Annotated in this window: 51 protein-coding genes (1 of these 51 running past the window's edge); 25 read left to right on the top strand and 26 right to left on the bottom strand. The window is 69.0% G+C overall.

Going from position 1 to position 56689, the window contains the following annotated elements; all coding sequences use genetic code 11:
* The first annotated feature begins 151 nt into the window (after positions 1 to 151).
* Positions 152 to 1534: a hypothetical protein gene (locus tag V5F66_RS09995; RefSeq protein ID WP_011995715.1), complete on the top strand. Its 1383-nt coding sequence runs from the start codon at positions 152 to 154 to the stop codon at positions 1532 to 1534.
* A gap of 202 nt (positions 1535 to 1736) precedes the next feature.
* Here V5F66_RS09995 and mutS read toward each other — a convergent pair whose 3' ends face one another.
* The 3 genes from mutS to V5F66_RS10010 all read right to left on the bottom strand — a co-directional run bounded on the left by mutS (position 1737) and on the right by V5F66_RS10010 (position 5960).
* The gene (gene mutS, locus V5F66_RS10000) at positions 1737 to 4502 is read right to left on the bottom strand and encodes a DNA mismatch repair protein MutS (protein ID WP_394093774.1); all 2766 of its coding nucleotides are present in this window, start codon (positions 4500 to 4502) and stop codon (positions 1737 to 1739) included.
* A 155-nt stretch (positions 4503 to 4657) separates the two neighbouring features.
* Complete coding sequence (gene htpX / locus V5F66_RS10005) at positions 4658 to 5611, bottom strand: zinc metalloprotease HtpX (protein ID WP_394093775.1); 954 nt, start codon at positions 5609 to 5611, stop codon at positions 4658 to 4660.
* A 142-nt stretch (positions 5612 to 5753) separates the two neighbouring features.
* Positions 5754 to 5960: a hypothetical protein gene (locus tag V5F66_RS10010; RefSeq protein WP_041574977.1), complete on the bottom strand. Its 207-nt coding sequence runs from the start codon at positions 5958 to 5960 to the stop codon at positions 5754 to 5756.
* A gap of 577 nt (positions 5961 to 6537) precedes the next feature.
* Here V5F66_RS10010 and fae point away from each other — a divergent pair.
* On the top strand, positions 6538 to 7047 hold the full coding sequence (gene fae, locus V5F66_RS10015; RefSeq protein WP_011995711.1) for a formaldehyde-activating enzyme: 510 nt from the start codon (positions 6538 to 6540) through the stop codon (positions 7045 to 7047).
* 201 nt (positions 7048 to 7248) lie between these two features.
* On the opposite strand, the gene V5F66_RS10020 is transcribed toward fae, so the two are convergent.
* The 3 genes from V5F66_RS10020 to V5F66_RS10030 all read right to left on the bottom strand — a co-directional run bounded on the left by V5F66_RS10020 (position 7249) and on the right by V5F66_RS10030 (position 9425).
* Positions 7249 to 8235 (bottom strand): YVTN family beta-propeller repeat protein, encoded by a 987-nt coding sequence (locus tag V5F66_RS10020; protein ID WP_394053828.1) that lies wholly within the window; start codon positions 8233 to 8235, stop codon positions 7249 to 7251.
* Positions 8235 to 8771: an SRPBCC family protein gene (locus V5F66_RS10025; protein WP_394053827.1), complete on the bottom strand. Its 537-nt coding sequence runs from the start codon at positions 8769 to 8771 to the stop codon at positions 8235 to 8237. Before V5F66_RS10025 ends, V5F66_RS10020 begins: the two co-directional genes overlap by 1 nt.
* 78 nt (positions 8772 to 8849) lie before the next feature.
* Entirely contained in the window at positions 8850 to 9425 is a 576-nt protein-coding gene (locus V5F66_RS10030) for a DUF3280 domain-containing protein (RefSeq protein WP_394053826.1), read from the bottom strand.
* A gap of 177 nt (positions 9426 to 9602) precedes the next feature.
* Between V5F66_RS10030 and V5F66_RS10035 the strand changes: the two genes are divergently transcribed.
* The 5 genes from V5F66_RS10035 to V5F66_RS10055 all read left to right on the top strand — a co-directional run bounded on the left by V5F66_RS10035 (position 9603) and on the right by V5F66_RS10055 (position 14478).
* Entirely contained in the window at positions 9603 to 10865 is a 1263-nt protein-coding gene (locus V5F66_RS10035) for an ABC transporter substrate-binding protein (RefSeq protein WP_394053825.1), read from the top strand.
* A gap of 53 nt (positions 10866 to 10918) precedes the next feature.
* Positions 10919 to 11905 carry a YVTN family beta-propeller repeat protein gene (locus V5F66_RS10040; protein WP_394053824.1) on the top strand — a complete coding sequence of 329 codons (987 nt, stop codon included), beginning with the start codon at positions 10919 to 10921 and terminating at the stop codon, positions 11903 to 11905.
* Between the two features lie 257 nt (positions 11906 to 12162).
* The gene (locus V5F66_RS10045; protein WP_394003196.1) at positions 12163 to 12960 is read left to right on the top strand and encodes an ABC transporter ATP-binding protein; all 798 of its coding nucleotides are present in this window, start codon (positions 12163 to 12165) and stop codon (positions 12958 to 12960) included.
* A gap of 10 nt (positions 12961 to 12970) precedes the next feature.
* Positions 12971 to 13843, top strand: a complete 873-nt coding sequence (locus V5F66_RS10050; RefSeq protein ID WP_394003198.1) for an ABC transporter permease — start codon at positions 12971 to 12973, stop codon at positions 13841 to 13843.
* Positions 13840 to 14478: a hypothetical protein gene (locus V5F66_RS10055; protein ID WP_011995703.1), complete on the top strand. Its 639-nt coding sequence runs from the start codon at positions 13840 to 13842 to the stop codon at positions 14476 to 14478. The genes V5F66_RS10050 and V5F66_RS10055 overlap by 4 nt, the downstream gene beginning before the upstream one ends.
* A gap of 66 nt (positions 14479 to 14544) precedes the next feature.
* On the opposite strand, the gene hpt is transcribed toward V5F66_RS10055, so the two are convergent.
* A complete protein-coding gene (gene hpt, locus V5F66_RS10060; RefSeq protein ID WP_011995702.1) occupies positions 14545 to 15081 on the bottom strand; it encodes a hypoxanthine phosphoribosyltransferase in 537 nt (178 codons plus the stop codon).
* 291 nt (positions 15082 to 15372) lie between these two features.
* Between hpt and ftsE the strand changes: the two genes are divergently transcribed.
* The 5 genes from ftsE to V5F66_RS10085 all read left to right on the top strand — a co-directional run bounded on the left by ftsE (position 15373) and on the right by V5F66_RS10085 (position 19318).
* Positions 15373 to 16032 carry a cell division ATP-binding protein FtsE gene (gene ftsE / locus V5F66_RS10065; RefSeq protein WP_041574975.1) on the top strand — a complete coding sequence of 220 codons (660 nt, stop codon included), beginning with the start codon at positions 15373 to 15375 and terminating at the stop codon, positions 16030 to 16032.
* A complete protein-coding gene (locus V5F66_RS10070) occupies positions 16019 to 17020 on the top strand; it encodes a cell division protein FtsX (RefSeq protein ID WP_394003202.1) in 1002 nt (333 codons plus the stop codon). The genes ftsE and V5F66_RS10070 overlap by 14 nt, the downstream gene beginning before the upstream one ends.
* A gap of 82 nt (positions 17021 to 17102) precedes the next feature.
* Positions 17103 to 17924 (top strand): YdcF family protein, encoded by an 822-nt coding sequence (locus V5F66_RS10075; RefSeq protein WP_394008774.1) that lies wholly within the window; start codon positions 17103 to 17105, stop codon positions 17922 to 17924.
* Between the two features lie 137 nt (positions 17925 to 18061).
* Complete coding sequence (locus tag V5F66_RS10080; protein ID WP_011995698.1) at positions 18062 to 18883, top strand: lysophospholipid acyltransferase family protein; 822 nt, start codon at positions 18062 to 18064, stop codon at positions 18881 to 18883.
* A gap of 33 nt (positions 18884 to 18916) precedes the next feature.
* Positions 18917 to 19318: a hypothetical protein gene (locus V5F66_RS10085; protein WP_011995697.1), complete on the top strand. Its 402-nt coding sequence runs from the start codon at positions 18917 to 18919 to the stop codon at positions 19316 to 19318.
* 190 nt (positions 19319 to 19508) lie between these two features.
* On the opposite strand, the gene V5F66_RS10090 is transcribed toward V5F66_RS10085, so the two are convergent.
* Positions 19509 to 20099: a gamma-glutamylcyclotransferase gene (locus V5F66_RS10090; RefSeq protein ID WP_049776069.1), complete on the bottom strand. Its 591-nt coding sequence runs from the start codon at positions 20097 to 20099 to the stop codon at positions 19509 to 19511.
* Between the two features lie 312 nt (positions 20100 to 20411).
* On the opposite strand from V5F66_RS10090, the gene V5F66_RS10095 reads away from it, so the two are divergent.
* The gene (locus V5F66_RS10095) at positions 20412 to 21476 is read left to right on the top strand and encodes a DUF2125 domain-containing protein (RefSeq protein WP_011995695.1); all 1065 of its coding nucleotides are present in this window, start codon (positions 20412 to 20414) and stop codon (positions 21474 to 21476) included.
* Between the two features lie 13 nt (positions 21477 to 21489).
* On the opposite strand, the gene V5F66_RS10100 is transcribed toward V5F66_RS10095, so the two are convergent.
* Together V5F66_RS10100 and V5F66_RS10105 are read right to left on the bottom strand one after the other, a co-directional pair.
* A complete protein-coding gene (locus tag V5F66_RS10100; protein WP_394053822.1) occupies positions 21490 to 22623 on the bottom strand; it encodes an alpha-D-ribose 1-methylphosphonate 5-triphosphate diphosphatase in 1134 nt (377 codons plus the stop codon).
* A gap of 87 nt (positions 22624 to 22710) precedes the next feature.
* Positions 22711 to 24240: a hypothetical protein gene (locus tag V5F66_RS10105; protein ID WP_041574974.1), complete on the bottom strand. Its 1530-nt coding sequence runs from the start codon at positions 24238 to 24240 to the stop codon at positions 22711 to 22713.
* Positions 24241 to 24637: 397 nt separating this feature from the next.
* On the opposite strand from V5F66_RS10105, the gene argB reads away from it, so the two are divergent.
* Positions 24638 to 25531 (top strand): acetylglutamate kinase, encoded by an 894-nt coding sequence (gene argB, locus V5F66_RS10110; protein WP_086017084.1) that lies wholly within the window; start codon positions 24638 to 24640, stop codon positions 25529 to 25531.
* On the opposite strand, the gene V5F66_RS10115 is transcribed toward argB, so the two are convergent.
* Positions 25521 to 26063 carry a GNAT family N-acetyltransferase gene (locus V5F66_RS10115; RefSeq protein ID WP_394093776.1) on the bottom strand — a complete coding sequence of 181 codons (543 nt, stop codon included), beginning with the start codon at positions 26061 to 26063 and terminating at the stop codon, positions 25521 to 25523. The two genes, argB and V5F66_RS10115, sit on opposite strands and share 11 nt — an antisense overlap.
* A gap of 178 nt (positions 26064 to 26241) precedes the next feature.
* Between V5F66_RS10115 and V5F66_RS10120 the strand changes: the two genes are divergently transcribed.
* Positions 26242 to 27387, top strand: a complete 1146-nt coding sequence (locus V5F66_RS10120; RefSeq protein ID WP_394093777.1) for a glycerol dehydrogenase — start codon at positions 26242 to 26244, stop codon at positions 27385 to 27387.
* Positions 27388 to 27426: 39 nt separating this feature from the next.
* Positions 27427 to 28137, top strand: a complete 711-nt coding sequence (locus tag V5F66_RS10125) for a GntR family transcriptional regulator (RefSeq protein WP_394093778.1) — start codon at positions 27427 to 27429, stop codon at positions 28135 to 28137.
* Between the two features lie 189 nt (positions 28138 to 28326).
* On the opposite strand, the gene V5F66_RS10130 is transcribed toward V5F66_RS10125, so the two are convergent.
* From V5F66_RS10130 to rpsT, 10 genes are all read right to left on the bottom strand, one after another.
* Complete coding sequence (locus tag V5F66_RS10130; protein ID WP_394053818.1) at positions 28327 to 29031, bottom strand: SDR family NAD(P)-dependent oxidoreductase; 705 nt, start codon at positions 29029 to 29031, stop codon at positions 28327 to 28329.
* A gap of 29 nt (positions 29032 to 29060) precedes the next feature.
* Positions 29061 to 29831: an ABC transporter ATP-binding protein gene (locus V5F66_RS10135; RefSeq protein WP_394093779.1), complete on the bottom strand. Its 771-nt coding sequence runs from the start codon at positions 29829 to 29831 to the stop codon at positions 29061 to 29063.
* On the bottom strand, positions 29818 to 30555 hold the full coding sequence (locus V5F66_RS10140; protein ID WP_011995686.1) for an ABC transporter ATP-binding protein: 738 nt from the start codon (positions 30553 to 30555) through the stop codon (positions 29818 to 29820). The genes V5F66_RS10135 and V5F66_RS10140 overlap by 14 nt, the downstream gene beginning before the upstream one ends.
* A complete protein-coding gene (locus V5F66_RS10145) occupies positions 30552 to 31586 on the bottom strand; it encodes a branched-chain amino acid ABC transporter permease (protein WP_394093780.1) in 1035 nt (344 codons plus the stop codon). Before V5F66_RS10145 ends, V5F66_RS10140 begins: the two co-directional genes overlap by 4 nt.
* A gap of 17 nt (positions 31587 to 31603) precedes the next feature.
* Entirely contained in the window at positions 31604 to 32488 is an 885-nt protein-coding gene (locus V5F66_RS10150; protein ID WP_011995684.1) for a branched-chain amino acid ABC transporter permease, read from the bottom strand.
* A 128-nt stretch (positions 32489 to 32616) separates the two neighbouring features.
* A complete protein-coding gene (locus V5F66_RS10155; RefSeq protein ID WP_011995683.1) occupies positions 32617 to 33870 on the bottom strand; it encodes an ABC transporter substrate-binding protein in 1254 nt (417 codons plus the stop codon).
* Between the two features lie 148 nt (positions 33871 to 34018).
* Positions 34019 to 35155 (bottom strand): DNA replication/repair protein RecF, encoded by a 1137-nt coding sequence (recF, locus tag V5F66_RS10160; protein ID WP_394053815.1) that lies wholly within the window; start codon positions 35153 to 35155, stop codon positions 34019 to 34021.
* Positions 35156 to 35247: 92 nt separating this feature from the next.
* Positions 35248 to 36369 (bottom strand): DNA polymerase III subunit beta, encoded by a 1122-nt coding sequence (gene dnaN, locus V5F66_RS10165; protein WP_011995681.1) that lies wholly within the window; start codon positions 36367 to 36369, stop codon positions 35248 to 35250.
* 422 nt (positions 36370 to 36791) lie between these two features.
* A complete protein-coding gene (gene dnaA, locus V5F66_RS10170) occupies positions 36792 to 38312 on the bottom strand; it encodes a chromosomal replication initiator protein DnaA (protein ID WP_394008756.1) in 1521 nt (506 codons plus the stop codon).
* Positions 38313 to 39406: 1094 nt separating this feature from the next.
* Complete coding sequence (gene rpsT, locus V5F66_RS10175) at positions 39407 to 39676, bottom strand: 30S ribosomal protein S20 (RefSeq protein ID WP_012113713.1); 270 nt, start codon at positions 39674 to 39676, stop codon at positions 39407 to 39409.
* 314 nt (positions 39677 to 39990) lie between these two features.
* On the opposite strand from rpsT, the gene V5F66_RS10180 reads away from it, so the two are divergent.
* The 7 genes from V5F66_RS10180 to V5F66_RS10210 all read left to right on the top strand — a co-directional run bounded on the left by V5F66_RS10180 (position 39991) and on the right by V5F66_RS10210 (position 46808).
* Positions 39991 to 40977 (top strand): complex I NDUFA9 subunit family protein, encoded by a 987-nt coding sequence (locus V5F66_RS10180; RefSeq protein ID WP_012113714.1) that lies wholly within the window; start codon positions 39991 to 39993, stop codon positions 40975 to 40977.
* A 57-nt stretch (positions 40978 to 41034) separates the two neighbouring features.
* Entirely contained in the window at positions 41035 to 41847 is an 813-nt protein-coding gene (locus V5F66_RS10185) for a phosphoribosylanthranilate isomerase (protein ID WP_394093781.1), read from the top strand.
* Complete coding sequence (trpB, locus tag V5F66_RS10190; protein WP_012113716.1) at positions 41844 to 43061, top strand: tryptophan synthase subunit beta; 1218 nt, start codon at positions 41844 to 41846, stop codon at positions 43059 to 43061. Before V5F66_RS10185 ends, trpB begins: the two co-directional genes overlap by 4 nt.
* A gap of 2 nt (positions 43062 to 43063) precedes the next feature.
* On the top strand, positions 43064 to 43408 hold the full coding sequence (locus tag V5F66_RS10195; RefSeq protein WP_394093782.1) for a hypothetical protein: 345 nt from the start codon (positions 43064 to 43066) through the stop codon (positions 43406 to 43408).
* A gap of 122 nt (positions 43409 to 43530) precedes the next feature.
* Complete coding sequence (trpA, locus tag V5F66_RS10200; RefSeq protein WP_394093783.1) at positions 43531 to 44358, top strand: tryptophan synthase subunit alpha; 828 nt, start codon at positions 43531 to 43533, stop codon at positions 44356 to 44358.
* Between the two features lie 162 nt (positions 44359 to 44520).
* On the top strand, positions 44521 to 45414 hold the full coding sequence (gene accD, locus V5F66_RS10205) for an acetyl-CoA carboxylase, carboxyltransferase subunit beta (RefSeq protein WP_012113719.1): 894 nt from the start codon (positions 44521 to 44523) through the stop codon (positions 45412 to 45414).
* 50 nt (positions 45415 to 45464) lie between these two features.
* The gene (locus V5F66_RS10210; protein ID WP_394093784.1) at positions 45465 to 46808 is read left to right on the top strand and encodes a bifunctional folylpolyglutamate synthase/dihydrofolate synthase; all 1344 of its coding nucleotides are present in this window, start codon (positions 45465 to 45467) and stop codon (positions 46806 to 46808) included.
* 6 nt (positions 46809 to 46814) lie between these two features.
* On the opposite strand, the gene edd is transcribed toward V5F66_RS10210, so the two are convergent.
* Positions 46815 to 48668, bottom strand: a complete 1854-nt coding sequence (gene edd / locus V5F66_RS10215) for a phosphogluconate dehydratase (protein ID WP_394093785.1) — start codon at positions 48666 to 48668, stop codon at positions 46815 to 46817.
* A gap of 649 nt (positions 48669 to 49317) precedes the next feature.
* On the opposite strand from edd, the gene V5F66_RS10220 reads away from it, so the two are divergent.
* On the top strand, positions 49318 to 50859 hold the full coding sequence (locus tag V5F66_RS10220) for a FadR/GntR family transcriptional regulator (RefSeq protein ID WP_394093786.1): 1542 nt from the start codon (positions 49318 to 49320) through the stop codon (positions 50857 to 50859).
* A gap of 26 nt (positions 50860 to 50885) precedes the next feature.
* On the opposite strand, the gene V5F66_RS10225 is transcribed toward V5F66_RS10220, so the two are convergent.
* The 4 genes from V5F66_RS10225 to V5F66_RS10240 are packed head-to-tail and all read right to left on the bottom strand — an operon-like array spanning position 50886 to position 54998.
* Positions 50886 to 51692: an enoyl-CoA hydratase/isomerase family protein gene (locus V5F66_RS10225; RefSeq protein ID WP_394093787.1), complete on the bottom strand. Its 807-nt coding sequence runs from the start codon at positions 51690 to 51692 to the stop codon at positions 50886 to 50888.
* Between the two features lie 42 nt (positions 51693 to 51734).
* On the bottom strand, positions 51735 to 52799 hold the full coding sequence (locus V5F66_RS10230; RefSeq protein ID WP_394093788.1) for an acyl-CoA dehydrogenase family protein: 1065 nt from the start codon (positions 52797 to 52799) through the stop codon (positions 51735 to 51737).
* Positions 52800 to 52805: 6 nt separating this feature from the next.
* Complete coding sequence (locus V5F66_RS10235) at positions 52806 to 53996, bottom strand: acyl-CoA dehydrogenase family protein (RefSeq protein ID WP_394093789.1); 1191 nt, start codon at positions 53994 to 53996, stop codon at positions 52806 to 52808.
* A gap of 9 nt (positions 53997 to 54005) precedes the next feature.
* Positions 54006 to 54998: a quinone oxidoreductase family protein gene (locus tag V5F66_RS10240; RefSeq protein WP_394093790.1), complete on the bottom strand. Its 993-nt coding sequence runs from the start codon at positions 54996 to 54998 to the stop codon at positions 54006 to 54008.
* A 207-nt stretch (positions 54999 to 55205) separates the two neighbouring features.
* Between V5F66_RS10240 and V5F66_RS10245 the strand changes: the two genes are divergently transcribed.
* A protein-coding gene (locus V5F66_RS10245; RefSeq protein ID WP_394093791.1) for a class I adenylate-forming enzyme family protein crosses the window boundary here: on the top strand, positions 55206 to 56689 show its 5' portion. It continues 112 nt past the right edge of the window; the window shows 1484 of its 1596 coding nt (coding positions 1-1484); its start codon is at positions 55206 to 55208; its stop codon lies off the right edge, out of view.

Genomic DNA, 56689 nt, shown 5'->3' on the forward strand with positions numbered 1-56689 from the left:
TTCGGGCGTGACGCGGATCCGGAGCATTTCACGCGGCGCGAACTGCGGTTCGCGTCCAGGAAATGCAGCATATAAATGCGATAGGGCGTCTTTCATGACCTTGTGTCATGGCAAGCTGCCCTAACGGCTCAAGGCGAAGCGCACGTCTCTCATGGCTGACTACTACCCGTTGCTGGTCCGCGCGATTTCGAGCCTGCCCCAGAAGACCGGGGAGGGTCGGCGCGCGGTCTATGACCGGGCCCGCACGGCCCTCATGCGCCAGCTGCGCGGGGTGGACCCGCCTTTGCCAGAGGGCGAGATCACCCGCGAGCGCATGAGCCTCGAAGAGGCCATCCGCCGGGTCGAGGCCGACTACGCCCAGCAGGACAATTCAGCCGACACCGTCGAGGACGAGGCCGAAGCCGCCCCCGAGGACCGGGAGGAGGCGGAGCCGACTGCCGCGCCTGAGCCTCCCGCCCATGCGCCTGCCGCTCCGCCCACCGCCAGGGATCTGCTGCGCCCGCCGCCGGCCGCGCCGGCCGAACCGCACGCTCCCGCGCCCGAATCCAATGGCCGTGCCGAGCGCCGCCTGCCGCCCCGCCAGCGCAGCGAGGAGGAAGAGGACGACGCCGAGGCCGACAGCCGCCCGCCAGTGCGCGGTCGCGGCGAGGTGCGCAGCCGGGTCGCCGCCGCCAACGGCGCCCGCCACTCCACCAATGGGGAGGGCGGCCCCTCCTGGAAGAAATTCGCCCTGTGGCTGGCGCTCGCGTTGCTGGTGCTGGGCGGCATCGCCTTCGCGGTGGTGAATCGTGACATGTTCCTGGGCGGCTCCTCCGAGCAGCGCGCCGCCGCACCGGCCGCTTCCGGCTCCAGCGACCAGCCCAAGATTTCCGACCGGGTGGTGCGCGCCTCCGGCGATGCCGCCCGGCGCGCCCCGGCCGCCGCGCCCCGGGCCGGCGGCGGTCCCGCCCGCGCCGTGCTGCTGGAGGAGACCCCCGGCGGTGCCCAGCCGCAGGTGTTCGAGGGCACCGTGGTCTGGAAGACCGAGACCGTCAACGCCGGCCCCGGCCTTCCCCCTGACATCGGCCTGCGCGGTGACGTGGTTATCCCCGAGCGCAAGATCAACATGAGCTTCGTGCTCCGCCGCAACACCGACCAGACCCTGCCGGCCTCCCACACCATCGAGATCGGCTTCAAGCTGCCCGACGACTTCCCCTTCGGCGGCGTCTCCAATGTGGATGCGGTGCGCATGAAGCCGAACCAGCAGGCCCTCGGCACACCGCTGGCGGGCCTCGCGGTGCGGGTGAACCCCACCCTGTTCCTGGTCGGCCTGTCCGAGAAGCCTGCGGACCGCCAGCGCAACGTGACGCTGCTGCAGGCCTATCCGTGGCTGGATACGCTCATCACCTACACCAACAACAAGAAGGCGGTCCTGGCCTTCGAGAAGGGCCCCGCCGGCGAGCAGGCCTTCAACGATGCCTTCTCCGCCTGGGGCGAACTGCTCCAGCGCCCGCCGGCCCAGCCGGCCGCGCCGGCGACCCAGAACGGCGGCTGACGGGCTGAAACGCCCGCCATCGACGGGCGATCGCGCGCCATCGCAGCCCGGCTCGGCCGGACGTCCGGGACTGCCACTGGAATAACACTTCCGGCACGCCACCACCGGCTCACGTGGTGAGTTGAGCCCGCTGGTCAAGCCGGAAGGCGACGGTGGTGGGAATGGGCGGGCAGTGGCGGAAAAGACAATCCGGGCTGTGCCTTCACCCCTCGCGCCGGAGGCCCTTCAGCCGATAGAGCGCATCCAGCGCCTCGCGCGGGCTCAGGCTGTCGGGGTCGATGCCGTCGAGGGCCGCGAGCGCCACCTCGGCCTTCGGGTCCACTGACGCGGCGGCCGCAGGCTTCGGGCGCACCGCGAACAGGGGCAGGTCATCGATGAGCTTCTGGGCCGGAGAGGCGCGCTCGGCCGCTTCCAGCTCCGCCAGCACCGCCTTGGCGCGGGTGATCACCGCCTCCGGCAGGCCGGCGAGCTTGGCCACCTGGATGCCGTAGGAACGATCCGCCGCCCCCGGCACCACCTCATGCAGGAAGATCACGTCGCCATGCCATTCGGTGACCTTCACCGTGGCGTTGGAGAGCCGCTTGCAGCGCTGGGACAGGGCGGTCAGCTCGTGGAAATGTGTGGCGAACAGCGCCCGGCAGCGGTTCACCTCGTGCAGGTGCTCAAGGCTGGCCCAGGCGATGGACATGCCGTCGAAGGTGGCGGTGCCGCGCCCGATCTCGTCGAGGATGACCAGGGAGCGGGCGGTGGCCTGGTTCAGGATGGCGGCAGTCTCCACCATCTCCACCATGAAGGTGGAGCGTCCGCGGGCGAGGTCATCCGCCGCGCCCACGCGGGAGAACAGCCGATCCACCACGCCAATGCGCGCGGACCGGGCGGGCACGAAGGCGCCGGCTTGCGCCAGCACGCAGATGAGCGCGTTCTGGCGCAGGAAAGTGGACTTGCCGGCCATGTTCGGCCCGGTGACCAGCACGATGCGCCCGTCCTCGAACCCCTCCGGCGGGGAGAGGTCGCAATCGTTGGGCACGAACGGCCCGCCCTCTTTGGCGAGGGCCTGCTCCACCACCGGATGTCGCCCGCCGGCGATGGCGAAGGCGACCCCCGGCTCCATGTGCGGGCGCACATGGTTCTCCACCGCCGCAAGCTCTGCAAAGCCCGCAGCCACATCGAGTTCCGCCAGCGCCTCCGCGGCGGCGCGGATGGTCTCGGTCTCGGCCACCACGGCGGCAGCCAGCCGGTCGAAGATGGCCTGCTCCAGCCCCAGCGCCCGCTCGCCGGCGCTGGCGATACGGCTCTCAAGATCGCCCAGCTCGACAGACGAGAAGCGCACCGCCCCCGCCATGGTCTGGCGGTGGACGAAAACGGCGTCGTGTGGCGCCTCGCGCAGGCGGTCGGCGTTCTGGGCGGAGACCTCGACGAAATAGCCGAGCACCGCATTGTGCCGGATCTTCAGGGCGCGCACGCCGGTCTCGTCCACATAGCGCCGCTCCAGCGCCGCCACCACGCGCCGGCTCTCGTCGCGCAGGGCACGCGTCGCATCCAGCTCGGCGTCGCAGCCTTCGCGGATGAAGCCGCCGTCGCGGCGGTGGGGCGGCAGGCTCTCGGCGAGCGCCGAGGCGAGGTCGAGCACCAGGGCATGGGGCACCCGCGCCAGCGCCGCCACCGAGCGGGCAAGGTCCGCCGGTGGCTCCCCGCTCAACAGGCCGGCGATGGCGAGGGCGCCGTCCAGCGCATCGCGCACGGCGGCAAGGTCGCGCGGGCCGCCGCGCTGGAGGGCGAGGCGGGTGACGGCGCGGGCCATGTCGGGGGCGCGGGAGAGCCGGGCGCGCAGCTCGCGCCGCAGTTCGCCCTCCTCCACCAGATGGGCGACGCCGTCGTGCCGGGCACGGATGGCGGCAACGTCCGTGAGCGGCTCGGCGATGCGGCGGGCGACGAGGCGCGCCCCGGCCGCCGTCACCGTGCGATCCACGGCGGCGAGCAGGGAGCCACGCCGCTCGCCGGAGGTGGTGCGCACCAGCTCCAGATTGGCCCGCGTGCCGGCATCGATGGCCATGATGCCGCCTTCCGCTTCCTTCACCGGACGGGAGAGCAGCGGCTTGGCGCCCAGCTGGGTGCGATCCACATAGGCGACGATGGCCGCCGCCGCGATCAGCTCGGCGCGGGCGAAGGTGCCGAAGGCATCCAGCGCCGCCACGCCGAAGAAATCGGCGAGGCGCTTTTCCGCCCCCGCCCCGTCGAAGGACTGGCGCGGCAGGGGCGTCACCGCCGGAAAGGCCCGCAGCAGCGCGCGCAGTTCGCCGTCGTCCAGCACCGCGTCGGAGACCAGGATCTCCGCCGGATCGAGGCGGGCGAGGTCGCCGGAGAGGTCGTCACGCGCGGTGGCGGCGACCCGGAAGCTGCCGGTGGACATATCGGTATAGGCCAGCGCGTAGGCGAAATCCTCCGGCCCCGATCCGGCCCGCACGCGGGCGAGCGCCGCCAGCACGTTCTCGCGCCGGGCATCCAGCAGCGCGTCCTCGGTGATCGTGCCGGGGGTGACGAGGCGGGTCACGTCCCGCCGCACCACGGATTTCGGTCCGCGCTTCTTCGCCTCCGCCGGGTCCTCCAGCTGCTCGCACACCGACACGCGGAAGCCCAGAGCGATGAGCTTGTGCAGATATTCCTCGGCGCGGTCGATGGGCACGCCGCACATGGGAATGTCCTCGCCCAGGTGCTTGCCGCGCTTGGTCAGCACGATGCCGAGCGCCTGCGAGGCGGCTTCCGCGTCGGCGAAGAACAGCTCGTAGAAATCGCCCATGCGGTAAAACAGCAGGCTGTCCGGATTGGCCGCCTTGATCTCCAGATACTGCGCCATCATGGGCGTGACACGCGCCTCCTCCGCCCGCGCGGGGGCGGGAGCGGCGCTGGCGGCCTCGGGGGAGTCCTGCGGAAGATCTGGGGTGGCGGTCCGGGCGCGGTCTGGGCTCATGGGCGCACGGTATCGGGCGGTCCGCGCCCTGTCAGCGCACGCGCGCCCGGCATCGACAGGAAATACGGGGATGGCGCCGCACAGGGCCGCGGGCGGAAACGTCCGGCTTCGATCCGAACGCGGGCGCTAAAGGACCGGACGGCGCGGGCCTCGCCTCACCCCCACGGACCGCGGCGCTGGCCACCCCCGGGGTCGCCACCCCACGGGTTGCCGCCCGGCGGCCGCACCGCGGGAGACGGGCCGGGCGCAAAGCCGCCGCTACCCATCTGCTGCGACAGGGCGCGCAGGGCGGCGATGCGGTTCTCCACCGCCGGATGGGTGGAGAAGAGATTGTCCATCCGCGCCCCCGACAGGGGATTGATGATGAACATATGGGCCGTGGCGGGGTTGGATTCCGCCTCATAATTGGGCACTTCGTGGGCCGCACCGGAGATCTTCGCCAGTGCCGATGCCAGCGCCATGGGCCGGCCCAGGATCTCGGCACCGCCCCGGTCGGCCTCATATTCCCGCGAGCGGGAGATGGCCATCTGCACCAGCATGGCGGCGAGCGGGGCCAGGATCACCATCAGGATGGTACCGATGGCGCCGAACGGGTTGTTATTGTTGCGGTTGCCGCCGCCGAACAGCAGGCCGAAGTTCGCCAGCATGGAGATGGCGCCGGCGATGGTGGCGGTCATGGTCATGGTGAGGGTGTCGTAGTGCTTGATGTGCGCCAATTCGTGCGCCATCACCCCCGCCACCTCCTCGGGGCTGAGGGACTGGAGCAGGCCGGTGGTGGCCGCCACTGCGGCATTCTGCGGGTTGCGGCCGGTAGCGAAGGCGTTGGGCTGCGGATTGTCCATGATGAACACGCGCGGCGGTGGCAAGTCGGCCCGGCGCGCCAGCTCATGCACCATGCGCACGAAGTCCGGCGCGGTGGTCTCGTCCACCTCGCGCGCGCCGTACATGCGCAGCACCATCTTGTCGGAATTCCAGTAGCTGAACAGGTTGGTGGCCGACGCCACCACGAACGCGATCATCATGCCGCCCCGCCCACCGATGGCGAAGCCCACCGCCATGAACAGGGCGGTGAGGCCGGCAAGCAGGATCGCCGTCTTCAGGTGATTCATCCCGTCCTCCCGACGCGCGAGCCGCGCCTCGACCTAAAGGATGGGAGGGCGGCCACACCGACGCAAGGGGAGGTCCGATGGAGAGGTCGGACGCCCGGATTTCGCGGGAGCCGTCCTGGAGACGCGCCGGCCGGGCGCGGGCTCAGATGTCGCGGGAAAGGCGGCTCGCGGGCACGCACTTCCAGCGGCCCACCTGCCACTGGGGATGCTCCTCGCTCCACTGGGCGATGGTGAACTGCGACGACATCATGCAGGCGGTGGGCGCGGCCACCTCCACCGAAACATTGATCCGCTCTTCCCGGCAGGTGGCCGGCGCGGTGATCAGGCACGCATAAAGCACGACGAACATGACGGTGACTTCCCCATTTGGCTGTGCTGGGTCTGCCGCCCTTCCGTTTTCCGTCCCACTGCCTCGCACCGGCAGTTTACCTCTGGCTCGCGGTATTATCGTGATCTACCGCCGGTCTTCTTATGAACTTCTCAGCATTCACTGCAAGGCAAATACGATGCCAAGGACAGCTGCTTTGCAGCCAGACTCTCTTGGAACCCGGATCTTCTCACCGGGCGTGGCGAACGACCGCGGCTGCGGCTTCAAGCCACGCTCAGGGTCGGCACGTTTATCCAGCCAATCTTGCCATGAAAGCGGGGGGAAGCCCCAATAACGTCTTCTAACCGATCATGACCGCAGCAAAATCTGCGGATTTGCGCGTTTCGAGGGCAACAACGCTCTCGCTGCAGTGCCGCATGGTTTCCCCTTGCGGCCGGCTTGCTGGCGAAGGCGGGCTCGGCTAGTGTCCCGCCGCTATCTGGTGAACCGGTTCGGCACTCCTGCCGGGCGCTGACAACAAGGGTAGGCGGCATATGACCGCTTCCCGGAATGCCTTCGGGGCGGTCATCCCTGTTCGATCTACGAGGGAGGGCATAAGGTGGCTAAGATTAACAAGGTTCTGATCGGTGAAGCGCTTGTCGGCGACGGCAACGAGGTGGCTCACATCGATCTCATCATCGGGCCGCGCGGCAGCGCCGCCGAGACGGCGTTCTGCAACAGCCTCACCAACAACAAGGACGGCTTCACCTCGCTTCTCGCGGTGCTCGCCCCCAACATGCCCTGCAAGCCCAACACCCTGTTGTTCAACAAGGTGACCATCAAGGATGCGCGGCAGGCGGTGCAGATGTTCGGACCCGCGCAGCGCGGCGTCGCCAAGGCGGTGCAGGACGCGGTGGCCGAAGGCACCATCCCCGTGGACGAGGCCGACGACCTCTATATCTCCGTCGGCGTGTTCATCCACTGGGAAGCGGCGGATGACGCCAAGATCCAGCAGTACAACTACGAGGCGACCAAGCTCTCCATCGAGCGCGCCGTGGCGGGTTACCCCTCCGCCAAGGAAGCGACCGAGCAGCGCGATCTGGTGAAGCACCCCTTCGCGGCGGCCTAGAGCGGAAACCACCCTGGGCAGAGCGGCGACCTTCCGGCGATGCCGAAGGGTCTGCTTCAGCGGTTGGCCGCCCTATTTTTCAACAAGTAAGTCTGAAGCGACCGGTGGCATCCCCGCCGGTCGTTTCTTTTTGGGCACGGCTTGACCGATGGCCTGTGAGCGGACCCGCTCGGCATCGGTCAATGACCGGGGCCGACGATATCAAGGTTTCGCGTCGCGCCGGATGAAGGCGCCGAACGCGCGGGGGCCCTCACCCACCTCCACCGTCGCCACCACCTTCAGGGTCTGCACGTCGATGGTGGAGAGCGTGTTGTCGAACCAGTTGGCCACATAGACCTGCCGGCCATCGGCGCCGGCGGCGATACCTTCGGGATATTCGCCCACATGGACGAGGCCCCGCGGCTCCAGCGTCGCCACGTCGAACACGCTCACGGTGCCGGCATACTGGTTGGTGACGAAGGCAAGGCGTCCGGTCAGCGCCACCGCATAGGGCCGCGATCCCACCTTCACCGTGGCCACCACCGCGCGGGCGGCCACATCGATGACGCTCACGTCGTCCGAGCCAACATTGGCCGTATAGGCGCGCGTTCCATCCGCCGAGAGGGTGATGCCGAACGGCCGCTTGCCCACGTGGATTACCGCCACCCGCTCCAGCCGCGCAGCGTCGATGACAGAGACGGCGTCGTCGTCGCGGTCGGCCGACAGCACGAAGGCACCGTCCGGCGTCACCGCGAGGCCGGAGGGGGAGGCGCCGGCAGGCGCGGTGTGGATCTCATCGGGCTTGTCGGGGTCCACCACCAGCAGGCGCGCGCCGTACCAGTCGGCCACATAGACCGGACGTCCGGCCGGGGCTACCGCCACGCCGAGGGGACCGCCGGTGAGAGGGATGCGGGCGATGACCTTGCGCGCCGCCGTATCGATGACGCTGAGGGCCTTGCCCTCGGGACTGGTGATGAAGGCGCGCCGGCCGTCCTGCGACACCGCCACGCCCGCCGGCTGGCCGGGCACGGGAATGCGGGCGACGAGACGCGCGGGCGCCCCGTCCGTGCCGCGCAGATCCACCACCGCCACCTCGTTGCCGGGCTGGTCGGTGACGAAGGCTTCCTCCGCCGCAGCGGAAGCGACAGAAGCGGCAGCACCCAGCAAGAGCGCGAGGGCGGCGACAGCCCCCCTCGCCTTCAGCCCCATCAGGAGCCCTTTTCCAGCTTGGCCTTCAGGGCGTCGAGGCCGCCGCGATAGACGCCGGTCACCGCGGCGATAGCGGCCTCGTCGCTCAGCTCCGGCGGCGGATCATTGTTGGGGTAGCCGCGATAGAAGGCGCCGCGCCACTCCACCTTGGAATGGGTGGCGTCGATGGGCGTGACGGTGATGGTGGAGGAATAATTGGTCACCGGCAGGACTTTCACGTCCACTTCCGCGATGCGGTAGGAATAGCTCTTCTGCTCAGGCTCGAACTTGTAAAGCACCTCGTCGATGGTGCCGCCGCCCTGCAGCGTGAGCTTGCGGGTCGCGTCGATGGCATTGCCGCCCTGTCCGGTGTTTGCGGTCACGGCCGGATGCCAGCTCATGTCCTGGAAATTGCCGATGGCGGCCCACACCTTCTCGGCGGGGGCGTTGATCTCGACGGTCTCCGTCACCTTCTTGCGGGTGGGGCCGTGCGCGTCGGCGGCGACGGGCAGGAGCGCAAGGGAAAACGCCGCGGCGGCGGCAAGCAACAGCTTCATGAAACACGTTCCTCCGATGGTGCGGCCCGTTCCCCGGGCCGTAGTCTTGTGCAAATGCGCCGACGGCGAGCGGCGGTCCTATCTGGGGTCGAGCGGCGGCTGGTCCGGCGCAAGGATGCGATTCTTCATCAGGTAGCGCACTCCGCGCAGCCAGGATTCGTCAGTGTTGCCGCGGATGTCCACCTGTCCGCCGCGCACCAACCTTTCTGTCCCGCCCACCTCCTTCACCCGGATCGTGAACGTGAGGATGAGATTGGAAAGCTTGCGCACCATGCCGAGCACCTCGAGCTGAGCGCCGGCGGCGCCGGCAATCTCCGCCTCGCAGCCGTTGCACTTGTAGAAGGGCCCGAGCTCGGCGATGCGTGCAGCCTCGCCCTTAAGGTCCACCGGCGCCATCTCGCCGGATTCGGCGATGAGCCGGGCCAGCTCCGCATTCACCAGCTTCAGGCGTGCCGCCTGCTCGGCCAGCACGTCGGGCCGAGTGTCGAGGGTATCATCGAAGAATTCAAAGCCGAACACGGCGGTGGGCACGCCCGCAGCCGCCGCCGGCCCGCAGGCGAGCACCCCTGCGAAGGCGCAAGAGATGGCCAACGCTACGGCAAGGCCCGCGCCGACACGCCGGGCGGTTTGAAGACCCTTGTAAGCACACCACATGGCGCCAACCTTTTCGGGGTGAGGGTGTCACAGCCGCACCGGGCGTGGCAAGCCGGGAACATCTTATTGTTTTCTTAGATCTATTCGGTTGCACCCCTCAGACGATGGTGTCTAGATCTTCGCCTCTTCGGACGTGATCGTACCGGACCCTGCTCAAGCGATGCTGATTTTGGCCCCATGCTGATCCGCGTTGTTCGCCCGCTGCTACCGGCCGTGCTGCTCGCGGCGGCGGCTTTGTGCCCGGTGGCTGGCCTCGGTCTGGCACAGGCGCAGCAGCCGCAAGCGGATGCCACGGCGCCAGCCGCGGCCAAGCCCGACGCCGAGGCGAAGCCGCTGGATATCCGCATCGGCCTCATCACCCGTGCCGTGCCGCCGCCCCCGCTCTACGACCTCCTGGCGGTGCCGGAAGACGAGGCCGTGGCTGGCGCGGAACTGGCCCTGAAGGACAACACCACCACCGGCCTCTTCACCGGCCAGAGCTTCGCCCTTGAGACCACCACGCTGGCCGAGGACGACGACCCCGCGGAGGCCGCCCGCGCCTTGGTGGCGAACGGCACCCGCCTCCTCATTGTCAACCTGCCCGGTGCCGAGTTGCTCAAGGTGGCCGATGCGGTGAAGGACAAGGGCGCCGTCGTGTTCAACGTGGGCGCCACCGACGATGCCCTGCGCGCCCAGGACTGCCGGGCCAACGTGTTCCACGTGGCGCCGAGCCGCGCCATGCTCACCGACGCGCTGGTGCAGTTCCTCGCCACCAAGCGCTGGACCAAGCTGTTCCTCATCACCGGCCCGCAGCCGGCGGACGCCCTCTATGCCGAGGCGCTGCGCCGCTCGGCGAAGAAGTTCGGGCTGAAGATCGTGGCCGACAAGCCCTGGACCTTCGGCCCGCTGGGGCGCGAGCGCTCCGACAGCATTACCCGTTCCGATGCTTTGGTGTTCAGCCGGGGCGTGGACGCGGACGTGATCGTGGTGGCGGACGAGGCCAACGATTTCGGCAATTACATTCCCTTCCGCACCTACGAGCCGCGCCTCGTGGTGGGCACGCAGGGTCTCACCGCCTCCACCTGGCATCCGGCGCAGGATGCCTGGGGCTCGGCGCAATTGCAGAGCCGCTTCCTGCGCTCGGCCTCCCGCACCATGCGGCCGGCGGACTACCAGGCCTGGGTCGCCGCGCGCATGATCGGCGAGGCGACCACACGCACCAAAAGCGCCGACCCCGCCACCCTTGCCGCCTTCCTGCGCACGCCGGATTTCAGCCTCGCGGCCTTCAAGGGCGTGCCGGTGAGCATCCGGCCGTGGGACCAGCAATTGCGCCAGCCGCTGCTCATCGCGCAGCCCCTCGACATCGTCTCGGTGGCGCCGGAAGACGGCTTCCTGCACCAGCGCACCCCCCTCGACACCCTCGGCACCGACGAGGGCGAATCCCGATGCCGCCTGAAATGACGCGGCCTGAAATGACAGCGCGCGAAAAGCGCCACCGTCCGGGAGGACACTTCATGACCCTTCTTCGTCTCCGCCGGCTTGCCGCGCTGCTGGCCGGCGCCGCCGCGCTGCTCGCCGCCGACGCCGCGTCCGCCTATACGGTCTATGTGTCCAACGAGAAGGGCAACACCATCAGCGTGATCGATTCCACCACGCTGGAGGTGAAGCAGACGGTGAAGGTGGGCCGGCGCCCGCGCGGCATCACCATCAGCCCGGACGGCAAGGCGGTCTATGTCTGCGCCAGCGACGACCACGCGGTGCAGGTGATCGATCCCGCGACCCTCAAGATCCTGCGGAAGCTGAAGTCCGGTCCCGATCCGGAGCTGTTCGCGCTGCATCCCACCGGCAACCCGCTCTACATCGCCAACGAGGACGACAACCAGGTCACCGTGCTCGACGTGGAGGCCAACAAGGTGATCGCCCAGGTGCCGGTGGGCACCGAGCCGGAAGGCATGGCCGTGAGCCCGGACGGGAACACGCTGGTGGCCACCTCCGAAACCACCAACATGGCCCATTTCATCGACACCAAGACCAACAAGATCATCGGCAACGTGCTGGTGGACGCGCGCCCGCGCTTCGCCGAATTCTCCGCCGACGGCAAGCGCCTGTGGGTGTCGGCGGAAGTGGGCGGCACGGTCTCGGTGATCGACCCGCAGACCCGCCAGATCATCAGGAAGATCGATTTCAAGATCCCCGGCGTGTCCAAGGAATCCATCCAGCCCGTGGGCGTGCGCATCACCAGGGATGGTAAGCGCGCCTTCGTGGCGCTCGGTCCCGCCAACCGGGTGGCGGTGGTGAATGCCGAGACTTTCGAGGTGGAGAAATATCTCCTCGTGGGCCAGCGGGTATGGCAGCTCGCCTTCACCCCCGACGAGAAGCTGCTGTTCACCACCAACGGCAATTCCAACGACGTGTCCGTCATCGACGTGCCGGAGCTGAAGGTGGTGAAATCCATCAAGGTCGGCGGTGCCCCGTGGGGCGTTGTGGTCTCGCCCCAATAGGTGGCAGTCTTTCACGACGGCCTCAGCATGGACGCGGCCAACCGAATGGTCACCAGACAAACGATTCAAAGCCAACGTCATGGCCGGCCCTGTCCCGGCTATCCACGCGGATCGGCCGGGTGCGACCTCCCGAAGCGCAGTACTGGCGGCACGGCGTGGATGCCCGGCACAAGGCCGGGCATCCACACCGGTTTGGGGACGCGGACGCCGGCCTACGTTCAGGCGGTCATGTCTTCGCACTGCCCCGGAGAGGCGGCATGAACGATCAGGAAGCGCCGGCGCTGGAAATCCGCGCGGTCAGCCACGCCTTCGGCGCCCGGCGCGCCCTCGACGACGTGTCGCTGACCGTCCCGGCGGGGCGCTTCGTGGCGCTGCTCGGGCCCAATGGCGCGGGCAAAACCACCCTGTTCTCGCTGGCGACGCGGCTCTACAGCACGCGCGAAGGCGCGGTGCGCATCTTCGGCCGCGACCTCGCCTCCGCGCCGTCGGCGGCACTGGCGGAGCTGGGGGTGGTGTTCCAGAACCGGACGCTGGACCTCGACCTCACCGTCAACCAGAACCTCGCCTACCACGGCGCCCTGCACGGCCTTTCCGGCCGGCCGCTGAAGGCGCGCATCTCGGCGCTGCTGCATCTGGTGGGCCTCGCCGACCGGCTGCACGAGAAGGTGCGCACCCTTTCTGGCGGGCAGGCGCGGCGGGTGGAGATCGCCCGCGCCCTCATCCACCGCCCGCGCCTGCTGCTGCTGGACGAGGCCACCGTGGGCCTCGACCTTTCTTCCCGCGCCGCCATCGTGGACATCGTGCGGCGGCTGGTGGCCGACGAGGGCCTCGCGGTGCTGTGGGCCACCCACATCTTCGACGAGGTACATCCGGAGGACGACATCTACGTGCTCGACAAGGGCCGCATCATCGCCCACGGCACCGCCGGCGAAGTGGCCGGCGGCCATCTCGCCCCCGCCCGCCCCAAGGCGGAACCTGTCCCCGAGGGCGGCACGGCCGCGCTGGAAGCCGCCTTCCGCGCCATGACGGCGGCCCGCGCAGGGGATGCGGCATGAGGACAACAGCATGACCGACACCGTGCTGCCGCCCCGCGTCCTCGCCCCGCCCGTCGCCCGCCCGCTGGGCCTGGCCGGCCATGCGGTATGCCTTGGCGGCATCGTGAACCGCGAGCTGCTGCGCTTCGTGCAGCAGAAGGAGCGCTTCCTCTCCGCTCTGGTGCGGCCGCTGGTGTGGCTGTTCATCTTCGCAGCCGGCTTCCGCAGCGTTTTGGGCGTGTCCATCATCCCGCCCTACGACACCTATGTGCTGTACGAGGTCTATGTGACGCCCGGCCTCGCGGTGATGATCCAGCTGTTCAACGGCATGCAGTCCTCCCTCTCCATGGTCTACGACCGGGAGGTCGGCTCCATGCGGGTGCTGCTCACCAGCCCGTTCCCGCGCTGGTTCCTGCTCTTGTCGAAGCTGGTGGCGGGCGTGGTGGTGTCGCTGGCGCAGGTCTATGTGTTCCTCGCCATCGCGCGGCTGTGGGAGGTGGAGATGCCGCCCATCGGCTACCTCGCGGCGCTGCCCGCCTTCATCCTCACCGGGCTGATGCTGGGCTCCATCGGGCTGGTCATCTCCTCGCTGATCCGGCAGCTGGAGAATTTCGCCAGCGTGATGAACTTCGTCATCTTCCCCATGTTCTTCGCCTCCTCCGCCCTCTACCCCCTGTGGCGGGTACGCGACGCGAGCGAGACGCTCTACATCGTCTGCATGGTCAATCCCTTCACCCATGCGGTGGAGCTGGTGCGCAACGCGCTCTACGGCGTGTTCGAGCCCACCTCCTTCGCCGTCGTGCTCGGCACCACCATCGTCTTCTTCGCCCTCGCCGTCGTCGCCTATGATCCCGGGCGCGGCATCATGGGGCGGCGTGGCGGTCCCAAAGGAGAAGCCGCGTGATACGCTCCGTTTCGCTCCCCCTCATCGCCGCCGGCCTGCTCCTGGCCGCATCCCTGCCGGCGCTGGCCCAGCCCAAGGCCGACCCGGACTGGCCATGCATGCAGCGCAAGGCGCCGGAGATCGATCTCGCCCAGGTGTGGAACGGGCCGGACCCCGCCACCGCCGGCAAATGGACCGACGACCAGGAGGCGGCCACCGTCGCCCAGAGGATCTCCTCCCGCCGCACCCCCATGGACGAGGTCGACGTGGTGCTCCAGCTCTTCGCGCGCGAAGCCGGCCCCGAGGCCAACACAAGGCTGCTGCGGGTGATGGCTGGAACCTACGAGATCATCAACACCGAGCGCAGCCGCATCATGCACGGCATCGAGCGCTATGCCCGCGGCCAGCAGCGCCTCGCCGACCGCATCCGCGAGGAGGGCGAGAAACTCAGCCAGGCGAAGGCCACCGCCGTCATGACCAACGTCCCCGCCGAGAGCGCGGAGACCAAGACCCTGGACGAGCAGTTGACGTGGGACGCCCGCATCTTCGACGAGCGGGCGCGCTCCCTCACCTATGTGTGTGAGATGCCGGTGCTGCTGGAGCAGCGGGCCTACGAGATCGGCCAGCGCATCGCCGCGCGAATGAAGGGCGGGTGAGGCGGTCCCTTCGCTCAAGCGCCGCGCGGGCTGAAAACTGGCCCCCGCTCAAGCGCCGCGCGGGCTTTAGCCCAGCCCCTTGATGTGCCCGATGAAGGGCAGCTGGCGGAAGGCGTGGGCCACGTCCATGCCGTAGCCGACTACGAACACGTCGGGGCAGGTGAAGCCCACGAAGTCGGGGTCGATGTGCACCGCCCGCTTGCCGGGCTTCTCCAGCAGCACGCACACCAGTACCCGCCGCGCCCCGCGCGCCATCAGCAGATCCTTGGCGAAGGCCAGGGTGCGGCCGGATTCCAGAATATCGTCGATGAGCAGCACGTCGCGGTCGCGCACGTCGCTCTGCACGTCGCGCAGGATCTCCACCTGGCCGGAGGAAACCGTGGCCTCGCGATAGGAGGACACGTGCATGAACTCCACCTCGGGCTCGAGGCCCGAGCCGTGCAGCGCGCGCAGCAGGTCGGCGGCAAACATGAAGGAGCCCTTCAGCACCGCGACGGCGAGCAGGCGCTCCGGATTGGTGGCGGCGATCTCGACCGCGAGGGAGTGGTTGCGGGCGGCGATGCGGTTCTCGTCGTAGAGAACGGTGACGTTGGGCAGGGTCATGGTTCCTCATCGCAAGATGCGCGAGCATGGGCCTTATGGGACGGGGCGTCCACCCGGACGATGGCCGGGCACCCCGGCGAGGGCCGTCGCGGATGTATACCGGCCGACACCGGAAAGCACTGGCAGCCCTCATCCACCCTCCTCCACCCTCCTCCGCGCGCGGGTGCGAGGCGACGCCCGGATCATCGTCCGTCTCCCCGACACCCACAGTCCCGGCCGGTGGCGGGCCGGCGCGCTTCGTTTATGTTGGGGCCTTATGCATCACTGGCGATTCGCGGGAAGGAAGGGGCGTTGGTCCGGTTCGAGAATGTCGGCCTGAGATACGGGATGGGACAGGAAGTGCTGAAGGACGTGTCCTTCGGCATCCAGCCCAATTCGTTCCAGTTTCTCACCGGCCCCTCGGGCGCCGGCAAGACCACCCTCATGCGCCTGCTGTTCCTGTCGCTGAAGCCCACGCGCGGGCTCATCACCCTGTTCGGGCGGGATGTCTCCTCCCTCGATCCGGACGAGGTGGCGGTGCTGCGCCGGCGCATCGGCATCGTGTTCCAGGATTTCCGCCTGCTGGACCACCTCACCACCTATGAGAACGTCTCCCTGCCCCTGCGCGTGCTGGGCAAGGAGGAGGCGAGCTACCGCGCCGAGGTGACCGAGCTTCTGGGCTGGGTCGGCCTCGGCGACCGCATGCATGTACTGCCGCCCATCCTCTCGGGCGGCGAGAAGCAGCGGGCTGCCATCGCCCGCGCCCTCATCGGCCGACCGGAATTCCTGCTCGCCGACGAGCCCACGGGCAATGTGGACCCGACGCTGGCCCGCCGGCTGCTGCGCCTGTTCATCGAACTCAACAAGTCCGGCACGTCGGTGCTGCTGGCCACCCATGACATCGCGCTCATGGACCAGTACGACGCCCGCCGCCTCGTGATCGCCGACGGGCGCCTCTATGTCTACGAATGACACCGCCCCCGCCGGCAAGCCGCCGGCCGCCGCCGTGCCTGGCGATCCGGCGCGGGCCGCCAAATCCGCCCCCGCCAAGCCCCGGCCGGAAAAGGCGCGCCAGCCCACCTCCATCGTGCCCTCCGCCACCATTGCCGGGCGGGCGCTGGTGGCGGTGGTGGCCATCATGACATTCCTCGCCGCCATCACCATCGGCTCGGCGGTGGCGGTGCGCAGCACCGCGAGCCAATGGCGCTCGGACGTGACGCGGGAAGTCACCATCCAGATCCGCGCCGGCGACAAGGCCTCGACCGACGCCCAGGTGCAGGCCGCCGCCGACATCGCCCGCAAGACCCCCGGCATCGCCGACGCCCACATCCTCACCGGCGAGGAAACCTCGCGCCTGCTGGAACCGTGGCTGGGCTCCGGCCTCGACCTCAACGACCTGCCGGTGCCCCGTGTCGTGGTGCTGCGCCTCGACGGCGCGGGCACCGCCGATCTCGCCCGGCTGAAGCGTACCCTCACCGACAAGATCCCCACCGCCTCCCTGGACGATCATCGCGGCTGGTCCCGGCGCCTCGTGGCGGTGACCGACGCGGTGATGCTCATCGGCGTGGTGATGCTGGCGCTGGTGGGGCTCGCCACCGTGCTCTCGGTGGTGTTCGCCACCCGCGCGGCGGTGGCCACCAACCGGGCGGTGGTGGAGGTGCTGCATTTCGTCGGCGCGCGGGACGGCTTCATCGCCGCGCAGTTCCAACGCCATTTCCTGAAGATCGGCACCCAGGGCGGGCTCATCGGCGGCCTTGGTGCGGCGGCGGTATTCGGCACCATCGCCGCTTTGCCCCAGCTTGGCCTCGGCGGCGATCCGGAATTGCCCACGGTGGTGAGCTGGCTCAATCCCGGCCTGTGGGGCTTCCTGGGCATCGCGGTGGCGGTGGCGGTGGTGGCGCTCGCAACCGCCCTGACCTCCCGCGTCACCGTTTACCGGACGTTGAGGACGATCCAATGAAATGTGCCCCGCGGAAGCGGGGCGGGCTGACCGGCTGCGGTCTTCCTCGCCTCCGCCGCATTCCACGGGCATTCTTCGTTTCATGACCATGTCCAACACCGGGCGCAGAGCGGTGCGGCAGAAGCAGTCCGCGACAGGCAGGACGGGCGCACGGGCTCAAACCCCGGCCCGCCCGCGCAGCCTTCTGCGCCGCCTCGTCGTGAGCCTGGTGCTGTTGACGGGCCTGGCCGGCGTCGCGGTCGCGGCGGGATTTTTGGCCTTCACCGCGCAGATCGCCGCCCGCGAGCCGGCGGCGGTGAAACCGGCGGACGCCATCGTGGTACTCACCGGCGGACCATCGCGCATCGTTGATGCGGTGGGCCTTCTGGCCGACGGGCGGGGCCGGCGCCTGCTGATCACCGGCGTCAACCCCGCCACCTCCATGGACGAGATGCGCCGCGCCCTGCCGGATGGCGAGCATCTGCTGGGCTGCTGCATCGATCTCGGACACAAGGCGCTGAACACCCGCGGCAACGCGCTGGAGGCGGCAGAATGGGCACGGGAGAAGCGCTTCCGCTCGCTCGTGGTGGTCACCTCCTCCTGGCACATGCCCCGGGCCATGATGGAGCTGGGCCGGGCTCTGCCGGACGTGGAGCTGGTGTCCTACCCCGTCGTCACCACCCGCACCCAGCCGGAAAGCTGGTGGAGCGATCCCGGCACCCTGAAGCTGCTGGTGAAGGAGTACCTGAAGTTCATCATGGCCACGGTGAAGATCCGCCCGGCCCAAGCGGTGGCAGGTGCCGGCGAATCCCCTCGCCCTGCGCAGCCTGCTCCCATCGCCCCCGCCACGCTCCGCGTCACGCCCACGCCCATTCCTGCCGCCAGCGCCGGCTTCCGCCCGGCGGAGGCGCGGCTTTCGCCCTGATTGCGGCGTTCCACTCTTGAGTTTGGCCGCGGGATCGCCGATCAGGTGGCCGTGCCCTGCAAGATCCGTCGCCGGACATCCGCCGCCCGACCGGACGCAGGCTCAGATGAAACGGACCCAAGCGACTGGAGACCTTCGTGACCGGTGTCCTCACGGCCCTCCGCTCGCTGCTCTTCCAGGTCGCGTTCTACGGGATGACGACCTTCTATCTGATCGTCCTCCTGCCGCTGATACCCCTGCTCCCGCGCTGGCTCATGTGGAAGTACGGCGTCCTGCTGTGGGTCGCCACCAACCGGCTGCTGCTGCGCGTCATCACCGGCACGAAGGCCGAGTTTCGGGGGCTGGAGCACATCCCCAAGGGGCCGCTGCTGATCGCCGCCAAGCACCAGTCGGCGTGGGAGACCTTCGCGCTCTTGCCCCTGTTCTCCGATCCCGCCTTCATCCTGAAGCAGGAGCTGATGCGCATCCCCATCTTCGGCTGGATCGCGGCGAAGGTGCGCATGATCCCCATCGACCGCAAGGGCGGCTCGGCCGCGCTGAAGACCATGACGCGCCGCGCCCAGGCCGACATGGCCGAGGGCCGGCAGATCCTGATCTTCCCGGAGGGCACACGGCGGCCGCCCGGCGCCCCGCCGGACTACAAGTTCGGCGTCGCCTACCTCTATGCCACCCTGAACGTGCCTTGCCTGCCCGTCGCCCTCAATTCCGGGCTGTACTGGCCGCGCCGGGCCTTCATCCGGCGGCCGGGCACCATCCTGGTGGAGGTGCTGGAGCCGATCCCCCCGGGCCTTGGCCGCACCGCCTTCATGGCGCGCCTCGAACGGGACATCGAAACCGCCAGCAATCGCCTGCTCGCCGAGGGGCTGGATGACCTGGGTACGGCAGCTCCGGAGGACGTGCGGCGGCCCCCGGAAACCGGTCCCGATCCCCGTTTTCCACCGCCTGTGGAAAACTCTTGATCGAGGGGCCGATATCGTTCTAGTTTCGTTCTCATGAACGCAACTGATTCGCTCCTCGTCCCCCTTGTGGATGCCGGCAACCTCAACGGCTTGAAGCACGGCCTCGGCTCGCGCTACCGCTTTTGGCGCGACGAGAACGGCGTGCGTCATGTGTTCTCCGTCTACCCCGCCGATGCCGCACCCGACTATCCCGACGCCCTCGCGGTGGTCACCCGGCGCACGCCCGCCGGCGCCATCGCCATGTGGGCCGGCCCCGCGGGAGAGGCCGCGCGCAACGCCGCGCTGCGCACACGGGGAGATGAAATCCACATCCACGTCTTCGGCGAGGAGGGCGCGCCTACGCTGCGCCGCCTGATGGACCGCGGCACCGTCCTCTCCGCCCCCCGTTCCACCGGCCTGCCGCGCTGCCGCCACGACCGCCGCCACGCCGCCTGAGGGCGCGAAAGGCGATCTCGCATCTTTCCCGATCGTCAAGCCTGATCGGCGGAGATGTGTCCGCTTGAAAGTCTGCGGCCGCGACCGGACACCCTGTGAAGCCTCCCCCGGCGGGAGAGGGAGTCGACTGCTTCAGTCAAGCTGAGGGCAGAATCCTCGCCGCCTCGCCGTCGCATGAGGTGAGCCACCTTCAGGGCAGCGTGTCCTCCTCGTCCGCCTGCGGCAGGTCGGCCGGTGCGCCATGGCCGCCGGCCAGATGGTGGACGATGAAGGCGAGCGCGGCGTCGCGGATACCCAGGCCCTCCAGCGCCTTCACGGTGGCCACCACATAATCCGTGTTCGGCCCCGACTTGCCGTGGGAACGCCGCACCAGGTGGAGTTGGTCCTGCAGCGTCAGGCCGCGGGCATATTGGGGATGGGCGCGGTTAACCAGATAGGCCACCGCCGGCGCCTCGCGTCCGGTGCCATCCAGCAGGCTGATGCGGCGCGTCACCTCGCGATAGACACCGGAAATCTGCTCTCGCTCGGTGAGATAGGCGTGGGTCTGCGGCCAGTCCGCCGCGGCAACGCGATAGGCGATGCCCCGGCAGGAGCCGCCCAGATCAAGCCCGAGCACAAGGCCCGGCTGTTCCGGCGTGCCGCGATGGTGGAACGAATAGACACACAGTGTGCGGTGCGCGCCGGTGAGCCGCGCCTCGCACCGCTCGGCGAAGGCAAAGCCGGGATTCCACATGAGCGAGCCATAGGCGAACACCCAGACATCGCCCCCATGGGGCGGCATTCCGCCCGCCGGTCCGCCGCCCTTATCCGCCGACTGCTCGTCCACCATGGATGCGACCGTAGCTCCAGCTTCGGGTCAACGCGCCTTCATCTCGCGCCCGCCCGCGCCACGACGCGCTCGGGCGTTGACAGAAACGCCAGACCGTCGCCTAACAGCCGGCACTTGCCGCCGCAAGCATGCGCCTGGTCAGCCCCTGGGCGAGACTGACGCACACTTGCGCGACAAAACCCATACTGCCCGATACGTCGGGGCCTCTTCGCGCGGCGCTGACCCGCGCGGCAGGGCCTCGCGGCCGCCATCCCAGGGACGTTCATGACCGCAACCGACGCCCTTCCTCCCCGCCGCAAGCCTTGGCTCGTCATCGTTCCGGTCACGCTCATCGTGATCCTGGCGGTGATCTGGAGCGGCCTGTGGTTCTATGCGGCCAACCGCGCCCAGCGCGAGATCGATGCCTGGATCGGCCGGGAAGCCCGGCTCGGCCGCATCTGGGGCTGTGCCGACCGTAGCCTCGGCGGCTTCCCGTTCCGCTTCGAGCTGCGCTGCCAGAGCCCGACGCTGGAGACGCGGGGCGGCGACGCCATGCGCTTCACCGCGGTCTCGGCCCATGCGGTGGCGCAGGTGTGGGCGCCGAGCCACATCGTCGCCGAGTTCGCCGGCCCGGCACGGGTCGAGGACCTCAACACCGGCTCCGCCTATGGCGCCAACTGGTCGCTGCTGCAGATGAGCGGCGTCGGCGACCTGTCCGGGCGGCCGCAGCGCTTCTCCCTGCAGGCCCACGACATGCGCCTCGAGCAGCCGGGGGCGGCCGGGACCCCCGCCTCGCCCCTCGCCACGGCCCGCCTGTTCGAGTTTCACGCCCGCCTCGCCCCCGGCACCGACGGCAAGCCCGATGGGGTGGACTACGCGTCCGGCATGCTCGGCGGGGAGAGTGCACTGCTCAATGCGCTGGGGGTCAACGGACCGGTGGACATGACGCTCCAGGGCACCGTCTCCGCCTCGGCGGACCTGCGTCCCATGCCGATCGCGCAGCGGCTCAAGGCCTGGGCCGCGGCCGGCGGCACGGCAACGCTGGAGCGCTTCGCGGTGACCTCGCCCAAGCTCGCCATGACCTCCACCGGCGCCGTCTCGCTGGACCAGCAGGGTCGGCTGAACGGCAAGCTCGACCTGGGCTTCGCCGGCCTCAACGATCTGGTGAAGGGGCTCGACCGGGCCGGCGTGATCCCGCGCGAGGTGTCGCCCATCGTCAGCGCCCTCGCCATGGTCGGCAAGCAGGGCGACGTGGAGGGGCGCAAGGGCACCACCTTCGCGCTCAGCTTCGATACCGGCACGCTCAAGCTCGCCGGCTTCCCGGTGGGTATCGTGCCGCCCCTGTTCTGAATCCTCCGGCGGCTCAGAACACCCGCTCGCCGTCCACCAACACCTGACGCACCACGGGCGTCGTGTCCACGATGCGGAAGCGCAGCAGGTCGGCCCGCAGCCCCTCTGCCAACCGGCCGCGATCCGCGAGACCGGCCATCCGCGCCGGGTTGCGGGTGACCAGGGCCATGGCCCGCGGCAGCGGCAGGCCATCGGCCAGATGCAGCCGCGCCGCCGCCTGCAGCAGGCTTGCCGGTACGTAGTCGGAGGCGAGGGCGTCCACCAGCCCCTCCCCCGCCAGCGCGCCCATGGCGACGCCGCCGGAATGGGAGCCGCCGCGCACCACGTTGGGCGCGCCGCCGATGGTGGCAAGCCCGGCCGCCCGCGCCGCGGCGGCGGCCTCCCGGGTGGTGGGAAACTCGCTCACCGTGCAGCCGGCCTCCTGGGCGAGCCGCACGTGATCGTCCGTGGTGTCGTCATGGCTGGCGCGCACGAGGCCAGTGGCGGCCAGCATCTCCACCAGCGGCGCGAAATTGCGCTCCACGTTGGAGCGGCCCCGCGCGGTGCGCTCGGCAATCTCCCGCTCGGCCTCCCCCGCATCCTTGCCGATGCCGAGGAGGAAGCCGCGCAGCACATCCACGTTGCGCCACTGCCGGGCGCCGGGGGTGTGATCCATGAGGGAGGCGAAGGCGAGGGTCGACCGCTCCAGCGCCGGTTCCACCAGCGCCAGCAGGTCGGGGTCCGTCATCTCGCAGCGCAGGTGGACGAGGTGGTGGGCGCGGAACAGGCCCGCGCCGTCCTCCACCGCGTCCAGCATCAGCTCGAACAGGTCGCGCCGCTCCACCTTGGCCTGGTCGAAGCCGCCGGCGCAGATGGCATCGAACACGGTGGTGATGCCACTCGCCACCGTCTGGCCGTCATGGGCCAGCGCGGCGGCCCGCGCATCCGGCCAGAACACCTTGGGGCGCGGCACGAAATGGCCTTCCAGCGCGTCGGTGTGCAGGTCGATGATGCCGGGGGAGATGAAGTCGCCGGCGCAGTCCGTGGCCGAGGGCGCGTGGGCGCGGCCCGCATCCACGGCGACGATGATGCCGTCGCGGACGGTGAGGGTGCCGTCGATCACCTCGTCGTCGAGGATCAGGCGGGCATTGGTGTAGACGGTTTCCATGGGGGGCTCTGTACCGGAAAGGGGCATGCCTTGCACCGGACCGTGACGGTGCGGTGACGGCACGCCCCCCGGAACGCCCCCTTGGGCTCAGGACGGCGGAGCGCCGGGCGGGATCACCTGGTAGAGCTGGAAGCGCTCGCCCTCGTAGACGAGCTTCAGCCGGTCGCTGTCCGGGTTGGGGGCGCCGTGCTCGGTGAACAGCACGTAGACATAGTCGAAATTCTGCGGCCACAGGTCCCAGTAGCGCGGGCCGTCGACGGAGGGCTCCTCCTCGGTCACGAGCAACTGCTCGATCTGGGGCGGGGTACCGTCCTCGGTGTCCACATGGTCGCGATAGGGCTGGTGCACGCGCAGGATCTGCTTACCCTTCACCGCGAAGGCGGTGGTGACCAGCGACGACTTCTCGATCATGGCGAGGCAGGCGGCATGGACGAGGCCGAGGTCGCGCGGGTCGTTGCCGCCGTTGATGTCGGCATAGGCCACCAGGATGCGGGAGCCGGGCTTGATCTGCTCCACCGACTGGTGGAACGCACCTGTCCATTGGGACAGGCGGTTCCACACCACCTGCACTTCGCCGACACGGACCGCCAGCAGCAGGATCAGCACCACGGCGAAGCCGCGCCGGGCCAGGCGATGGCGCAGGTCCGCGCGCATGGCGGCGAGCACGAAGAAGGCGATGGCCACCGGCAGGCGCTGGTCCGCCATGTAGCTGGCGAACACCACGCGCGGCATGGCGAGATAGACCGCGCCCGCCACCAGGAGCAGCGGCAGCATCAGCGAATGGACGTGGAGCAGGCGGTGCCGCGCGGCCCAGATGCCTGCCCCCACCACCACCGCGGTCAACAGGACGGCCACATAGTCGAAATAGACGTTCACGACCATTTCGATGCCTTCGACCTTGCCCTGCGGCTCCCACACATTCTCGGTGCTGAGGCCCCAGGTGGGGCTGGCGATCAGCAGCGGGAGGATGGGCAGGAAGGGCAGGCCCGCCGCCACGAAGGTGGCGAGCCGCGGCCCCCAAGGCTGGCCGCGCCCCTGGCGCAGGCGGTCCAGCTCGAAAGCGAGGAGGCCGACGCCGTACACCCCGGCCGCGAACAGGTGGCAGAAGAACAGCACCACGACGAAGAGTGTGGAGATGGCGAACCGCCACGGCCAGGGCCGCTCCCGCAGGAACGCCCAGGCCGCGAGCGCGAACAGCGCCAGCCCCATGCCGAAGTAATAATTCATCACGCCGATCAGGAAGATGGCGTTGTAGAGCAGCGGAAAGGCAATCAGCGGCAACGCCGACCACATGCCGAACAGCGCCCGGTTGAGCGTCAGCGTGCCGGCGGCGATGAGGGCGAAGCACATCAGCGTGTAGATCTCGCCGGCGGTATAGATGTCGGTGACCCGCTCGATGACCGGCACGATCAGGTCCATCATCACGTTCGGCAGGATGGACCACTTCAGATAGTAGAAGCGCGCGATGTCGGGGTCGTCCGGCAGCGCGGCAATGACGTGCATGCGGGCCAGGTGGTTCACATAGTCCGACAAAGGCGGCAGGGGGTGCGTCAGGATCGGCACCGCCACCAGCGCGAAACAGGCGACGAACAGCAGCGCGATCCATCGTCCGCGCAAATCATGCGGCAGCCGCGGCGGCGCGGGATGTACAGGGTGGCCGAGGACGGGATGGCCCTGCGCGGCGGACGATGGCAACGCTGGGAAAGCGGACGAGGGGGTGGTCATCTGGGCCGTGCGATCTCTGGCGAATGGCTGGAGGGGGAGGCAGCAGCGTCCTGAAGGCAGGCCGCACCCGGCGCGCCGAGGGCTGTTGACCTGCCGAATGTGTTGGGCCGGTGGCCGCTTCTGATCACCTTTCCGCGACCGGTGGAAGACTGCCGCTGGGGAATATGCACAAAACATGAGCCCAGGCGCCACCCGCCGCCTTGCCCTTTCACGCTGCCGGGGAAACGGCTAGAACGGCGCCGCCCCGGCACCCGCCGGGCTCCCCCCAAGGATCATGAGCGAGCCCGTCATGAACGAGCCCCTTTCCACGCAGGTGTCGGAAGCCCAGCTGCAGGCAGAGGTCCTGGCCAAGGCGCTGCCCCACATGCAGCGCTACGACGACGCCATCGTCGTGGTGAAGTATGGCGGCCATGCCATCAGCGGCGAGGAGGGCGCGCGCACCTTCGCGCAGGACATCGTGCTGCTGGAGCAATCGGGTGTGAACCCGGTGGTGGTGCATGGCGGCGGCCCGCAGATCGGCGCCATGCTGGCCAAGCTCGGCATCAAGTCCGAATTTGCGGCCGGCCTGCGCATCACCGACAAGGCCACGGTGGAAATCGTCGAGATGGTGCTCGCCGGCTCCATCAACAAGCAGATTGTGGGCTTCATAAACGAGGCCGGCGGCAAGGCCATCGGCCTGTGCGGCAAGGACGGCAACATGGTCCGCGCCCGCAAAGCCAACCGCGTGGTGGTGGACAACGACCATGTGGTGGACCTCGGCTTCGTGGGCGAGCCGGACACGGTGGACACCACCGTGCTCGACCAGATCCTCGGCCGTGAGCTGATCCCGGTGCTCGCCCCGGTGGCGGCTGCGGTGGACGGCGGCACCTACAATGTGAACGCCGACACCTTCGCCGGCGCCATCGCCGGCGCGCTGGGGGCCAAGCGTTTCCTGCTGCTCACCGACGTGCCCGGAGTGCTGGACAAGAACAAGCAGCTGCTGCCCAAGCTCACCATCGCCGAGGTGCGGGCGCTGATCGCCGACGGCACCATTTCCGGCGGCATGATCCCGAAGGTGGAGACCTGCATCTATGCCCTGGAGGCGGGCGTGGAAGGCGTCGTCATCCTCGACGGCAAGGTGCCCCACGCGGTGCTGCTGGAGCTGCTCACCGACCACGGCGCGGGCACGCTGATCACCCGCTGAAGCTGAGGTCCGCTTCCTCGGGCACGGTGTCGGAGCCCTGCCCGAGGGGGCGTTGCATGAGCACCGTATCGATCCACCGGCCGAACTTCAGGCCGGTGGCCGGCAGGATGCCGATGTCGGCGAAGCCGCAGGCGCGGTGCAGGCCGATGGAGCCGGCATTGGCGCTGTCGCCGATCACCGCCACCATCTGGCGGAAGCCCGCAGCCTCGCACGCCGCGATCAGCGCTTCCAAAAGCGCGCGGCCGACCCCGCGCCCCTGCGCCGCCGGCGCCACATAGATGGAATTTTCCACGGTGTGGCGATAGGCGATGCGCGGGCGGAAGGCGCCCACATAGGCATAGCCCAGCACCGCCCCGCCCTCGTCCATGACCAGATAGGGAAAGCCCGCCTCCACCAATGCGGCGTGGCGGCGCGTCATCTCGCTGACGCCGGGCGGCGCCAGCTCGAACGAGGCGGTGCCGGTGCGCACGGCCTCGTCATAGATGGCGGCGATGGCGGGGATGTCGGCGGGAGTGGCGGGACGGATCGGCATGCCCTGCTTTTACGGCAGGAGGGCCGGCACTGAAAAGGGCGGTCGTGTGCCTGCCGGACATGGAACGGCATCCCGCCGAGATGCTTGATCTCCGATTATCATACACGATATATCATGTTCGTAACGACGCCCACGGGCGCGCCCCGCCAGACGCAGGACAGGAATTCGGAGGGTCCAGATGAAGGTGTTCGGCGCGCCGCGGCGCTATGTGCAGGGCAAGGGAGCGCTGGATCATCTGGGTCCCGAGCTGGCGCGCCTCACCGACGCCGCTGCGCTGGTCATAGACCCCTTCATCGACGATCTGTTCGGCGCCCGCCTTCAGGCCTCGTGCAACGCGGCGGGGGTGAGCCTTGCCCGCCTGCGCTTCGGCGGGGAAAGCTCACCCGCGGAGATCGACCGCCTGCTTGCAGCGCTGGGCGACACCCCGCCTCCGCTGGTCGCGGCGGCGGGCGGCGGCAAGTGCATCGACGCGGGCAAGGCGCTCGCCAACCGCATCGGCGCGAAGGTGGCGACCATCCCCACCATTGCCTCCACCGACGCGCCCACCAGCCACAATTACGTGCTCTATGACGACGACCACCGCCTGCTCGCGGTGGAGAAGCTGCCCGCCAACCCGGACCTGGTGCTGGTGGATACCCAGGTGATCGCCGAGGCGCCGCGCCAGCTCTTCCTCGCCGGCATCGGCGATGCGGTGGTGAAGCTGTTCGAGGTGGAGCGCTGCGTGGCGGCGAAGGGCCGCAACGTGTTCGGCGCCGACCCCGCCTTCTCCGCCCTGATCCTCGCCCGCGGCTGCTACGACGTGCTGCGCCGCCACGCCCCGGCGGCGCTCGCCGCCGTGGACCGCAAGGCGGCCGACGACGCCCTTGACCTGGTGGTGGAAGCAACCGTGCTCATGAGCGGCCTCAGCTTCGAGAGCGGCGGCCTGTCCATCGCCCATTCCATGACGCGGGGCCTCTCCGCCGTGCCGAAATATGCCCGCGCGCTGCACGGGCTGGAGGTCGCCTACGGCGTGCTGGTGCAATTGGTGCTGGAGGGCCGTGACGCGGACTTCTTCGACGATCTCCTCGGCTTCTACGCCGCCATCGGCCTGCCCACGAGTCTTGTCGCCCTCGCCGGTGCGGCCCCCACCCGTGAGGAAGCGGCCACCATCGCCCGCCTCACCCTCTCGGCGCCCCATGCCCGGCATTTCCCCCGGGTGCTGGAAGAGGCGGAGGTGGTGCGCGCCATCCTCGCCATCGAGGCGGGGCGGTTCGCGGACGCGCTTGTGGAGGATGCAATGCAGGGGAGCAAATCCCCCAGCACCGCACCCGGGCTGGCCGTGTGATATAGGGTGTATCCGGGTCCTTTCAGAAGCGTGGATGCCATGGCCGAGTTGCGGCAGATCGAGAAGGAAAATCTATCGGCCCGCGTCTACGGCCGCATCCGCCGGGCGCTGATCGACGGGCAGTTCGAGCCCGGCGAGCGGCTGCGCATCTCCGCGCTCGCGGCCGATCTCGGCACCTCCATCACCCCGGTGCGCGAGGCCATCTTCCGCCTGGTGAGCGAGCAGGCGCTGGAGATGAAGGCCGCCACCGCCATTCATGTGCCGCTCTTGGACAGCGCCCGGCTGAAGGAGATCCAGCTCATCCGCATGGAGCTGGAGGGCGCCGCCTCCGCCCGCGCCGCCCAGCGCATCACCGACAAGCAGATCCGCCGGCTGGAGCAGATCCAGGACGAGTTCATCGAGGCCGCCGCCGCCAACCCGAAGAAGGCGAGCCTGAAGAACCGCGACTTCCACTTCGCGCTGATCGAGATCGCCGAGCTGCCGCTGCTCGAATCCATCGTGGAGAATATGTGGACGCTGATGGGCCCGCTGCTCAGCGTGTTCCACTCCACCTTGCCGCCACGCCAGATCGCCGGCGAGGACCACCGCCACTATGACGTTCTGGAAGCGCTCCGGGCGCGCGATCCGGAGCGGGCGCAGCATGCCATCCAGCAGGATATCGCCTGGGGCCTCGTCATGGCCGACTGGCTGGACGAGCAGGCCAAGGCCCCGCCCGGCAAGCGCAAGCTCGCCTCCCTCACCGCCGAGTGAGGGCGCAAACCGGAACCACCGTCATCCGTCTCGCACCCACCGTCATCCTCCGGCTCGACCGGAGGATCCATAGGGCGGCCGGGACGCGCTCCCGCCTTCACACGGCCCGCACGCGGCGCGATGGGTGCCCCGGCCAAGCCAGGGCATGACGGCGGGAGGCGGCAGGCAAAACACCTCCCCACCCGCCCATCACGCGATGCCGAAGCCACCATCGACGGGGATGATGGCCCCCGTCACATAGGCCGCCGCCGGGGACAGGAGGAAGCCCACCACCTGCGCCACGTCGGAAGGCTTGCCCCAGCGCTGCATGGGGATGCGCGCCATGATGGGTCCGGCCCGCTCGGGGTTCTGCAACGCGCCGGCGGACAGGCGGGTCTCGATCCAGCCCGGCGCCACCGCGTTCACGCGGATGCCCTCGGCCGCGAACCCCACCGCGTGGGAGCGGGTGAGCTGGAGGACGGCGCCCTTGCTCGCCGCATAGGCCGGGTTCCGCCCCGAGCCGAAATAGCTCCACATGGATGCGGTGTTCACCACCGCCCCGCCCGCCGCGCCCAGCGCCGCGCGGAAGGCCAGCGTCGTGATGTTGGAGCCGTTGAGGTTCACGTCGATGACCTTGGCGAAGCCCTCCGGCGTCAGTTCCCGGCCTTCGTGCAGGATGATGCCGGCGCAATTCACCAGCGCCGACAGGCGCGGGAAGCCGGCGGCAAAGGCCGCCACCTCCGACGCATCGGTGACATCCAGCTCGGCGAAGCCGATGGCTGCCGGCAGGTCGTCATCCCGGTCGCGCCCGGCCACCACCACACTATAGCCGTCCGCCAGCAGATGCTCGGCCACCGCGCGGCCGATCCCCGTGCCGCCGCCGGTGACGACGGCGACGCGCTCCAAAGCAGTCATGTGGATGTCTCCCGATGGGGCGGCGGGGCTCACAGCCCCAGATAGCTCGCCCTGAGATGATCGTTCGCGAGCAGGTCCGGCCCGGGGCCGGAGAGGGTTACGGCGCCGTTCTCCAGCACATAGCCGTAGTCCGCCATCTCCAGCACCTGGAACACGTTCTGCTCGATGATGAGGATGGTGAGGTCGCGCTCGCGGATGCGGGCGATGCTCTCGAACAGGCGGTCCACCATGATGGGGGCAAGGCCCAGCGACGGCTCGTCCAGCGCCAGCACCCTCGGCAGGGCCATGAGCGCGCGGCCCACCGCCACCATCTGCTGCTGCCCGCCCGACAGGGTGGAGGCGTTGTAGGCCTGCCGCTCTTTCAGGATGGGGAAGAGGTCGAACACCTCCTCCAGCGTCTCTTGCCGCCGCGCCCGGGCGCGCGGGTTGGCGGCGCCCACCAGCAGGTTTTCGCGGATGGACATGTCGAGGAACAGCTGCTTGCCTTCCGGCGACTGCACGAAGCCGCGCTCCACGATGCGGTGGGGCGCAAGGCCGGAGAGCCCCTCGCCGCCGAGGCGGATCTCGCCCCGGCGCGGCCGGATGAGGCCGGAAATGGTGCGCAGGAGCGTGGACTTGCCGGCCCCGTTGGCGCCGATCAGCGCCACGATGGAGCCGGGCTTGAGCGAAATGTCGATGCCGCGCAGCACGTCCTGCTCGCCATAGCCGGACCACAGGTCCTTCACCTCGAGCGCAGGCACATCCCGAGCGAACGCCTTGGACGCGGACGCCCCAGCTGCAAGGTTATCAAGCGCGGGCATGGACATAGCGCTCTCCGAAATAGGCCTTCAGCACGTCGGGCTGGTTCACCACCTGCTGCGGCGGTCCATCGGCGATGAGCTTGCCGTAGTCGAGCACGATGACCCGGTCCGACAGGCCCATGATCACCTTCATCACGTGCTCGACGATGAGGATGGAGACGCCGAGGTCGCGCACCCGGCGCACCAGCGCCACCATCTCCTGCGCCTCGGTGGGTGTGGCGCCGGCCACCACCTCGTCCATCAGCAGCAGGCGCGGGCCGGTGGCGAGCGCCCGTCCCAGTTCCAGCTTGCGCCGGTCGAAGGCGGTGAGGTCCTCCGCATCCGTGCAGGCTTTGGCGGACAGGCCCAGAAAATCCACCACCTTCTCGGCCTCGGCGCGGGCTTCCGACTCGGAGGACGTGCGCACAAAGGCGCCCACCATCACGTTCTCCACCACCGATAGCCCGCCGAAGGGCTTGGAGAGCTGGAAGGTGCGGGCGATGCCCAGCCGGCAGATGTCCCACGGCTTCTCGCCCACGATGTCGCGGCCGCTGAAGCGGATGGCGCCGGTGTCGGTGCGCAGCGCCCCGGCGATCATGTTGAAGGCGGTGGTCTTGCCCGCGCCGTTGGGGCCGAGCAGGCCGAGGATCTCGCCCGGCTCCATGTGGAAGGAGAGCGGCGAGACCGCCTGCAGGCCGCCGAATCGCTTGGAGATGCCGTCCACCTCGAGGATGCGGGTGCTCATCGTCCCTCGACCTCCTTGGGCGTCACCATCTGCGCCGGCGCTTTCGGGGCGGGTGTTTTAGGTGCAGGGGTCAGCCAGCGCTGGAGCGGGGCGATGATGCCTTTCGGGAAATACAGCACCGCCAGCATCAGCACGACGCCGTAGATGATGAGGTGCAGCCCCAGCACATGGCCGCCCAGCATGGCGCGCACCATCTCGCCTACCGGATGCAGCACCAAAGCGCCCAGCGTCGGGCCGAGCAGGGTGCCCTGCCCGCCCACGATGGTCATCACCGCCATGTCGATGGACAGGTCGATGCCCATGTTCCGCTCCGGATTGATGTAGCGGAACAGCTGCGCGTAATAGGCGCCGCCAAGGCCGGTGAGGAAGGCGGAGAGCGCCAGCGCGGTCAGGCAGTAGCGGGTGGGGTCGATGCCCAGAGCCTCGGCGCCGTCGCGGTTGCCGCGGATGGCTTTGAGGTAAAAGCCGAGCCGCGAGCGCTCCATGACATGGGTCGCCGCCATCACCCCCACCAGCATGGCGAGGATGATGAAGTAATAGGGCAGCTTGCCGTCGAACTGGAAAGCGAGAAAGCTGGTGCCTCCCACCGGCGGAACCGTGAGCCCCTGCGCACCCTTCAGCGGAATGCCGAGGAACTCGTCGGTATTTTCCAGCCAGATGCGCATGATCTCGGCAAAGGCGATGCTGGTGAGGGTGAAGTAGGGCCCCTTCAGCCGGAAGGTGGCATAACCCACCGGCACCGAGATGGCCGCCGCCAGCAGGCCACCGAGGATCATGCCGATCCACGGCGACAGGCCGAGCCCGGTGAACAGCAGCACGCTGGCATAGCCGGCAATGCCGGAGAAGGCGGCGTGGCCCAGCGAGACCTGCCCCACATAGCCGCAGACCAAGTTCCACGACGAGGCCATGTAGGCGAAATAGAGCACCATGGCCGCCGAATGGACCACATAGCTGTCGGCGACCACGAACGGCAGGATCAGCGCCGCCACGAACAGCGGCAGACCGAGGATGAGGGTGAAGGAGGCGCGCATGGAGAACCCGTGCCTTCTCAAGCTCGGCCCATGAGGCCCGCAGGCCGCATGAGCAGGATCACGATGAACAGGCCGAAGGAGAAGATCGCCGCCGAGGTGGCGGTGACGAACTGGGCGGCCACGGATTCGAACACGCCGAGCAGCAGCCCGCCGAGGATCGAACCGGGGATGGAGCCGATGCCGCCCAGCACCACCACCAGGAACGACTTGATGCCGAACGACAGGCCGATGGTGGGGGTGATGGAGAAGAACGGCACCAGCAGCGCCCCGAACAGGCCGAGCACGGCGCAGCCGAGGCCGAAGGTGACGTTGTAGATCAGCGGCACGTTGATGCCGGACATGGCCGCCGCATCCCGGTTCTGCGCCGTGGCGCGGATGGCACGGCCCATGTCCGAATGCTTGAGCCAGAACGACAGGGCGAAGGCCACGAGGATCGCGGCGGCAAAGCCGATGAGCCGGGCCATGTTGATGGGCAGGCCGGCGACGAAGATCGATTCATAGGTGATGTCGGTGGTCACCGAGCGCACGTCCGGGCCGAACGCCATGAGCACGCTGTTGTCCACCACCAGATAGACGCCGGCGGTGAGCAGCAGGGCGCTCGTGGGTTCCACCACCAGCGCCCGCTCGCGCCGGATGAGCGGGGAGATGACTACGCTCTGCACCACATAGCCGACGGCGAACAGGAACGGCACGGTGACAAGAATGCTGACATAGGGATGCACCCCAAGGCTCGCCCAAAGAAGATACGAGCAATACATGGCCAGCATCAGGAACGAGCCGTGCGCGAAATTGATGACGCGCATGACACCGAAGATGAGGCTCAGCCCGAGGGCGACGCCACCGTAGATTCCGCCAAGCAGAAGTCCGTTGATGACCGCAAAGGAAAGGGTCAGGGGATCCATGGGGTCACCTCCGTGGGGACGGCGCGCGGCACGCGGCGCCGTCCGGGATCGGGGACGGGGATATGGCAGGTAAAAAGGGCGCCGGCTTCCCGGCGCCAGAGTGCCGCGTGCTGCGCGCTGGGCGCGCCTCAGCGGGCCGACCAGTCCGGCACCGGCCACACCGGCTTGGTGTCGGGGGCGCGGTTGGCGGAGGGCCAGATGGTGCGGCGCTCGCCACCGATGTTCTCGGAAATCACCCCATGGGCGAAGGTGTTCTGGCCCTGCTCATCGAACTTGATGCGCTGGTAGCCGACGATCAGCGGCATGCCGGAGGTGATGTCGGTGGCGGCGAGCGCGTCGCGGATCTTCTCCCGGTCGGCGGAGGCGGACCGCTCCAGCACGTCCTTGATGAGGTAGATGTTGGAGATGCCCTGGGCGCCGTAGGAATTGATGTCGTAGCCGGCCTGGGCCTTGAAGCGGGTGTTTGCATCCACCACGCGCGGGTCGGTGTCGGTCTTCAGGCGGTCGATCTGCCAGTCTTCCTGCACGAACAGATAGTCAACGGCCTTCTGCGGCACCGCCTTGTAGAAGGACGGATCTTCAGAGCCGCCGCCCACCGAGTGGATGCCGTAGGGAATGTTGATCTTGTTCTCGAAATACTGGCGGGTGAACAGCAGGTGGTCCGGCGTATAGGCCACCACGATGAGCGCCTCGGGCTTCGCCGCGCGGATCTTCAGCATCTGGGCGGTGAAGTCCACCTGATTGGGCGGGAAGCTCTCGTCGAGGGAGATGGTGTAGCCGCGCTCCTTGGCGAACTTCTTGATGTTCGCGGCGTGCGAGCGGCCCCAGTCGGTGCCTTCGTAGAACAGGCCGATGCTTGAGGGACCCTTGCCGGTCTCCTTCTTCAGAAGATCGATGGCGTCGAGCTGCTCGCGCGCGTCGTAGGTGGCCTTGTTATTGGGGCGGAACACGTATTTGAAGCCGCGCTCGGTGATCTCGTCCTTCACCGCGCCGGTGACGATCCACGGCGTCTTGTAGCGCTCGGCCACTTCCGAGGCCGGGAAGGTGACCGCGCTGTTGTAGGCGCCCACCAGCAGGGCGACGTTTTCGCGCTGGATCAGCCGCTCGGTCTCCGAGGCGCCGATATCGGGCTTGGACTGGCTGTCGGCGAAGATCAGCTTCAGCTTCGCCCCGCCGAGGGAGGCGATGCCGCCCGCCGCGTTGATCTGTTCGGCCGCCACCTGGGCGCCGAGCTTGGTCTGGTTGCCGATGGTGGCCGAACCGCCGGACAGCGGCAGCACGAAGCCCACCGTCACGTCCTGCGGATCGGCCTTCGCCGGTGCAAGACCGATGGCGGCCGCCGCCGCGAGCACCAGTGTGCCACCCAGAATCTGCCGGATCATCATCCCTCCCACGGGTCGTCTTATTAGTATGTATGATATATGATGTTTAGTGAGGAGGGAGTCAAGCGAGGTTGTTCGGAGGCCTCACATCGTGGCCCGACCCGCTGCAGCGACAGCGGAGTGCATCTTCAGAAGAGGAGCCCGCGCCTTACGCCCGCCCGATCGTCCCCGGCGCCACCTCGAAGCGCTCGGCGCCATCCAGCGCGGCGAAGGCGGTGGGGTCGGCGCCGGTCATCCAGGCCTGCGCGCCGAGGCGGGCCAGGGCCTCGAACAGGCCGGTGCGGCGCGCGGCGTCGAGATAGGCCACCACGTCGTCCAAAAGCAGGATGGGCGAGAAGCCCTGCATGGAGGCGACCAGCCGCGCATGGGACAAGGTGAGGCCGATGAGCAGGGATTTCTGCTCCCCCGTGGAGCAGCGCGCGGCGGGCAGTTGCTTCTCGCCATGGCTCACCGACAGATCGGTGAGGTGCGGCCCCTCCAGCGTGCGGCCCGCCGCCCGGTCGCGGGGGCGGTTGTCGCGCAGGAGGGCACGGTAACGGTCCTCCACCTCCAGCGCGGGATGGACGGCGATGAGCCGCTCCACCGCCCCATCCAGGGCCAGCTCCGCGAAGGGAAAGAGGGAAGCATCGTCGCGGTGGGCGGCGATCTCGGCTGCAAGGCGGGCCACCGTCTCCAGCCGCGCCGCCGCCACCGCCACCGCCAGCTCCGCCACCTCGTGCTCCACCGCATCGAGGAAGCGCGCCGAGCCGTTCTCCTCCAAGAGCCGGTTGCGCGAGCGCAGCGCCCGTTCCAGACCGTTGACCCGGGTGCCGTGGGCACCATCCACCGCCAGCACGAGGCGGTCCAGATAGCGCCGCCGGTCGCCGGGGGGGCCAAGGAACAGGCCGTCCATCTCCGGCGTCAGCCACAGCACTTTCAGATGATCGAGGAAGGCATTGGCGGAGGGCACCGGTTCGCCGTCGATGCGGCAGCGCCGCACCCCGCCCTCCTGCGCCGGATCATGGCCGGTGCCGAGTCGGACCTCACCCAGCGCCCCCTCGACCAATGCGGAGACGGCCCACGGCACCTCGCCGGCGGCGCCGGGCGCGCGATGGCCCACGTCGCCCAGCTGGGCCCGCCGCAGCCCCCGGCCGGGGGAGAGGAAGGACAGGGCCTCCAGGATATTGGTCTTGCCCGCGCCGTTCGGCCCGGTGAGCACCACCGGCCCGTCCCCAACGCTCACCTGCGCCGACGGATAGGACCGGAAGGCGGTGAGCGTGAGCTTGCGGATGGCGGCGTGGGGCATGGACCTTTCGGCCGGTCTTGCGGCGAATGCGGCCGGTCCCGCGGCCACGGGGCTGGACCCGGCGTCGGCGGTCGCGCCCAGACTTGCCCGGCTCACACCCGCATGGGCATGAGCACGTAGAGCGCGTCGGTCTTCGTGGAATCGCGCACCAGCGTGGGCGAGCCGGGGTCGGCCAGCTTCAGTTCAGCCGTGTCGCCTTCCAGCTGCGAGGTGATGTCCAGCAGGTAGCGGGAGTTGAAGCCGATATCGAGGGGCTCGGCGGTGTAGTCCACCTCCAGTTCCTCGGTGGCGCTGCCCGAATCGGGATTGGTGACGGAGAGTGTCATCTTGCCCTCGGCCAGCGACAGCTTCACCGCCCGCCCGCGCTCGCTGGACACTGTGGAGACGCGGTCCACCGCGGCGGCGAACTCGTCCTTGTCCACGATCAGGGTCTTGTCGTTGCCCTGCGGAATGACCCTTCCATAATCGGGGAAGGTGCCGTCGATGAGCTTGGAGGTGAGCACGATGGAGCCCACCTGCACCCGGATCTTGGTGGTGGAGAGCGAGACGGTGGCCTCCGCCTCCTTGTCCTCCAGCAGCTTTTGGATCTCGGCCACGGTCTTGCGCGGCACGATGACGCCGGGCAGGCCGGCCGCGCCCGCCGGCGCCTCCAGCTCGGCCTGGGCGAGGCGGTGGCCGTCGGTGGCCACCGCCCGCAGCATGGACTTGCCGCCGGCGCCCTCGGTGACGTGGAGATAGATGCCGTTCAGGTAATAGCGCGTCTCCTCGGTGGAGATGGCGAACTGGGTCTTGTCCACCAGGCGCCGGAAGTCCGCGCCCTTCACCTTGAAGGTATGGGAGAATTCGCCCGCAGCGAGGTCCGGGAAGTCGGCCTCGGGCAGGGTCTGCAGCGAGAACCGGGCGCGGGACGCCTTGACGGTGAGCGTACCCCGCTCGCCGCCCGCCTCCAGCTGCACCTGCGCACCCTCGGGCAGTTTGCGCACGATGTCGTAGAGCACATGGGCGGGCACGGTGGTGGCCCCGGCCTGGCCGGTCTCGGCCGGAACGCTCTCCACCACCTCCAGGTCGAGGTCGGTGGCTTTCAGCTCCAGCCCGTTCTTGCCCGCCTTGATCAGCACGTTGGCGAGAATCGGAATGGTGTTGCGCCGCTCGACGACGCGGTGGACGTGGCTGAGCGATTTGAGAAGCTCGGCGCGCTCGACGGTGACCTTCATGGTCCTGGCCCGTTCACTCTTCGCTCTGGAGCCGGCCTCCCACGGGCGCCTACGTCCCGCCGGTGGGTCCGCCTCGTCGTTCGGGGACGGCGCCCGTTCCGCCCTCCCCCGCTGTCACGGGCAAGGTGGATCGCGCGCCAAGTGGCGATTGCGCGGAACGCGGGAAGCGTCGCGCGGGCACCCGCCGGGAGGACGGATGCCGGGCCGCAGACATTGCCGCCCAAGGCGCGCCAAGGCAAGGGCGGCTGGCTTATTTTTACCGCATGGCGTCGCCGCTGCCCCCGCGATCCACCGCAGCCCGCACCCGCGCGGCTGAAACGGCCGCTGGAACGCCCCGCTCCACTCGGCCGGCACAAACGAAAACGGCGCCGTCAGGCGCCGGATTCGCGGACCATGGGCCCGAAGCGTCGATGACGACCCGCTCAGGCCTCCAGCGCGAGGCGCTTCAGCACCTCGATCTCCTCGGCCAGCGCCCGGTCGGCGTTGACGAGGCCGTCGATCTTACGCACCGCGTGCAGCACGGTGGTGTGGTCACGACCGCCGAAGCGGCGGCCGATTTCCGGCAGCGAGCGCAGCGTGAGGGTCTTGGCCAGATACATGGCGATCTGGCGCGGCTTCACCACGGTGGCGGTGCGGCGCTGGGACAGCAGGTCCGCGCGCGACACATTATAATGCTTGGCCACCACGCGCAGGATGTCGTCCACCCGCACCCGCTTGGGATCGGTGGGGCGGATGAGGTCCTTGACCGCGTTTTCCGCCATCTCCAGCGTCACCGGCTCGCCGGTGAGCTGGTTGAAGGCCAGCAGCTTGTTCAGCGCGCCGTCGAGGTCGCGCCCGCTCTGGCCGACGCTGCGAGCCAGGAACTCCAGCACCGGCGCCGGCACCGCGAAGCCCGGATGCTGCTCGGTCAGGGTCTGGTAGCGCGCCTTCAGGATCTCGAGGCGCAGGTCCTCCTCCAGCGCGGCCAGCTCCACCACCAGGCCGCCGGCGAGGCGCGAGCGGACCCGCTCGTCGAGATGCTCCAGCTCGCCGGGCAGACAGTCCGCCGCCACCACCACCTGCCGCCCGCCGTCCAGCAGGGCGTTGAGGGTATGGCAGAATTCCTGCTGGAGATTGTTGCCCTTCAGGAACTGCAGGTCGTCGATCACCAGCGTGTCGATGGTGCGCAGGGCATCCTTGAAGGCGATGGCCGAATGGGTCTTCAGGGCGGCCACGAAGCCATACATGAAGCGCTCGGCGGTCAGGTAAGTGGTGCGCCGGCCGCCCACCGCGCCGGCGCGGGCGATGGCCTGCAACAGGTGCGTCTTGCCGAGGCCCACGGCCGCATGGAGATAGAGCGGGTTGAACACAGGCGCCGAGCCGGGGGCGCTCTCGGCCACCTGCTTGGCGGCGGCGAAAGCCAGCGAATTGGACTTGCCCACCACGAAGGTCTCGAAGGTGAGGCGGGCGTCGAGGGGGGAGCCGGACGCCACGTCCCCTGCCGCCGCGTCGGACAGGGCGGCCGCTGCGGCACGGGGCTCGACAGCCCGCGCATCAGAGCCCCGTCCATCGGCACCGCGGGCATCGGTGGAGCGCCCGTCGGAGGTCCGGGCCGGCTGCTGGCGGGTATCGCCGGAATGCATGTCGGTGCGCTCGGTCACCACCTCGCGCACCGTGTTCGCCTTCAGCGCCACGGGACGGGCAAACGCATTGCGCACGGCAAGGTCCACGCGCCGCTTGGCGCCGCTCTCCTCGGCCCAGATGTCGGCGATGCGGGGCAGATAATTCTCCTGGATCCACGACTTGAGGAAGCGCGTGGGGACGGAGAGCTGGACCGCGTCGGCGGTCAGCTTGTCGAGGTCCATACGGGCGAACCAGCTGGTGAACTTCTCCTCGCCGATCTCTTCACGCAGGCGCTGACGGACGCGCTCCCAAGGGGTGGTCGCGGTCGTCGCGCATTCCATTCCGGCGGTCTCCGCAAGGGCAGGCTGAAACGTGTTCGATCCGGCACGACGCGCGGCCGGCGCATGAGGTTTGAGCATCGAGCCCCGACCGCGTTCGACGCGGTTCCCTGGTTAGTGACGCAAAAGCCGTCCGCGCCCTTTCGGGCTGCGCGCACTTTTGCAAATTGAGAGCGGTGTTTTCAGGTACGTCCGCAGGACGCTGTTACGGCATCAGCGCAAAGTCATGCGCGATCCTTGCCGCGAGGAGGGGGCGAGGCACAGATGAACTCGAGGCCAGCACTCCCGACGATCGGAACGCAACGCAATGCAGTCGGAAAGTGAGCCTTAAATGCCGCTGCATCCGCTGCCGCTTGTGTGCCAGAAGTCATAGCCGCCCCATTTCCGCCGACGAAGTTCATCGGCAGCCGTTGGAATTAATCAGATTTTTGCTTGTTCTAAAACGTGCTCAGAGCTGGGACCAGACAATCGCTCTTAGCATAGCTCGACGGAACGAAGGATACACACATTCACAGCACAGCAACCAAAGGGAGGGCGGTGAAAGAATACAAGCACAGCCATCCCCTCCTCATGCACGAAGAGCCGTGAAAACTTCATTCTGTCGGTGAACCCCGGTGTCGCTCCCGGAGTGAGATTGAACATACACAGCCCCTCTTGGGGGTGCAACGCCTTTCCCCTGCCCCATGGGATAACGGGCACAAGCCAGGACGCCACCAACCCGCACCGGTTCTCGATATCAGCCGGCAAACCTCTGTCGCGACAGTGAGATTCCGAGCGGACGCGACGGCCGGCGGACGCGAAATAACGCCGCGCGGCGAGGTGTTTTCCTACCCCTGAAATGGGTCCGCTTTGGCGTCTTCCGACCTTTAGCCTTTAAGCCTTTCACCCGGATGTCGTTTTTCTGATCGGTCGAAGGGCGGCCCCATGCCCCCTCCACAAGCGGCCGGAAAGCAGGACTTGACGATTGGAGAGAATCGGGACTATCGCCACTCTAGGGTCGAGCAGCCCGCTACCTGCCACATTTTGATTGTGCCAAGCAAAAAGGCCCGGCAATGCCGGGCCTTTAAAGTTAAGACAGCATTCTTGATTGATCTAAATCAAGCAGCGCTGAGCTTCTTCACGCGAGCGGCAAGGCGCGAGACCTTGCGGGACGCAGTGTTCTTGTGCAGCACGCCCTTGGTGACGGCGCGCATGATCTCAGGCTCCGCCGCCTGGAACGCCGCGGTGGCGGCGGTGGCGTCACCGGCCGTGAGCGCATCCTCAAGCTTGCGCAGGTAGGTGCGCACGCGGGAGCGGCGAGACCGGTTCACTTCGGTGCGGCGCTCGATCTTGCGCACCGCTTTCTTGGCGGAAGGCGTATTGGCCATCGGCCGTCCTTGCTGGTTCGCGCCCGGCTTTGCGGCCCGTATGGCCCCTCCGCGTCGCGCATGAATGGGTGGACAAGCCGGCGGCAGGACCGCCAGCGAAGTGCCGGGCTTATAGTGTCGCAGCGCGCCCGCGTCAACTCTTCAGTGCACGCGGGCTCACCCAAGGGCGGCATCGCGGCGCCTTTACGGAGGGGTCCTGCATCGCGTATGTGCTCGACGCACTCTATATAGGAACGTGCCGGGGCCGCAAAAGCGTCCCCGGCAGATCCACCACCACAGGGGACCGGCGGAATGCCGGCGAGCGGGGGTTCGGCATGAGCGATGTGACGGTGACCGATCGTCCTGTGAGCGACAGCCTTGTGACCGTGTTCGGCGGCTCGGGCTTCCTCGGGCGGCATGTGGTGCGGGCGCTGGCCATGCGCGGCTACCGCGTGCGCGTGGCGGTGCGACGGCCGGAACTCGCGGGCTTCCTCCAGCCGCTCGGCTTCGTCGGCCAGATCCAGGTCAGCCAGGCCAACGTGCGATATCCCGAGAGCGTCGCCCGCGCCGTGGACGGCGCCGAGGCGGTGGTGAACCTCGTGGGCGTGCTGTCCCAGTCCGGCCGCCAGAGCTTCGATGCGGTCCATGCCTTCGGCGCCCGCGCCATCGCCCAGGCCACGGCCCGGGAAGGCGCGCCGCTGGTGCACGTCTCCGCCATCGGCGCCGATGCCAACTCCCCCTCCGGCTACGGCCGCACCAAGGCCGAGGGCGAGGCTGCCGTGCGTGCCGCAGCGGCCGATGCCATCATTTTCCGTCCCTCCCTGCTGTTCGGACCCGAGGACGACTTCTTCAACCGCTTCGCTGCCATGGCGCGCCTCTCCCCGGTGCTGCCGCTGATCGGCGGCGGGACGACCCGCTTCCAGCCCGTGTTCGTGGGCGACGTGGCCGCCGCCATCCTCAAGGCGGTGGACGGCAAGGCCAAGGCCGGCACCACCTACGAACTGGGCGGGCCGCAGGTGCGCACCTTCCGCGAACTGATGGAGCTGGTGCTGCGCGAGATCGGCCACAAGCGCCTGCTGGTGGACCTGCCGTTCGGCATGGCCAACCTGATGGCCCGTCTCACCCAATGGGCGCCCGGCGCGCCGCTCACCACCGATCAGGTGGCCATGCTGCGCTCGGACAATGTGGTCTCCGACGCCGCCAAGGCGGAAGGACGCACCTTCGCCGGCCTCGACATCACCCCCACCGCGCTCGCGACCGTGCTGCCCACCTATCTCTGGCGCTTCCGCAAGGCCGGCCAGTTCACCCACGTGGAGACGTGATCGCAATGCGCCGGGGCCCGGACCTCGACCCGGAACGGCGCACGCAAGGCTGAGACGATGGCAAAGGACGCAAGGAACCGCGACGCAGGGGCCCGCCACACCGGGACCCGCGGCGCGCGGCACCTCGACGTGAAGATCTGCGGCATCACGACCGCAGACGCCCTCGACGCGGCGCTGGACGCGGGCGCCGACCTGGTGGGCTTCGTCCATTTTCCCAAAAGCCCGCGCCACCTCACCCTCGCCGAGGCCCCGGGCCTCGTCGCCCGGGTCGAGGGGCGGGCGCGCAAGGTGGCGCTGCTGGTGGATCCCGACGACGCCCTTTTGGCGCAGGTGGTGGCCGCCTTCTCCCCCGATCTCCTCCAGCTGCACGGCCACGAGACGCCCGAGCGCGTCGCCGCCATCCGCGCCGCCTTCGGCCTGCCGGTCATGAAGGCGCTGCCGGTGGGCCGGCGGGAAGACCTCGCCCCGCTGCCGGCTTACGCCGCCGTGGCCGACCTGATCCTGTTCGACGCCAAGCCCGATCCCGGCGCCCTGCTCCCTGGCGGCAACGGACGGCCCTTCGACTGGCGGCTGGTCGCCGGCCTTGACGCCGGCCGGCCGCTCATGCTTTCCGGTGGCCTCACTGTCGACAATGTGTCGCAGGCCCTTTCCGAGGTCCGGATGGACGGGGTGGACGTATCGTCTGGCGTGGAAGATGCCCCCGGCGTGAAGTCGCCGGACAAGATCCGCGCCTTCGTCGCGGCGGTCCGGCGCGTCGAGGCCCGCCTCCCGGAAGGCCACCTGCCCGACCAGCCGGCCGAAGCTGAACCGACCCGCGCGACAACGGCGCCGGGGCCTGAAGATCTCTCATCGAAAGTGCGCGCGTCGTGACCGCTCTCAATTCCTATCGCACCGGCCCCGATTTCCGGGGTCACTTCGGCATCCATGGCGGGCGCTTCGTTGCCGAGACCCTGATGCCGCTGATCCTGGAGCTGGAGCAGGCCTACGAGGCGGCGAAGGCGGACCCGGCCTATCACGCCGAGATGGCCGGCTATCTCACCCATTATGTGGGCCGCCCCTCCCCGCTCTATTTCGCCGAGCGCCTCACCGAGCATCTGGGCGGCGCCAAGGTCTATCTGAAGCGCGAGGAGCTGAACCACACCGGCTCCCATAAGGTGAACAACGTGCTCGGCCAGATCCTGCTCGCCCGCCGCATGGGCAAGGAGCGGATCATCGCCGAGACCGGCGCCGGCCAGCATGGCGTCGCCACCGCCACCATGTGCGCCCGCTTCGGCCTGAAGTGCGTGGTCTACATGGGCGCCGTGGACGTGGAGCGGCAGGCCCCCAACGTGTTCCGCATGAAGATGCTGGGCGCCGAGGTGGTCGCTGTGCAGTCCGGCTCGCGCACCCTGAAGGACGCCATGAACGAGGCGCTGCGCGACTGGGTCACCAACGTGCACGACACCTTCTACTGTATCGGCACGGTGGCCGGTCCCCATCCCTACCCGGCCATGGTGCGCGACTTCCAGTCCATCATCGGCCGCGAGACCCGCGAGCAAATGCAGGAGATGGAAGGCCGCCTGCCCGACAGCCTGATCGCCTGCGTGGGTGGCGGCTCCAATGCCATGGGCCTGTTCCATCCCTTCCTCGACGATCCCACCGTGGCGATCTACGGGGTGGAGGCGGCGGGTCGCGGCCTCGACACCCACGAGCATGCCGCCTCCATCGCCGGCGGGCGGCCGGGGGTGCTGCACGGCAACCGCACCTACCTGCTCATGGACGGCGACGGCCAGATCACCGAGGCCCATTCCATCTCAGCCGGCCTCGATTATCCCGGCATCGGGCCGGAGCATTCCTGGCTCAACGACGTGGGCCGTGTGACCTACCTCTCCTGCACCGACCAGGAGGCGCTGGACGCCTTCCAGCTGCTCACCCGGCTCGAGGGCATCATCCCGGCACTGGAATCCGCACATGCCATCGCCAAGGTGGTGGAGCTGGCACCCAAGCTGCCGAAGGATCACCTGATGGTGGTCAACCTGTCCGGCCGCGGGGACAAGGACGTGCCCCAGGTGGCGGAAATTCTCGGCACCAGCCTGGGGGCTTAGCCATGACGTCGTTCTCCGCGGTTCTTGCGTTTGGCGTTGCCGCCTGTGTCGCGGGCGTTGCCGCCCCGGCATCGGCCCAGTCTTCGGCCGCGCTCCAGCTGACCACCGGCAAGGTCGTCACCGACCCGGCGGGCGCCTTCATCTCCGTCTCGGTGAAGAACGGCACCACGGCGCCCATCTCGGAAACCTATGTCGCCTGCGAGTTCTTCGCCGGCAACCGGGCGCTGGGCAAGTCGTCCACCACCCTGTTCTCCATCGTGCCCGGAGTGACGGGAACCGACCAGGTGCGCCTGCTCGGTGGCACGTCGGCGAACCGCGCCACCTGCGCCATCACCGGCCACAAATAAGACCATCAGCCTCGGCCATCGACCGAGGCTGAGTGGGTACGCTCAAGCGCCACACGGGCCGGACCCGTGTCCCGGGGAGCTTTCTCCCGCGCCCTCCTCTTTCCTTGCATCCAGGCAGGCCCATGACCACGCGCATCTCCACCCGCTTCGCCGCGCTGAAAGAGGAAGGCCGCCCCGGCCTCGTCACCTTCGTCACGGCGGGCGATCCGGACGGGGAGACCTCGCTCGCCATCCTCAAGGCGCTGCCCGGCGCCGGCGCGGACGTGATCGAGCTGGGCATTCCCTTCACCGATCCCATGGCCGACGGCCCGGCCATCCAGGCGGCGGGCCTGCGCGCGCTCAAGGGCGGCCAGACCCTGGCCAAGACCATCGAGATGGTCCGGGTCTTCCGCACCGAGGACACCACCACGCCGGTGGTGCTCATGGGCTATTTCAATCCCATCTACATCTATGGCGTGGATCGCTTCCTCACCGACGCCAAGGTGGCGGGGGTGGACGGCCTCATCGTGGTGGACCTGCCGCCGGAGGAGGACGACGAGCTCTGCCTGCCGGCCCTGAACGCCGGGCTCGACTTCATCCGCCTCGCCACCCCCACCACCGACGACAAGCGCCTGCCGACGGTGCTCGCGCACACGGCGGGCTTCGTCTATTACGTCTCCATCACCGGCATCACCGGCTCGGCGACGCCGGACGCGGATCTGGTGGCCGCCGCCGTCGCCCGCATCAAGTCCCACACCGACCTGCCGGTGGCCGTGGGCTTCGGCGTGCGGACGCCGGAACAGGCCAAGGCCATCGCCGCCGGTGCCGACGCGGTGGTGGTGGGCTCCGCCCTGGTGGAGGTGGTGCGCCGCACCCTCGATGCCGAGGGCAACGCCACCGCCAACACCCTGCCGGGCGTGGAAGCGCTGGTGAGCGAACTGGCCGAGGCGGTGCGCAGCATCAAGCGCTGAGGCACCTGCCCCCTTAAGCCGGGCGAGGGAGGCACCGGGGTAGACGAATGTGCGGCCCGGCTTCGTCCTGCCGCACTTTCGCCGCGTCGCGCTTGCCATTACATGGAAGCATATTGGTGTGCGCCGCAGCGCGGCTGTCCGCCCGCCTTCCGGAGATCGCCCGTGAACTGGATTTCCAACGTCGTCCGCCCGAAGATCCGCGATTTCCTGGCGCGCCGCGAGGTTCCCGAGAACCTGTGGGTGAAGTGCCCCGAAACCGGGCAGATGGTGTTTCACAAGGACCTGGAGGCCAACCTCTACGTCATCCCCGCATCCGGCTACCATATGCGAATGGATGCGGTGAAGCGGCTGAAAGCCACGTTCGACGACGGCGCCTATGAGGAAGTGGCGCTGCCGGAGGTGGCCACCGACCCGCTGAAGTTCCGCGACGAGCGCCGTTACATCGACCGCCTGAAGGACGCCCGCACCAAGACCGGCTACCAGGATGCGGTGAAGGTGGCGACCGGCATGCTCACCGAGCTGCCGGTGACCATCGCCGTGCAGGATTTCGGCTTCATGGGTGGGTCGCTGGGCATGGCCGCTGGCGAGGCGGTGGTGAAGGGGCTCCAGACCGCCGCCGAAAAGGGCACGCCCTTCATCATGTTCGCGGCCTCGGGCGGCGCGCGCATGCAGGAGGGCATCCTGTCCCTCATGCAGATGCCGCGCACCACCGCCGCCATCCAGGAACTGCGCGAGACCAGGAAGCCCTACATCGTGGTGCTCACCAACCCCACCACGGGCGGGGTCACGGCGTCCTACGCCATGCTGGGCGACATCCAGATCGCCGAGCCCGGCGCCCTCATCGGCTTCGCCGGCCCGCGCGTGATCGAGCAGACCATCCGCGAGAAGCTGCCCGACGGCTTCCAGCGCGCCGAATACCTGCACGAGCACGGCATGCTCGACATGGTGGTGCATCGCCACCAGATGCGCGACACCCTGGGCCGCCTGTGCCGCATGCTCATGAAGGCGCCGGCCCTGCCACCCAAGGGCCGCCTGCCCCGCCCCGAAGCGGCCTGACAAGGACGCGCCAGCGGGCGCCGGCACCTTGCCGCTGCGCCCGCGCGAGAATGAACATGGCCCTGCCCCGCCCCTTCCCCCTGCCCGCCCGCGCCACCGACGAGATCCTCACTCGCCTCGCCGCGCTTCACCCCAAGAAGATCGATCTGTCCCTGGCGCGGATGGGACGGCTGCTGGACGCCCTCGGCAATCCGGAGCGGCGGCTGCCGCCGACGATCCATGTGGCCGGCACCAACGGCAAGGGCTCCACCATCGCCTTCATGCGCGCCATGCTGGAGGCGGCAGGCCAGCGGGTGCACGTCTATACCTCGCCCCATCTGGTGCGCTTCAACGAACGCATCCGCCTCGGCGCGCCGGGGGGCGGCGTGCTGGTATCGGACGCGGCCCTCGCCGAGGCCCTCGACCGGACCGAGACCGCCAATGCCGGCCAGCCCATCACCCTGTTCGAGATCACCACGGCGGCGGCCTTCCTGCTGTTCGCCGAGCATCCGGCCGACGTGCTGCTGCTGGAGGTGGGCCTCGGCGGCCGGCTCGACGCCACCAATCTGGTGGCCGAGCCGCTGGCGAGCGTGATCACCCCCGTCTCCATCGACCATGTGGACTTCCTTGGCACCTCGGTGGAGGCCATCGCCAGCGAGAAAGCGGGCATCATCAAGCCGCGCCGGCCGGTGGTGGTCGGCTCGCAGGTGCCGGAGGCGCTCACCGTCATCGAACGGGCGGCGGCGAAGAAGCTTGCGCCTTTGTTCGTGCGCGGCCAGCAGTGGAACGTCAGCGAGGAAGCCGGCCGCCTCGTCTATGCCGACGAGGACGGCTTGCTGGACCTGCCGCGCCCGCGCCTCGTGGGACCGCACCAGATCGACAATGCCGGCCTTGCGGTGGCGACGCTGCGCGCCGTGAAGCTGCCGGCGGCCCATGAGGCCGGCATCCTCCAGGCCGACTGGCCGGCGCGGCTCCAGCGCCTGCCCTCGGGGCCGCTGGTGGCGCGGGCGCCGGCCGGCGTGGAGGTGTGGCTTGACGGCGGGCACAATGCCGCCGGCGGTGCCGCCCTCGCCCATGCTTTGTGCGAGCTTGAGGAGCGTTATTCGCGCCCCCTCGTGCTCATCCTCGGCATGCTGGGCACCAAGGATGTCACCGGCTTCCTCGCACCCTTCGCCGGGCTGGTGAGGGAGGCCATCGCCGTGCCGGTGCCCGGCGAGCATGCCGGCCTCAAGCCCGAGGACGTGGCCGCCGCCGCCATGGGCCTCGGCATGTCGGCGCGGGTCGCCCGCGACGTGGGCAGCGCCCTCGACAGCATCACCCGCACCTCGCAGGTGCCGCCGCCGCGAGTGCTGATCTCCGGCTCGCTCTATCTTGCCGGAGCGGTGCTCGCCGCCAACGGCGCCGAGCCGGCCTGAGCCGCGTCAGGCAAAGGCAAAGATCGAGGCGCCCTTTTCGGCCTGGCCGACGGCGTTTCGGAAGGGGGCGAAGAGCTCGCGGCCGACGCCGGAGTGGGAAGCGCTGAGGTCCACGGTCACCGCCGGGCGGGCGGCCCATTCGGCTTCGGGGACCAGAACCTCGAGGGTGCCGGCCACCGCGTCCACGCGGATGAGGTCGCCGTCGCGCACCTTGGCGATGGCGCCGCCGTCCACCGCTTCCGGCGTCACATGGATGGCCGAGGGCACCTTGCCCGACGCCCCCGACAGCCGCCCGTCGGTAACGAGGGCCACCTTCAGCCCGCGATCCTGCAGCACGCCCAAGGGCGGCATCAGTTTGTGCAGCTCCGGCATGCCGTTGGCCTTGGGGCCCTGGAAGCGCAGCACCGCCACCATGTCGCCTGTCAGCTCGCCGGCCTTGAAGGCGGCCTGAAGCTCCTCCTGGGCATGGAACACCCGCGCCGGCGCCTCGATGACGTGGCGCTCGGGGGCCACTGCCGAGGTCTTGATCACCGCCCGGCCGATGTTGCCGTCGAGCACCTTCAGCCCGCCGGTGGCCTGGAACGGATCGGCCGCCGTGCGCAGCACCTTGGCGTCACCGGTGACGGCGGGGCCGTCGCGCCAGGCAAGGCTGCCGTCTTCGGCCAGAACCGGCTCCTTGGTATAGGCCGCAAGCCCGCGCCCGAGGATGGTCTCGGCATCGGCATGCAAGAGACCTGCGCCCAGAAGCTCGCGGATGACGAAGGCCATGCCGCCGGCAGCGTGGAAGTGGTTCACGTCCGCCGTGCCGTTGGGATAGACCCGGGTGAGCAGGGGCGTCACCTCGGCGAGGTCGGAAAAGTCCTGCCAGGTGAGGGCGATGCCGCCGGCCGCCGCCATGGCCACCAGATGCAGGGTGTGGTTGGTGGAGCCGCCGGTGGCGTGCAGGCCGACGATGCCGTTCACGAACGCCTTCTCGTCCAGCATCCGCCCCGCGGGGATGTAATCGTTGCCCAGCGCGGTGATGGCCAGCGCCCGCTGCGCCGCGGCTTTCGTCAGCGCATCGCGCAAAGGCGTGTCGGGGGTCACGAAGGAGGCGCCGGGCAGATGCAGGCCCATGATCTCCATGAGCATCTGGTTGGTGTTGGCGGTGCCGTAGAAGGTGCAGGTGCCGGGGCCGTGGTAGGATTTGGATTCCGCCTCCAGCAGCGCGTCGCGGCCGACCTTTCCTTCTGCGAACAGCTGGCGGATCTTCGACTTCTCGGTGTTGGACAGGCCCGAGGTCATGGGACCGGACGGGATGAACACCGCCGGCAGATGGCCGAACGACAGCGCCCCGATCACCAGCCCCGGCACGATCTTGTCGCAGATGCCGAGGAACACCGCCGCATCGAAGGTCTGGTGGGAGAGGGCCACGGCGGTGGAAAGCGCGATCACGTCGCGGGAGAACAAAGACAGCTCCATGCCGGCCTCGCCCTGGGTGACGCCGTCGCACATGGCGGGCACGCCGCCGGCCACCAGGGCCACGCCGCCCACGCCACGGGCGGCTTCCCGCAGCAATTCCGGATAGCGCTCATAGGGCTGGTGGGCGGAGAGCATGTCGTTATAGGCGGTGACGATGCCGAGGCTCGCGCCCTGGCCCTCGCGCAGCACCGCCTTGTCGCCGGGAGCGCAGGCGGCGAAGCCATGGGCCTGGTTGGCGCATCCCAGCGCCTGGCGGCGGGGCTTGTGGGCGGCAGCGGCGGCGATGCGATCGAGATAGCGCTGTCTCTGGTCGCGGCTGCGCTGCGCGATCCGCTCCGTCACCTCCCCGATACGGGCGTTCAGGGGGGCGGGCGAAGCGGACGGAGTTTCGGCGGACATTGGCGGTCTCCTGCGGGGGAGGGGGCGATCTTCAGGATAAAGCATGTAGGGCATTTGCTGCCCCAGCGCACGCGCCGATCAAATCGATTTGAACCCAGCCGTCGCGCTCACGCCGGCCATAGATCAAGCCCTCCAAGGCGGAATGCCCGCCCCCTCATGCACAGGCGGAATACCAGCGCGGGTGCCGCTCAGACCGGCTATGCGCCCCAGTTGTCGGGATTGCGGATGGCGGGAGCTGTGGTCGGCAAGGCTCGTCCCACTCGCGGCTGACACAGCCCGGCAAGCCGTCGATCCAGACCGGCCGGATCAGCCCCGCCAGCTGCGGCGCAAGAGGTGGAGCCGGTGATCTGCGCGGCGCGCGGCTTCACCAGTTCGAGTAGATGGGTAGCGGCGGGACGGCCTTGAAGGATCCGGCGCTATGCATGGTCACGATGGTCGCCGGTCGCAGGGATTGCGTCCCCATGTCGAGACCACACGCCGGAAAGTGACATGACCCGCGAAAAATCGCAGAGAACCCAGCCAACAGCCGCGCGGGAAATCCGTTCGCTGCTGCACAAAATGTGGCGACAAGACCTGCCTTGCCCCGCTGATCATCCATCCCTAGTCTTTCCGCCAGCGGGCCGATACGAGCCCGGCGGGAGGAAAAGGGATGTCCGATGCCGCATTGGACCTGAAGCTGTGCCTTCTTCGGGGTGAGACGCCAAGCCCGCTCGACCTCAACAGCTTTGCCGGCGCCGACCGCATCCGCCTGCGGACCCAAACCAAGTCGGCGGTCTCCGATCGCCTCGCCGTGCGCCTCCTGACCCTCATGGCATCGGGACGGCTGCCGCCGGGCGCCCGCCTGCCGCCGGAGCGGCAGATCGCCGAGACCGTGTCGGTGAGCCGGGTGTGCGTGCGCACCGCGCTGGAGCGCCTGAAGAGCGCCGGCTACCTGCGCTCGATCCAGGGCTCCGGCACCCGCGTGAGCGAGTGTTACGCCGGCAGCAGCCTCGACCGGCTGATCGCGGCGAATTCCACCAATCTGCACGACCTGATGGAGATCTGCGGCCATCTGGATTCCTGGGCCCTGGTGCGGGCCATGCGGCACGGCGCCAGCGAACCGAGGGACCGGCTGGTGGCATTGCTGACGCAGCCGGTGTCGCCCGCGCACTTCGCCGAGCGCGAGGCGGACGTGCGCTTCGCCCTGGCGGAGGCGACCCAGAGCGAGGTCTTCCTGTGGCTCATGCGCCACCTGTCCCGCGGCCTCGAACGCGCCCAGGCGAGCCCGGCCAGCGAGACCGAGCGGGCGCTCCAGATCGCCTCCCACCGGCTGGCGCGAGCGTTGCGCCATGACGACCTGCCGGCGGCGAGCGTGGCGCTGGCGGAGCGCTCCGCCGCCCTGCTCCAGTGCAACTTCCATGGCGGTTCGACGCCCCGGCGCGGCGTGGGCGACCTTCTGGAAGGCGACGCCCTGCTCGCGGCCCTCACCATCACCCAGCCCGACCAGTTGCGCGCGCGCCTCGTCGCGGAAATCGGCGTGCTGATGTCGGAAGCCAAGCTCTCCGACGGCGCCAAGCTGCCGAGCGAGCGCCAGCTCGCCGACCTGTTCGGCGTCAGCCGCATGTCGGTGCGCGAGGCCCTCGGCGCGCTCAAGGAGCAGGGGCTGGTGCGGGCCAGCGCGCGCACCGGCACCCATGTGTGGCAGGCGCCCCTCGGCGAGAGCGGGCAGGAGCTGCGCTGCATCGTCCAGCGCAGCGAGGCCAACCTCATGGATGTCTGCGCCCTGCGGCATTATCTGGAGGCGTGGTCGTCCCGGCGCGCCGCCGCGTGCGCCAGCGTGGACGATCTTTCCGACATGCGGCGCATCATCGGCGAGATGCGCCGGCCGATCCCCGCGCTACGGCGCAAGATCGACCTCGACTTCCGCCTGCACCTCACCATCACCCGGGCGACGGGGAGCGCGGTGGCGCTCTACATCACCGAAGTGCTGCGCGACGTCTACTCGGTTTATTTCGACTATACGCTCACAGAGCTGTTTTCACCGCAACGCGACAGCCTTTTGCTGGAGCAGCATGTGGAGATCGTCGACGCCATCATGGCCCGCGATCCCGATCGTGCCGGGCGGGCCATGGAGGCGCACTGCCACATCTTCCGCAACCTCTACGGCCTGCTGCACGACACCGAGCCGCCCACCGCGCACGCACTGCATTGATTGGGGGCGTTGTCGCCCCCAATTCCTCAGTGGCCGGAGAAGCCGGGCTTGCGTTTGTCGCGGAAGGCGTTCACCGCCTCCTGGTGGTCGGCGGTGATGTTGGACAGGGCCTCATAGGCGAGGCTCGCGTCCATGACGCCATGGACGATGCGCTTCAGCTCGATGTTGGTGGCCACCTTCGACCAGCGGATGGCCTTGGTGGCGCCCGCCAGCAGCTTGCCCACATAGGCCTCCACCGCCGCGTCCAGCTCGGCGGCGGGAACGGCGTGGTTGATGAGGCCGATCTCGGCCGCGCGCGGGGCGATCAAGAGGTCGCCGCTCATGAGGAATTCTTTGGCCCGCGCATAGCCGATGAGCTGCGGCCAGATGGCCGCGCCGCCATCGCCGGCGACGAAGCCCACCGCCACATGGGGATCGCCGATCTTGGCGTCCGACGCGGCGAAGACCACATCGCACATCAGGGCCAACGTCGCCCCAAGGCCGGTGGCGTGGCCGTTGACGCGGGCGATGAGCGGCTTCTCCAGATCGAGCATGGAGAAGACGATGCGCTTGGCCTCCCGCGCCGTCTGCTCGAAGGTGTGGGGATGGTCGATCATCTCCTGCATCCAGTTGATGTCACCGCCGGAGGAGAAGGCCCGTCCCGCTCCGGTGAAGACCACCACGTCGCTGCCGGGATCGCTGGCGATGTCATAGAACACCTCGGACAATTCCTCATGCATGACCTTGTCGGCCGCGTTGAGGAAATCCGGGCGGTTCATGGTGAGGGTCAAGAGCCGGCCCTTGCGCTCGATCTTCAGGGTCTCGTAGCGCTCTTCCAGGGGGATCCGCTTCATGGGAGAAAGGTCTTTCTTCGTCTTGAAGGTGTGTTGAAGACTTCACGCGGCGGCGCCGAAGCGGGCGAGATGCTCCTGCGTGGAGCCGAACAGCGCCGCATGGGTCTGGAAGCGTTTGTAGACGTGGCCGATGCGGTATTCCTGCGTGACGCCGATGCCGCCGCTGACCTGGATGCACCGGGCCACCGCCTTGAGGCCCTGCATGCCGGCATAGGCCTTGAGCGCTGACGCCGCCCGCGCGCGCTCCCCGGCCGGCCCGGCAAGGGCATCCGCCGCCCACATCAGCAGGGAACGCATCTGCGCGATCTCACAGAAGCTCTCGGCCATCATGTGCTGCACCGCCTGGAACGTCGCCAGAGGCGCGCCGAACTGGGTGCGGTCCTTGAGATAGGACACGGTGAGAGCGAGCCCCGCATCGGCCGCGCCGAGGGCTTCCGCGGAGGCCCCCACCGCCGCCGCATCGGCGAGGAGCGCGGCGAGGTCGTAGGCCGCTTCGCCCCGCGCCACGATGGCGTGCGGCGCCACCGGCAGGTCGGCGAAGCTGAGCACGGCGGCGGTTCGGCCGTCCATCAGCCATGTCCGGTCCAGCGCCGCCGCGGCCGATGCCGGCAGCAGCAGCACCGCCGCGCCATTCGCCGAGCCGGAGCCCACGGGCACGATCCAGTGGGTGGCAAGGTCGATGCCGAGGGCCAGCCGGCTACGTCCGGACAACAATGTCCCGCCCTCGCCCAGCCGCAGGCCGGCATCGGGGACATAGGCGAAGCGCACGCTGCCCGCCTGAAGGCCATCCGCCAGAGGTTGCGCCACCTCAAGTGGGAGGGCCGCCAGCACGAGCGCGGCCAGAAGGAGGCTCGCCAGCAGCGGCGCCTCGTCCAGCACGCGGCCGGCCTCCTCCAGGATAACCATGCACTGGGCCGAATCGCCGCCGATGCCGCCCAACGCCTCCGGCAGGCCGAGGGCAAACCAGCCCAGCTCCGCCATGGCACGCCAGCGCGCCTGCGGATCGCCCGCGCGGGTAGGCGACCAGGCGTAAGTGTCTTCAAGGAAGCGCCGCGCACTGTCGCGCAGCAGCGCATCCTCCTCGCGTCGGTGTTCGGATCTGCGCATGGCTCCTCACATCCCCAGCACGGTGCGGGCAATGATGGTCTTCTGGATCTCGTTGGCTCCGGCATAGATGGTCACCACGCGGCGGAAGAGGTGGCGCTCGGCCCAGCCTGCCGCCTGCGTGGCGGCCGCCCCCGCTTCCCCATTCACCTCACCATGGCTCTGCCGGATGCCCTCTTCGCCGAGCACCTCCATGGCCAGCTCGCTGATGCGCTGCTGCAGCTCGGAGCCGATGACCTTGAGGATGGAGGCTTCCGGCCCCGGCTCGCGGCCGTCGGTCTGGTCGGCGAGCACGCGCAGGACCGTGACCTCCAGGGCGCTCAGTTCCACGTCGAGGGCCGCGAAGCGCCGCTGGAAAACCGGATCGTCGAGGACGGTGCCGCCCGCCGGCCCACTCATCTGCCGCGCCAGTTCCTTCAGCCGGGTGAACTCACGCCGCGAGCGGTGGACCTGGGCGTTGTTGGTGCGCTCGTGGCTGAGCAGGAACTTGGCATAGGTCCAGCCCTTGTCGATCTCGCCGATGAGGGCGTCGTCGGGCACGAAGACGGCGTCGAGGAAGGTGGTGTTCACCGAGTGGGCGCCGTCGATGGTGATGACCGGCTGCAGCGAGACGCCCTTGGCCGTCATGTCGACGATGAACAGAGACAGTCCGGCCTGGGGCTTCGCCTGCGGATTGGTCCGCGCGAGGCAGATCATGTAGTCCGCGAAATGGCCTTCGGTGGTCCAGGCCTTGGCGCCGTCGATGACATAGCCGCCCTCCACCTTGCGCGCCGTGGTCTTGAGGCTGGCAAGATCCGAGCCTGCATTGGGCTCGCTGTAGCCCTGGCACCAGAAGGTCGCGCCGGAGCGGATGCCCGGCAGGTAGGCCTCTTTCTGCGCCTGCGAGCCGAAGGTGTAGAGGGTGGGACCCACGAGATAGACGCCGAACACGCTCAGCGGTGGGGCATCGGCGTCCGCGCATTCGGCCTCGAACAGGAAGCGCTGGATGGGGGTCCAGCCCGGCCCGCCATAGGCCTGCGGCCAGTGGTGCGCGGCCCAGCCCTTGGCGTCGAGAATGGCATTCCAGCGGGCCATGTCGGCGCGCGAGAGATGGATGCCGGCCCGGACCCTGGCGGCAAGATCCGCGGGCAGATTGGCGGGGATGAAGGCCCGTACCTCGGCGCGAAACGCCTGTTCCGCATCGCTGAAGAAGGTGTCCATGGCAGCCTCTCAGGGGATCAGGATGAGCGAGCCGGTGGTGGTGCCGGCTTCAAGGCGGCGATGGGCCTCGCCCGCGTCCGCCAGCGGCAGGCTGAGCCCGACGGTTGGAGCCACAGCGCCGGAGGTGACCATGGCGAACATCTCGTCCGCGCCGGCCTGAAGGTCTGGCAGGGTGCGCAGATGGGCGAACACGCCGGGCACCGCCACCGCGAGCGAGCGTTGCGGCCCGAGGCGCGCCAGCTCCACCGCGCCCAGCGGCTCGCCCACCTGGCCGAGATTGACCGCAAGGCCGAACGGCTTCAGGCAGTCCAGCGACTTCAGCAGCACGTCGCCTCCCAGCCCCTCATAGACCACGTCCACACCCGCCCCATCGGTGAGGCGGCGGGTTTCGGTCGCGAAATCCTGCTCCTTGTAGAGGATCACGTCGCAGCAGCCGGCCCGGAGCGCGTGCTCGGCCTTCGCCGGCGAGCCCACCGTGCCGATCACCCGCGCGCCCAGCGCCTTGGCCCATTGCCCGAGGAGGAGGCCGAGGCCGCCGGCCGCCGCGTGCACCAGCACGGTGTCGCCGGTCGCGACCCGCCGCACCCGGGTGAAGAGCATGTGGGCCGTCATGCCCTGAAGCATGAGGGCGGCCGCCGCCTCGAACGAAATGGCGTCGGGCAGCTTCACCAAAGCGGCCTCCGGCAGCACGCGGGCGCTGGCATAGGAGCCCACCGGAGGCCCCGCATAGGCCACCCGGTCGCCGGCCCTGAGGCGCGTCACGCCCGGCCCCACCGCCTCGACCACGCCGGCGGCTTCCACCCCGATGGCGCCCGGCAGGTGGGGAATGGGGAACACGCCCCGGCGATGGTAGATGTCGATGAAATTGATGCCCACCGCATGCTGGCGCACCAGCACCTCCCCGGCGCCCGGCGCCGGCAGATCGACCTCCTGAAGGACGAGGGCATCGGCCGCCCCGTAGGCGGCGATCCGGACCTCGTGCGCACGGATACTCACGCTCATGCCTCCCGCTGGCCTCTTCGAGCAAACACGCGGCGGCGATGCGCCGCTTTGCCCGTTGCACCTGAGGGAACGGGAGAAGCCGGCGGCAAACAACGTGCTCATTGGTCCGTCCGGAAGACCAAAGCGGGTTTTGACGGCGGGCGGGCGGCCCTGCGAAATCGATGTCGATCCGCGCCGCCCACCGGCGGCGCTTGAGCGAGCGTGCCCATGTCCCGTTCCACCTCCCCCGTGCCCGCCGCTGCGCCCACAGCCGTGTTCGACCTCACCGTGCCGGAGCTGTTGCGCCTGCGGGCGCGGGAGGCGCCGAACCGCCTCGCCCTCTCCGCCCATTCCGCGAGCGGCCATCGCGACCGGCTCACCTATGCCCAGCTGGTGGAGCGCATGGAGGCCATGGCGCGGGGGCTGGCGCGCCTCGGGCTGGGCAGGGGGGATCGCGTCGCCGTCCTGTTGGGCAACGAGGCGGGCCGCGAATGCATCCTCACCGCCCTCGGCGCGCTGCGCCTTGGTGCCGCCGTGGTGCCGCTCAACACCCGCTATGCGGACGAGGAACTGGCCCACGCGCTGGCGCTGGTGGAGCCTGCGGCCGTGGTGACTACCGCTGAAGGCGCCGGCCGCCTCGCCCGGCTGGCGCCGGCCCTGCACACCCTTGTGGTGGAGGGCGCGCAGATCGATACGGAAACGAGCCTTTGGCCGGAGCCCGAGCGCGAGCCGCCGGGCATCGCCCCACACGATCCCGCCGACGGCAGCCTGCTCGCCTGCCTGCTCTTCACCTCGGGCACCACGGCGCGGGCCAAGGCGGTGATGCACGACCACCGCTCCATGATCGGCGCCGGCCTCAGCTGCAGCGCCGCGCTGGGGCTGAGCGAGGCCGATCTCTACCAGGGCGGCTGGCCGTTCTTCACCTCATCGGGGCTTAATCTCGGCTGCATGTCGAGCTGGGTGGCTGGCGGCGGCTTCGTGTTCGAGGAGCCGCTGGACAATGGCGGACGGCTGCGCCTCGTCGCCCGCGAGCGCTCCACCTTCCTGCACGGCGTGCCCTCGGTGATCCATTTCATGATCGAGGAATATGCCAAGGGCGCCTACGATGTCTCCAGCCTGCGCCGGGTGGGCTATGGCGGCTCCGCCATGCCGGCGGAAGTCATCCGCAGGATCAACGCGGCCTGGCCCGGCGTGGAGCAGGTGCAGATCTACGGCATGACCGAGAGCGGCCCGGCCGGCGCCCGCCTTGAGCCCGCCGACATGTGGCGTAAGCACGGCTCCGTGGGCGTCGCCATGCCCCATTGCGAGATCGCCATCGTGGACGAGGACGCTGCCCCCCTGCCCGCCGGCGCGACGGGAGAAATCCTCATCCGCGGGCCGGGCGTGGGCAAGGGCTACTTCCGCAATCCGGAGGCGACGCAGGCGGCGTTCCGAGCCGGCGGCATCCTCACCGGGGACGTGGGCCATCTCGATCCGGAAGGCTATCTCTACTTCACCGACCGCAAGAAGGACGTGATCAACCGCGGCGGGCTGAAGATCGCCTCGGTGGCGGTGGAGCAGGTGCTCTACCGCTTTCCCGGCGTGCTGGAAGCGGCGGTGGTGGCCATCGCCCATCCCCATCTCGGCGAGGACGTGGCCGCCTGCATCGTGCCGCAGCCGGGGGTCCACCTCGACCTCGACGAGATCGCCCGCTTCTGCGCCGATAAGCTGGC

Source organism: Xanthobacter versatilis (assembly GCF_043193975.1).
Taxonomy (GTDB): Bacteria; Pseudomonadota; Alphaproteobacteria; order Rhizobiales; family Xanthobacteraceae; genus Xanthobacter; species Xanthobacter autotrophicus_E.

Coding starts and splice junctions, on each gene's coding strand:
- V5F66_RS10115 (WP_394093776.1), bottom strand. CDS start 26,063: ATGCCGATCCGTCCCGCCACTCCCGCCGACATCCCCGCCATCGCCGCC.
- V5F66_RS10020 (WP_394053828.1), bottom strand. CDS start 8,235: ATGGGGCTGAAGGCGAGGGGGGCTGTCGCCGCCCTCGCGCTCTTGCTG.
- V5F66_RS10155 (WP_011995683.1), bottom strand. CDS start 33,870: ATGATCCGGCAGATTCTGGGTGGCACACTGGTGCTCGCGGCGGCGGCC.
- recF (WP_394053815.1), bottom strand. CDS start 35,155: ATGCCCCACGCCGCCATCCGCAAGCTCACGCTCACCGCCTTCCGGTCC.
- argB (WP_086017084.1), top strand. CDS start 24,638: ATGAACGAGCCCCTTTCCACGCAGGTGTCGGAAGCCCAGCTGCAGGCA.
- V5F66_RS10040 (WP_394053824.1), top strand. CDS start 10,919: ATGACCCTTCTTCGTCTCCGCCGGCTTGCCGCGCTGCTGGCCGGCGCC.
- V5F66_RS10090 (WP_049776069.1), bottom strand. CDS start 20,099: ATGCCGCCCCATGGGGGCGATGTCTGGGTGTTCGCCTATGGCTCGCTC.
- hpt (WP_011995702.1), bottom strand. CDS start 15,081: ATGACCCTGCCCAACGTCACCGTTCTCTACGACGAGAACCGCATCGCC.
- V5F66_RS10140 (WP_011995686.1), bottom strand. CDS start 30,555: ATGAGCACCCGCATCCTCGAGGTGGACGGCATCTCCAAGCGATTCGGC.
- V5F66_RS10230 (WP_394093788.1), bottom strand. CDS start 52,799: ATGCGCAGATCCGAACACCGACGCGAGGAGGATGCGCTGCTGCGCGAC.
- V5F66_RS10130 (WP_394053818.1), bottom strand. CDS start 29,031: ATGACTGCTTTGGAGCGCGTCGCCGTCGTCACCGGCGGCGGCACGGGG.
- V5F66_RS10035 (WP_394053825.1), top strand. CDS start 9,603: ATGCTGATCCGCGTTGTTCGCCCGCTGCTACCGGCCGTGCTGCTCGCG.
- V5F66_RS10235 (WP_394093789.1), bottom strand. CDS start 53,996: ATGGACACCTTCTTCAGCGATGCGGAACAGGCGTTTCGCGCCGAGGTA.
- V5F66_RS10070 (WP_394003202.1), top strand. CDS start 16,019: ATGTCTACGAATGACACCGCCCCCGCCGGCAAGCCGCCGGCCGCCGCC.
- rpsT (WP_012113713.1), bottom strand. CDS start 39,676: ATGGCCAATACGCCTTCCGCCAAGAAAGCGGTGCGCAAGATCGAGCGC.
- V5F66_RS10045 (WP_394003196.1), top strand. CDS start 12,163: ATGAACGATCAGGAAGCGCCGGCGCTGGAAATCCGCGCGGTCAGCCAC.
- V5F66_RS10210 (WP_394093784.1), top strand. CDS start 45,465: ATGAACATGGCCCTGCCCCGCCCCTTCCCCCTGCCCGCCCGCGCCACC.
- V5F66_RS10135 (WP_394093779.1), bottom strand. CDS start 29,831: ATGCCCGCGCTTGATAACCTTGCAGCTGGGGCGTCCGCGTCCAAGGCG.
- V5F66_RS10150 (WP_011995684.1), bottom strand. CDS start 32,488: ATGGATCCCCTGACCCTTTCCTTTGCGGTCATCAACGGACTTCTGCTT.
- V5F66_RS10240 (WP_394093790.1), bottom strand. CDS start 54,998: ATGAGCGTGAGTATCCGTGCGCACGAGGTCCGGATCGCCGCCTACGGG.
- dnaN (WP_011995681.1), bottom strand. CDS start 36,369: ATGAAGGTCACCGTCGAGCGCGCCGAGCTTCTCAAATCGCTCAGCCAC.
- V5F66_RS10010 (WP_041574977.1), bottom strand. CDS start 5,960: ATGTTCGTCGTGCTTTATGCGTGCCTGATCACCGCGCCGGCCACCTGC.
- V5F66_RS10125 (WP_394093778.1), top strand. CDS start 27,427: ATGGCCGAGTTGCGGCAGATCGAGAAGGAAAATCTATCGGCCCGCGTC.
- V5F66_RS10100 (WP_394053822.1), bottom strand. CDS start 22,623: ATGGAAACCGTCTACACCAATGCCCGCCTGATCCTCGACGACGAGGTG.
- edd (WP_394093785.1), bottom strand. CDS start 48,668: ATGTCCGCCGAAACTCCGTCCGCTTCGCCCGCCCCCCTGAACGCCCGT.
- V5F66_RS10025 (WP_394053827.1), bottom strand. CDS start 8,771: ATGAAGCTGTTGCTTGCCGCCGCCGCGGCGTTTTCCCTTGCGCTCCTG.
- dnaA (WP_394008756.1), bottom strand. CDS start 38,312: ATGGAATGCGCGACGACCGCGACCACCCCTTGGGAGCGCGTCCGTCAG.
- V5F66_RS10030 (WP_394053826.1), bottom strand. CDS start 9,425: ATGTGGTGTGCTTACAAGGGTCTTCAAACCGCCCGGCGTGTCGGCGCG.
- V5F66_RS10050 (WP_394003198.1), top strand. CDS start 12,971: ATGACCGACACCGTGCTGCCGCCCCGCGTCCTCGCCCCGCCCGTCGCC.
- V5F66_RS10145 (WP_394093780.1), bottom strand. CDS start 31,586: ATGCGCGCCTCCTTCACCCTCATCCTCGGTCTGCCGCTGTTCGTGGCG.
- V5F66_RS10185 (WP_394093781.1), top strand. CDS start 41,035: ATGGCAAAGGACGCAAGGAACCGCGACGCAGGGGCCCGCCACACCGGG.
- V5F66_RS09995 (WP_011995715.1), top strand. CDS start 152: ATGGCTGACTACTACCCGTTGCTGGTCCGCGCGATTTCGAGCCTGCCC.
- trpA (WP_394093783.1), top strand. CDS start 43,531: ATGACCACGCGCATCTCCACCCGCTTCGCCGCGCTGAAAGAGGAAGGC.
- V5F66_RS10095 (WP_011995695.1), top strand. CDS start 20,412: ATGACCGCAACCGACGCCCTTCCTCCCCGCCGCAAGCCTTGGCTCGTC.
- V5F66_RS10075 (WP_394008774.1), top strand. CDS start 17,103: ATGACCATGTCCAACACCGGGCGCAGAGCGGTGCGGCAGAAGCAGTCC.
- V5F66_RS10120 (WP_394093777.1), top strand. CDS start 26,242: ATGAAGGTGTTCGGCGCGCCGCGGCGCTATGTGCAGGGCAAGGGAGCG.
- V5F66_RS10085 (WP_011995697.1), top strand. CDS start 18,917: ATGAACGCAACTGATTCGCTCCTCGTCCCCCTTGTGGATGCCGGCAAC.
- V5F66_RS10220 (WP_394093786.1), top strand. CDS start 49,318: ATGTCCGATGCCGCATTGGACCTGAAGCTGTGCCTTCTTCGGGGTGAG.
- V5F66_RS10180 (WP_012113714.1), top strand. CDS start 39,991: ATGAGCGATGTGACGGTGACCGATCGTCCTGTGAGCGACAGCCTTGTG.
- V5F66_RS10225 (WP_394093787.1), bottom strand. CDS start 51,692: ATGAAGCGGATCCCCCTGGAAGAGCGCTACGAGACCCTGAAGATCGAG.
- mutS (WP_394093774.1), bottom strand. CDS start 4,502: ATGAGCCCAGACCGCGCCCGGACCGCCACCCCAGATCTTCCGCAGGAC.
- V5F66_RS10195 (WP_394093782.1), top strand. CDS start 43,064: ATGACGTCGTTCTCCGCGGTTCTTGCGTTTGGCGTTGCCGCCTGTGTC.
- htpX (WP_394093775.1), bottom strand. CDS start 5,611: ATGAATCACCTGAAGACGGCGATCCTGCTTGCCGGCCTCACCGCCCTG.